The organism is Micromonospora sp. NPDC023956 (assembly GCF_040639195.1).
Taxonomy (GTDB): Bacteria; Actinomycetota; Actinomycetes; order Mycobacteriales; family Micromonosporaceae; genus Micromonospora.
The window spans coordinates 1-57671 of sequence record NZ_JBEZZN010000017.1 but is presented as its reverse complement, the minus strand read 5'-3'; the positions used below and the strand labels follow the sequence as shown (position 1 = coordinate 57671).

The following is a 57671-nucleotide window of genomic DNA, read 5'->3' as shown; positions in this document are numbered from 1 at the left end:
GGTCTTCCTGGACACCCTCTGGCCGGACTTCGACCGTCGCCACCTCTGGTACGCCTGCGAGCTGTACGCCCAGCGCGACCGGCGGTTCGGCGGCGCGCTGCCCAACCCGGTCGCCCCACCGGCCCCGCTCGCCTGACCCGTCCGCCGGCCGCCCCGCTCGCCTGAGCCGGCCACCCGCCGCGCCCGTGCTTACCGGCGGCGCCTCCTGGGTACTGCCTGGTCAGCAGCTATCCAGGGAGGTGTACCGACAATGATCCAGAAGCGGATCGGGCAGTGGGCGGTCATGGCGGTCGCGGTGCCGCTGGCGGCTGCCGGCGCACGACGCATCAGCCACAGCATCGAGGCCCGGCGCGGCCCGTCCGGCGTCAGCCGGATGCTCAGCAAGGGAGCCGACCTGCTCCGCCCGCAGAAGGCGAAGCGGCGCCGGTTCTGGTGACCGGCCGGCGGTGCCGTCCTCCACGGCACCGCCGCGCCGCGACGGTGGTGGAGCGGGCCGGGCGGACGCACCGGTGACGGCTGCCGTAGGGCAACCGCCGCACCGGGGGCGGGCTACCGTCCGTACCGTGGTCATCGAGCTGACGGCGGCCGACGGCACCTCGTCCGGGCCGGCGGTGGCGTGCTGGACGACGAGGAGTACGCCCGGATGCGGCGGCATCCCACGGTCACCGCGGTCGAGATCCCCGACGCCGGCCACGACGTGCACCTCGACAGCCCGCAGCGGTGGCGGAGCGTCGTGACGAGCTTCCTGCGCCCGCCGGGGTAGCCCGCAGCGGTGGCGGGGCGTCGTGACGAGCTTCCTGCGCCCGCCGGGGTAGCCCGTAGCGGTGGCGGGGCGTCGTGACGAGCTTCCTGCGCCCGCCGGGGTAGCCCGTAGCGGTGGCGGGCGGTCACCCGGTCCAGCGCCGGATGCGGCAGGGGGGCCGTTCGCCTCACCCTCCGGCGAGGCGGGCCTCGATGTGGGCGACCTTGCCGGTCAGCGCGTCCGTCACGCCCGGCCGCACGTCGGCCTTGAGCACGACGCTGACCCGGGGCGCCTGCGCGGAGACCACGTCGACCGCCCGCTTCACCACCGCCATCACCTCGTCCCACTCGCCCTCGACGGTGGTGAACATGGCATCGGTACGGTTCGGCAGGCCGGACTCCCGGACCACGCGTACCGCCTCGGCGACCAGGTCACCGACGGACTCCCCGACGCCGAGCGGGGTGATCGAGAACGCGATCAGCATGCTTCCGATCGTCCCCGGTAATTCGGGTGCGCGCCAGGCGGACCTCCGATAGCGTCCAGGACATGCGCTACTGACGCCCTTGTGCCGAGCCGGGTCCACCGCCGATCGCCGTGGACCGTGCCGCCGGGCGTGCGCGTCCCCTGTTCCGTCGCTGTCGCGACGTCACCCGTGGTCGGCCGTCCCGGTGCACTCCCGATTCCCGCTCGCCGACCGTACCGGTTGTCCCGGACGGTCCCTCGCCGAAGGAGGCACCGTATGCCCGCGAAGCGTAAGCCGAAGAAGAACCGTCCGTCCGCGCCGAAGCCGTCCCTGCTGGAGGTGACCCCGCCGGACCTGGACACGATCGAGGTGGCCCCGGTGAGTCCGCCGACCGGCTCCACCCCGCCGCCGGCTCCGACGGCCGGGCCGCCCCAGCGGGGCGCCGCCTTCGTCGCCGGACGCGGCCGGTCCGCCGCCCAGGGCCGGCAGTACGCCTTCCGGCGCAGCTGACCGGTCCCGGGATGGCCGGGGCGATCACCGTCCCGGCCATCCCCGTCCGGCCGGCTTCGCTCCGGCCCGCCCTTCGTTTCGCCGATGTGGGGGTGTTCCGGTGCGCGGGCACCCCCGAGTCGCCGAAGGCGCGAAGGGCGGGCCAGGGTGGGTGCCTGGATTGCCGGAAGAACGGCGTTGCATCCCACTTGGCCGCGCCGCTATCTTGCCGGCGTGGAGATCGTGACGCGCGCCGATCGGCCCGAGCTGCACGAGGCGGCGGCTGTCGTCTTCCGGGAACGCTGGCCGGAGTTCGTGTTCCACGACGACGTGCCGAAGCGGTACCTGGGCCGCGCCGGGGAGTACTTCGCCCAGTACGACATCGTCGTGCTCGACGGGGACGCTGTCGTCGCTGGCGGTTGGGGAGTGCCGATGGCCTGGGACGGCAGCGTCGACGACCTGCCGTCCGGCTACGACGACGCGTTGATCCGTGCGGTGGACGGCAGAGAGGCCGGCATCGAGCCCACGAGCCTGAGTTTCATGGCGGTCGCCGTGGGCGCGTCCCACGACAGACGCGGCATGGCCGGTGTCGTGCTCGAGGAACTGACGCGACGAGCGTGCAGCGCCGGCCTCACGCATGTGGTCGCTCCGCTCCGGCCGACGTGGAAGCACCGCTACCCGATGGTGTCGATGGCCGAGTACGGCGGATGGACCGGCCCGGACGGACTCTCGATCGATCCGTGGATCCGCACCCATCAACGCATGGGAGCCCGCGTGCTCTGTCCAGCTCGACGGTCGATGGTGGTCGAAGGAACGGTCGCCGAATGGGAGAGCTGGGCGGACATGCTGTTTCCCGTCACCGGAGAGTACGTGGTTCCCGGTGCGCTCAACCTCGTGCTGATCGACCGGGAACAGGACCGAGGCGTGTACGTCGAGGAGAACCTGTGGGTTCAGCACCGCTGAACTCGGCGACGGACCGGGTAACCGGTGGAGCCTTTCCCGCTCCTGGTGTAGACACGGGCGGATGCGACCACGACCGGGCTCCCGACTACTGGTTCCCCCGACACTGTCCCCGCGCGATGGCCTGGGTACGTGCGACGAGTCGCGCGGGGCGGGGCGGACGGGGCGGGTCAGCCGATCAGCGGGCGGAAGGTGCCGAGCGCGACGCTGACCGCCAGCGCCCCGCCGGCCAGCACGGCCGCCCCCACCACCAGCAGCCCGTCCGCGACGGTGAACCGTTGCCGGCGGGCGACCGTGCGCGGGGTGCCGGCGTCGAAGCCGCGCGCGTCCATCGCCACGGCCAGCCGGGTGCCCCGTCGGATCGCTCCGACCAGCAGCCCGAAGGCGGTGGAGACGAAGAGCCGGAGCTTCGCCAGCGGGTTACGGCCGGCGTCCACGCCCCGGGCCCGCCGGGCCAGGCTGATCATCTGCCACTCCTGGCCGAGTATCGGTACCAGCCGGAACGCGGCCAGCGCGCCGATGGCGAACCGGGGCGGGGCCTTGGCGTTCTGGATCAGCGCGTCGGCCAGGTCGGTCGGGTCGGTGGTGGCGAAGACGATCACGCCGGGCAACGCCACCGCGAGCATCCGCAGCACCAGCCCGAGCGCGGTGACCAGCACCCCCGAGGTGACCAACACCGGACCGGCCTCGACGAGCACCCGTCCCTCCCGCTCGGCGGCGAAGAGCACCAGGGTGACCACGATGCCGACCGCGCCGAGCAGCAGCGGCCAGGCCCGCCGGGCGAGTACCGCGTACCGGACCCCGAACAGCGGCAGCACCGCGAGTTCGATGGCGATGGCGATGGCCGGGGCGACCGGGTCGAGGGTGGCGACCAGGGTGAACGAGAAGAGCAGCGCCGCCGCGAGCTTCGCCACCGGGTTGCGCCGGGCCAGCGGCGCGGCCGGGTCGGCGACCGGTTCCAGGCTGATCACGACGTCGCCTCCCCGCTCGCACGGGCCCGGTCCAGGATCACCCGGCGGTCGGCGAGGGCGTCGACGAAGTCCGCGTCGTGGGTGACCGTCACCAGGCCGTGCCCGGCGTCGCGCAGCCCGGCGAACAGGTCGACCAGCTCCGACCAGGTGCGCCGGTCCTGCCCGAAGGTGGGCTCGTCGCAGACGAGCAGGCGGGGCGCGGTGGCCAGGGCGGTCGCCACGCTCAGCCGCCGCGCCTCCCCGCCGGAGAGGGTGTACGGGTTCGCCCCGGCCAGCCGCTCCAGCCGTAGCCGGGTCAACAGCTCGTCCACGACGGCGCGGACGGACGCCTCCGGTCGGCCGGTGCGGCGCGGTCCGAGGGCCAGCTCGTCGAAGACCGTACCGGTGACGAACTGGTGTTCCGGGTCCTGGAAGACCGAGCCGATCCGCCGGGCCAGGGCGGGTGCGCGCCAGCGGTGCGGAGGAGTGCGCCGGTCGGCGTCGGCCAGTTCTCCGCTGGCGGTCAACCGGCCGGTGCCCGGTCGGAGCAACCCACCGAGGAGCAGCGCCAGGGTGGACTTGCCGGCGCCGTTCGGGCCCAGGACGGCGAGCGCCTCGCCGGCGCGTACCGCCAGGTCGGTGGGGGCGAGCCGGGGTGGCAGGCCGAGCCGGTCGGCGGTGAGCAGCACCTCTCCGGCGGGCGCGACCGCCCGGCGGGGCGGCACGGGGTGGTCCGGCACCCAGACTCCGTCGTCGGCGAGCGCGGCACCGTGCTCGGCGAAGACCCGCTCGGGCGGCCCGTCCGCCCGGACACCCCCACCGGCGGCGAGCACGACCACCCGGTCGACCAGGGGCAGGGCCTCGGCGACCCGGTGCTCGACCAGGACCAGCGTGGTGTCCGCGTCCAGCGCGTCGGCGACCGCGCGCCGGACCAGGGCCGCCCCGGCCGGGTCGAGGTTGGCGGTCGGCTCGTCCAGCAGCAGCAGTCCGGGCCGCAGCGCGAGCGCGCCGGCCAGGGCGAGCCGCTGCTGTTCCCCACCGGAGAGCGCCGCGGTCGACCGGTCGCGCGGGTACGGGAAGCCGACCCTGGCCAGCGCCTCGTCCACCCGGGGCCAGATCTCCTCCGCCGGCACGCCCCGGTTCTCCAGCCCGAACGCCACGTCGTCGCCGCAGCGGGCCATCACCAGCTGGCTCTCCGGGTCCTGGAAGACCATGCCCACCCGGTCCCGTGCCTCGGCCGGCGGAAGCCCGTCGACCTCGACCACGCCGGCCCGCTCGCCGGAGTCCTCCGGCAGCAGCCCGGCCAGCGCGGCCAGCAGGGTGCTCTTGCCCGCGCCCGAGGCGCCGAGCAGCAGCACCCGCTCGCCGGCCTCGATGCGCAGGTCGACGTCCCGGACGGCCCACGCCTTGCGGCCCGCGTGCCGCCACCCGAAGCCGCGTACCCGAACGGCGACCCCACCCACCGGTCAGACGGGGGTGCGGTCGCGGGCGGCGGGCAGGTGGGCCAGGGCTCCGGTGTGGGCCAGGGCGGTGGTCAGGGCGTGTCCGCCGGCACCGGCGACGACCGCCGCGCTGACCACGGTGAGCAGCGCGTACGGGATGCGGTAGCTGGTCAGGTCGTACTTGGCGTTCCAGACGAAGAAGTCGAACAGCGCCGCGCCGACGCCGGTCAGCGCCCCGGCGAGCAGCGCGGTCGGCAGCCGGAACGAGCGGTACCGGAACGCGGCGAAGGCCAGCTCCGCGCCGAGACCCTGGACGATGCCCTGCGGGATGACCGTGCCGGCCCACTGGCTGCCCAGCAGCGCGGAGAGCACCGCCGCCACGGTCTCGCAGTACAGGGCCGCGCCGGGCTTGCGGATCACCAGGCCACCGACCACGGCCGGCATCAGCCAGACCCCGTAGAGGAGGGTCTGCGCCGGTGGGAAGAAGGCGAACGCGCCGGAGGTGGCGCTCCACACCAGGCCCCAGGCCCAGAAGATGACGCCGAAGGCCACCGCGATCACCGAGGCGACCACGATGTCGATGGTGCGCCAGCGGGGGTTGTCGAGCTTGCTCATGTGTACTGCTCCCAGTCCAGGTACGAACCAGGCAAGACGCACGCCGTGCGACCGGTGGCACCGGACGACGACGGGCTGGAGGATGACCGAGCTCCCTGCGCTGGCATTACCCAGATCAGGTTCGAGGGTCTGCGGGCACGGTGCCCGCACTCTCAGCGCTGTGCGCTCCCCTGTCGGAGGTGAAGTTGTCTGGGCAGACGCTAGCACCGAGACGCCCCGGAACCCAGGGGTACGTCCTGCGGAGAGAGTCGGCCATGTCACTGTCCGGGTTAGGGTGAGCTGCTCCCCGCACCCGTCGACCCGGAGGGACCACCGTGACCTCTGCCGACCAGGCCACCCCGCGTCCCGGTCGACCCGACGCCGCCGGTGCCGCCGACGAGGCCGTCCGGTCCGGCCCGACGCCGGCGCTGGACGTGGTCGTGCCCGGCGTACCCGAGGGGGCACCGACGCCCGACGGACCGGAACGCCACGCACCGGTCCTCGGCGGACCGGAGCAGGGTGGACCGGGCCGGTGGCTCGGCGGGCGGGTCGGCTCGGTGGAGGTCCTGGCCGGCGTCCTGGTCCTGCTGGTGGTCTTCCGGGGGCCGATCGGCACCGCGATCTCCGCGCCCCGCCTCCAGACCTGGACCACCGTCTTCGTCTCGGTGATGGTGCAGGCGATGCCGTTCCTGGTGTTCGGGGTGCTCCTCTCGGCGGTGATCGCGGTCTTCGTGCCGCGCTCCTTCTGGGCCCGGGCGCTGCCCCGGCACCCCGCGCTCGCCGTGCCGGTGGCCAGCGCCGCCGGGGTGGTCCTGCCCGGGTGCGAGTGCGGCTCGGTCCCGATCGCCGGGTCGCTGATCCGCCGGGGTGTCACCCCGGCCGCCGCGTTGGCCTTCCTGCTCGCCGCCCCGGCGATCAACCCGATCGTGCTCACCGCCACCGCGGTCGCCTTCCCCGACAACCCGGAGATGGTCCTCGGCCGGGGGCTGGCCAGTCTGGTCGTCGCCATGATCATGGGTTGGCTCTGGCTGCGGCTGGGCCGGGCCGACTGGATCCGGCTGCCGCACCGTCCGGACCTGGACGGACTGGGCCGGGGCGCGGCGTTCTGGTCGGCGGTACGCCACGACGTGATCCACGCCGGCGGGTTCCTGGTGCTCGGCGCGATGGCCGCCGCCAGCATCAACGTGCTGGTGCCGGAGCGCTGGTTGCAGACCCTGGCCGACGACCCGGTGCTCTCGGTGCTGGCCCTGGCGGTGCTGGCCGTCCTGCTCTCCATCTGTTCGGAGGCGGACGCCTTCGTCGCCGCGTCGCTGTCCCAGTTCTCGTTGACCTCCCGGCTGGTCTTCCTGGTGGTCGGTCCGATGGTGGACCTGAAACTCGTCTCGATGCAGGTCGGAGCCTTCGGCCGGCGGTTCGCGTCCCGGTTCGCCCCGACGACCTTCGTGGTCGCCGTACTGGTGGCCGTCGGCGTGGGAACGGTGGTGGTCTGAGTGAACCGGCAGGCCCAGGCGGTCGTCCTGCTGCTGCTCGGGGGAGCGGTGCTGCGGGCCAGCCTCACCGACCTGCACCTGCGCTACGTCAAGGAGGGGCTGCGTCCCTTCCTGGTCGCCGCCGGACTGCTGCTGGTGGCCACCGCCGCGATGACCCTCTGGTACGAGCTGCGCCCCGTCGCGCCGGACGCCCCGGAGCCGCCCGACGACCACGGGCACGACCACGGCCACCACGGTGCGCGGGTCGGCTGGCTGCTCATCCTGCCGGTACTCGGCCTGCTGCTGATCGTCCCGCCGGCCCTCGGTTCGTACGCGGCCGGACAGGCCGGGACGGTGCTGTCCGACCGGACGACCTCCGACTACCCGCCACTGCCCGAGGGGGACCCGGTCCGGATCACCGTGCTGGACTACGCCTCCCGGGCGCTGTTCGAGCAGGGACGATCCATCGGGGACCGGCGGGTCCAGCTGACCGGATTCGTCGTCACCGGCCCGGACGGGCAGCCGATCCTGGCCCGCATGATCCTGTCCTGCTGCGCCGCCGACGGCCGCCCGGTGAAGCTCGGCCTGACCGGTGACGTCCCCGCCGGCCTGGCCGACGACACCTGGGTCGAGGTGACCGGTCGCTACACCGACCGGATCGGCCGGGACCCGGTCAACGACGCGGAGGTGCCGTACCTGGAGGTCGAGTCGTGGCGTCAGGTGCCGACCCCGAAACAGCAGTACGAGTGAGCGGTCGCGGCGATGTCCGCGCCGGCCCGTCGCCGGTAGGCTCCGCCCATGAGGATCCATGCGCGTGGGCTGGCGTTCGAGGTGCACGTCGACGGTCCGGACGACGGTGAGCCGGTGCTGCTCCTGCACGGGTTCCCGCAGCACAGTGGCGAGTGGACCGACCTGCTCCCGGCCCTGCACGCCGCCGGACTGCGGACGTACGCGCTGGACCAGCGGGGCTACTCGCCCGGCGCCCGGCCCACGGCGGTGGAGGCGTACCGACTGGCCGAGTGCGTCGCCGACGCGGTCGCCGTCCTCGACGCGCTGGAGGTGCCCGCCGCGCACGTGGTCGGCCACGACTGGGGCGCGATCGTGGCCTGGGCGCTGGCCGCCGGGCACCCGGACCGGGTGTCCACCCTCACCGCCGTCTCGGTACCGCACCCGGCTGCGATGGCCCGGACCATCGCCGGGGACCGGCGGCAGAAGGCCCGGTCGGCGTACATGGGACTGTTCCGCAAGGAGGGCACGGCCGAGAAGGTGCTGCTCGCCCTGCACGCCGCCGCCCTGCGCAAGCTGCTCGGCGGGGTGGGGGACCGGGATCGGGTCGACACGTACGTGCAGCCGATGCGGGAGCCGGGCGCGCTCACCGCGGCCCTGAACTGGTACCGGGCCATGTCCGGCCGGGAACTGGTGGGCACCGGGCCGGTGTCGGTGCCGACGACGTACGTCTGGAGTGACCGGGACGCCGCCGTCGGCCGGACCGCCGCCGAGGCGTGCGCCGGCTACGTCACCGGCCCCTACCGCTTCGTCGAGCTGACCGGGGTGACCCACTGGATCCCGGACGAGGCGCCCGGTGCCCTGGCCGAGGCCGTGCTCGCCCAGGTGGAGGCGGTACGGTGAGCGGCCCGGTGGACATCCCCGAAAGGGACGCGACGACCCCGCCGGTCAGCGCCGAGGGCTACCTGGCCGCGTTGACCGGGACGATCGCCCGGGTCGCCGCCGACCAGCGTGAGGCGGTGGCCCGCGCGGCCGACCTGGTCACCGACGCGCTCCGGGCCGGCGGGGTGGTGCAGGCGTTCGGCACCGGACACTCCGAGGCGTTGGCGTTGGAGATCGCCGGCCGGGCCGGCGGGCTGGTGCCGACCAACCGGATCGCCCTGCGGGACCTGGTGCTGTACGGCGGCGCGCCGCTCGACCTGCTCGAACCCACCCTGGAACGGGATCCGGCGGTGGCGCACCGGCTCTGGGAGCTGGCCCCGGTGCGTCCACCGGACGTCTTCGTGATCGCCTCGAACTCCGGTATCAACGGCGCGGTGGTGGAGTTCGCCTCCCTGGTCAAACGGCACGGTCACGGGTTGGTGGCGATCGTCTCGGCGGCGCACTCGGCGCGGATGCCGTCCCGCCACCCGGACGGGCACCGGCTCGCCGACTTCGCCGACGTGCTGCTGGACAACGGGGCCCCGTACGGTGACGCGGCCCTGCCGCTGCCCGGCGGGGGAGCGGTCGGCGCGGTCTCCTCGATCACGGCCGCCCTGCTGGCCCAGCAGATCGTGGTGGAGGTGGTGGCCCGACTGCTCGCGGCGGGGGAGCCGCCGCCGGTCTACCTGTCGGCCAACGTGCCGGGCGGCGACCCGCACAACTCCGAACTGGAGGCCCGGTACGCCGGCCGGCTGCGCCGGGGCACCTGACCCCCCCGCCGACCGCCTGCGGAGCCGAAGGGCCCCCGACCGTTTCCGTAGTGCGGTTCGTCGGCCGCCTTGAGGGAGCTGACCCGGAGGCGGTTCGTCGTCCGGTCCGGACCCTGCTGTCCGGTCGGGCCGCCGATCTCCGCCGGTGTCGTGCTCCTCCGGTCGGACGCCGATCTCCGCCGGTGTCGTGCTCCTCCGGTCGGGCGCCGGCTCCGGAAGCGGACATGTGAATGCGTTTCGTGGTGTCCGGCATGGGGCAATCGCTGTGCTGCCGGCAGGGTGGAACGTGCCGCCGGCTCGGGTGCTCATGCGGAGGTGGCGGTTTGTCCAAGGAGACCGAACGGCAGCGTTGGCAGCGCAACTTCGCCGATCTGTTGCAGGAGCTTCGGGTCGCCCAGACGGGCGTGCAGATTCTCTTCGCCTTCCTGCTCACACTTCCCTTCAGCGCCGGTTTCGGCGACACCACCGGCTTCCAGAAGGACGTCTACGTCGTCGCGCTGCTCTCCGCCGCCGCCGCGACGGCAATGATCATCTCGCCGGTGGCGTTCCACCGGGCGCTGTTCCGGCAGGGCCGGAAGCCGGAGCTGGTCCGCTTCGCGCACCGGATGGCCAGTGGCGGCCTCGCCTTCATGCTGATCGCGATGGTCAGCGCGGTGCTGCTGATCACCGACTTCATCCTGGACCGGCCGATCGCCTTCCTGCTGAGCGCGGTCACCGGTCTGTGGTTCCTCACCTTCTGGGCGATCCTGCCGTTCTCCCGCCGCAACTGGGGCGAGGACGACCTCGACGACGAGGACGACGACCCCCGTCCGGGCGAGTGCGACTGAATCACCCCGGAACGCCCACGGGGCGGGCTTAGGCGACGCTACTCCTGGGTAACCCCAGGGGTGGCGTCGCTTCCTGTCGACCCGCCAGGGGCGTCGCGGCCGGATCGAGGGACCAGGGGGCAGCATGAGCACCACGCAGCACGACCGCCCGGCGTCCGACCCCGACGGGGTGGGGCCGCTGCCGAAGGAGGCGGGGCAGGTCTCGGAGAAGGAGGCCCGGCAGGTCGCCGAGGCGGCCCGCGAGTCGGCCTGGGACCGGCCGAGCTTCGGCAAGGAACTGTTCCTCGGCCGGCTCCGGCTCGACCTGATCGACCCCTGGCCGCGTACCGATCCGGCGGACGCCGCCCGTGGCGAGGAGTTCCTCACCACCCTGCGCGCCTACCTCGAGTCCGAGGTGGACGGCGCGGCGATCGAGCGGGACGCGTCCATACCGGACGAGGTGTTCCAGGGGCTGGCCCGGATCGGTGCCTTCGGCATGAAGATCGACCCGGCGTACGGCGGTCTCGGGCTGAGCAACCTGCACTACTGCCGGGCGCTGATACTGGCCGGCTCGGTCAGCCCGGCGATCGGCGCGCTGCTCAGCGCCCACCAGTCCATCGGCGTGCCGCAACCGCTCAAGATGTTCGGCACCCAGGAGCAGCAGCAACGCTTCCTGCCCCGGCTGGCCGCCGGTGAGGTCTCCGCGTTCCTGCTCACCGAGCCGGACGTCGGCTCGGACCCGGCCCGCCTGGGCAGCACCGCCGAGCCCACCGCCGACGGCACCGGATACCGGCTCAACGGGGTGAAGCTCTGGGCCACCAACGGCACGATCGCCTCGCTGCTGGTGGTGATGGCCCGGGTGCCGGCCGGCGAGGGGCGCCGGGGCGGCATCACCGCCTTCGTGGTCGAGGGTGACGCCGAGGGGATCACCGTCGAACGGCGCAACGCCTTCATCGGCCTGCGCGGGCTGGAGAACAGCCTGACCCGCTTCCACGACGTCTTCGTGCCGAAGGAGAACGTCATCGGCGGGGAGGGCCGGGGTCTCAAGATCGCCCTCAGCACCCTCAACACCGGGCGGCTCTCGCTGCCGGCGATGTGCGTCGGCGCCGGCAAGTGGTCGTTGCACGTGGCCCGTCAGTGGGCCGCCGACCGGGTGCAGTGGGGCCGTCCGGTCGCCGAGCACGAGGCGGTCGCCACCAAGCTCTCCTTCATCGCCGCCACCACGTACGCGATGGAGTCCATGCTGGACCTCTCCTGCCTGCTCGCCGACGACGACCGCAACGACATCCGGATCGAGGCCGCCCTGGCCAAGCTCTACGCCAGCGAGATGGCCTGGCGGATCGTCGACGAACTGGTGCAGATCCGGGGCGGACGGGGCTACGAGACCGCCGATTCGCTCGCCGCCCGGGGGGAGCGCCCGGCCGCCGTCGAACAGCTCCTCCGCGACCTCCGGATCAACCGGATCTTCGAGGGCTCCACCGAGATCATGCACCTGCTGATCGCCCGGGAGGCGGTCGACGCGCACCTCTCCGTCGCCGGGGACATCATCGACCCGGACGCCGGGCTCGGCCGCAAGGCCCGCGCCGGGGCCCGCGCCGGGGCGTTCTACGCCCGGTGGCTGCCCACCCTCGTCGTCGGCCGCAGCCAGGCACCCGGGGCGTACGCCGAGTTCGGCCCCCTCGCCGGTCACCTGCGCCACGTCGAGAAGACCTCGCGCAAGCTGGCCCGCTCGACGTTCTACGCGATGTCCCGCTGGCAGGGGAAGATGGAACGCAAGCAGGCCTTCCTCGGCCGGATCGTCGACATCGGGGCGGAACTGTTCGCCATGTCGGCGGTCTGTGTCCGCGCGCACGCCGAACGGGACACCCACCCCGAGGGGCGGGAGCTGGCCGACCTGTTCTGCCGGCAGGCCCGACTGCGCGTCGAGGCGCTGCTCACCAACCTGTGGTCGAACACCGACCCGGTGGACGTGGTCGCCGCCCGACGGATCGTCGCCGGCCGCTACGCCAGCCTGGAGGAGGGCGTCCTCACCCCGCCGGACGACCTGCCCTGGGTGGCCCGCTGGTCGCCCGGCCCGTCCACGGTGCCCGACGTCCGCCGCCGCATCCCGCCCCGCTGACCGCCGGAACCGGGGTGGCCGCCGACGCCGGTGGCCACCCCGGCCCGGTTCGCCGGGCGCCCGCCGACCCCGGTCAGGCCCGGTGGGGCCCGGTCAGCGATTGACCGCCCAGACCAGCACGGCCACCAGGATGATCCCGTTGAGCACCCCGAGCACCACGTACGCCGTGGAGGGCATCTTCTGCCCGCGCCGGGCCAGACTCATCAGGTAGCCGGCGTAGCCGAGCAGCAGCAGGGCCATGACGATCAGGAAGTAGAGCACCGGTCGACCTTAGCGGTCCGCCCGCAGGCCGAGTTCACGCAGCTCCAGCGCGGCCAGGGCATCGACGGTGTCCGGATCGCCGCGCCGCCACGCCTCGGCCACGTCCGGGGCGATCCGGGTGAGCCGGCCCAGCGGCTGTCCGGCCAGCGCCCGCAGGGCGAGCAGGTCCCGGCCGGCGGGCGCGGACCGCAGCGCCGCCGCCGCACCGGCCCGGCGCATCCACCTCAGGCGCAGCGGCAGCCAGCCGAACAGCACCAGGCCGAGCGGGAACACCAGCACCGCCACGGCCAGCGCCCAGGCCAGTTGGTCGACCAGTTCCTGCTGGTCACGCCCGGCGTCGGCGACCGCGCGGGCGGCCTCGGCGGCCCGCTCGAACGGGGTGGTCAGCTCGTCGCCGACCAGCGGCACCCGGCCGATCTTGCCGCCGGCGTCGGCCAGGTTGTCGGCCAGCCCCGCACCGGCCCCCTCCAGCTTCCGGCCGGGGACGGCGAGCCGCCCCACCAGGTCGTGCAGCCACATCGCGCCCCGGATCGCGACGTACACCCAGGCGACGACGAGCAGGTCGGTGACGAGTTGACGGGCGGCGGTGGGAAAACGGTCGGCGTAGATCCTCACGCCGCACAGCGTGCCATGCGGCACCGCCCGCCGCAGACCGCGTCGAGTCGGTGGGGAGCCGGCGGCCGGATCGGGGCGCAGGCCGTCCCGCCGCCGACCCGCGCCCGGCCGACGGCGTCAGCCGGCGGCGGCGCAGGCCGGGCAGGTGCCGAAGATCTCCAGGGTGTGACTGACGTCGGAGTAGCCGTGCTGGGCGGCCACCCGGTCGGCCCAGGTCTCCACGGCCGGACCCGCCACCTCCACCGTCCGCCCGCAGGACCGGCAGACCAGGTGGTGATGGTGTCCCTCGCTGCACCGCCGGTAGAGGTGTTCGCCACCCGGCGGGCGCATCACGTCGATCTCGCCCGCGTCGGCCAGCCCCTGAAGGGTCCGGTACACGGTGGTCAGGCCGACCCGTTCGCCCCGCTCGCGGAGCATCGCGTGCAGGTCCTGCGCGCTGTGGAAGCCCTCCAACTCGGCGAGCAGCGCACTGACCGCCGTACGCTGCCGGGTGTTGCGCACGGCCGTACCGCCCTCGCTCACGCCGCCTCCCCCGCACCGGTCCCGACGCGGGAGCCGGCCCCGCTGGTCCGCTCGCTCTGGTCGCTCATGTCCCCTCCCCGGCGTGGCTGACCGCGTCGGCCACGATGTGCGCGACGTGCTCGTCGACCAGGGTGTAGGCGATCTCCCGGCCCCGCCGGGAACCGCGCACCACACCGGCTCCGCGCAGCACCCGCAGGTGCTGGGAGACCAGGGGCTGCGTCGCGCCGAGTTTCTCCACCAGTTCGTGGACGCAGCGTTCACCCTGGGCAAGCTCGCTGACGATGGCCAGCCGGATCGGCGCGGAGAGGGCGCGCAGCAGGTCTCCCGCGCCCTCGTACGCGTCATAGCCGTTGGTGCTGGTCACCCTGCAACGGTAACCAATGCCGGGACGACCGGGGGGAGCAGGATCAGCTCAGCACCACCTCGTGCGGCTCCGCCGGTGCCGGTGCGGTCGGCGTACGTCGCCGACGCAGGGCCCGCCAGGCCGCCGCACCGACCGCGACGACGAGGAAGGAGGCTATCGCGAGCACCACCACGGACGCGCCCGGAGCGGTGTCGGCGACCGCCGCGACCCAGACCCCACTGCCGGCGGCCAGCAGGCCGACCGCCATCGCCATCGCCATCGTGCTGCGGAAACCCCGGGTGACCTGCTGTGCGGTGGCCACCGGGACGACCATCAGCGCGCTGATCAGCAGGACCCCCACCGCCCGCATGGCGATGGTGACGGTCACCGCCGTGGTCACCGCCAGCAGCAGGTTGAGCGTACGGACCGGCAGGCCGGAGACGCGGGCGTACTCCTCGTCGTGGCAGACCGCGAAGAGCGCGGGACGCAACGCCACCATCACGACCAGCACCGCGGCCCCCAGCACCGCGATGGTGACCAGGTCCGTCCGGGAGGTCGTGGTCAGCGCGCCGAACAGGTACGCGTTCAGGTTGGCGTTGCTGGCGTCGGAGAGCCCGACCAGCATCACGCCCCCGGCGATGCCGCCGTAGAAGAGCAGCGCCAGGGCCAGGTCGCCGGAGGTGCGGCCGCGTTCCCGGACCAGCTCGATGACGATCGCGCCGAGAGTGGCGGCGAGCACCGCCATGATCACGGGCGACTGGTGGAACAGCAGGCCGGCCCCGACCCCGGTCAGGGCCACGTGACCGATCCCGTCGCCGATCAGCGCCAGCCGCCGCTGCACCAGGTAGATGCCGAGCGCCGGCGCGGCGAGCCCGATGATCAGCGCGCCGACCAGGGCGCGGAGCATGAAGTCGTACTGGAAGAGGCTCACGGCGTGCTCCACAGCCCGGCGGGCTCCTCGGGACCGTGCGGGTGCACGTGGTCGTGGTCGGGGTCCGCGTGGTGGCCGGCCGGCTCCGGGACCGCGCCGTCGTGCGCGATGCCGCCCTGGTGGACGACGACCGCCCGGCTGATCAGCGGACGCAGCGGACCGAGCTCGTGGGCGACCAGCAGCACCGTCCCGCCGCCGGTGACGAACCCCCGCAGCGCCTCGGCGAAGGCCTCCTGGCTGACCGCGTCCACCCCGGCGGTCGGCTCGTCGAGCACCAGCAGTTCCGGCTGGCCGGCCAGCGCCCGCGCGATCAGGGTGCGCTGCTGCTGGCCGCCGGAGAGGGTCGCCACCGGGTCACCGGCCCGGTCGGCGAGCCCGACCGCACGCAGCGCCTCGGCGACCGCTGCCCGGTCGGCGCGACCGGCCGGGCGCAGCATGCCCCGCCGGGCCAGGCGCCCCGAGGCGACCACCTCCGCGACCGTCGCCGGTACGCCGCTGCCGGCGCCCAGGCGCTGCGGGACGTACCCGATGCGGTGCCACTGCCGGAAGCGGCGCAGCGGCGTGCCGAAGAGGGTGACCCGCCCGGCGCCGAGCGGCACCAACCCGAGCACCGCCCGGATCAGGGTGGACTTGCCGGAGCCGTTGGCCCCGAGCACGGCGACGACCTCACCGGCGGAGAGCGCCAGCGAGACGTCCCGGAGCACGGGGCGGCCGTCGTAGCCGACCACCCCGTGCTCCACGGTCACGACGGGTTCGCTCACGAGCAGCCCAACGCCGTCCGTAGGGTCTCCAGGTTGCTGCGCATCACCGAAAAATAGTCCCCGCCGGTGTTGTCGGCGGAGAGACCCTCGATCGGATCCAACACCGCGGTCTTCGCCCCGACCTCCTTGGCGATGGTCTCGGCGACCTTCGGGCTGACCAACGTCTCGAAGAAGATGGTGGTGGCCTTGTGCTCGCGGGCCTCCTCGGTGACCTCGGCGAGGCGCTGCGGGGACGGCTCGTTCTCCGGGCTCAGGCCGGAGATGCCGATCTGCTCCAGCTGGTAGCGCTGGGTGAGGTAGCCGAACGCGGTGTGGCTGACCACGATCTCCCGCCGCTGGCAGGTCTTCAGCCCCTGGGTGAACTCGGCGTCCAGCTTCTCCAGCTCGGTGCGGAGCGTCTTCGCCCGGGTGGTGTAGTCGGCCGCCCGGTCCGGGTCGGCCTTGCCGAGCCGCTCGGCGAGCGTGTCGGCGATGGTGGCCAGCCGGGTCGGGTCGAGCCAGACGTGCGGGTCCTTGGCGCCGTCGGTCTTCCCGGCGGGCTCCGCCTTCTCCTCCTCGTGGCCGTCCTCGCCCTCGTGGCTGTGACCGTCCTCGCCCTCGTGGTCGTGGTCGTGCCCGCCGGCCGCGGCGTCCAGCAGCGGCTGCACGGTGGCCACGTCGAACACCCGGTCCCCGCCGTTCTGCTCGACCGCCTCGTCCACAGCCGGCTGGAAGCCCTTGAGGTAGACCACCAGCTCGGCCTCGCTGACCTGGCCGACCTGCCCCGGGTTCAGCTCCAGGTCGTGCGGTTCCGCGCCGGGCTTCGCCAGGTTCACCACTGTCACCGCGTCGCCGCCGACCCGCTCGCTGACGAACTGGAGGGGGTAGAACGCGGCCACCACGTCGACCCGCTGGGGATCGGCACCGGCCACCTCGTCCGAGGAGCAGGCCGTGAGGGCACCGAGAGCGAGCAGGGCGGAGGAGGCGGCGGCCAGGACACGCGGAGTGGAACGGATGTTCATGTTCTCCACCTTCCGCTGCAACGACAATGATTGTCAAAAACGCATGCTTGCATGTGAACAACCACGTCACCAGCGGCGGAACCGTCGCCACCCCCGATCCGGTGGCGCGGTGGGGTCAGGTCAGAGCAGCTTGGCGAGCGCGATGGCGACCAGCAGGGTGAGCATCAGCAGCCGGATCAGCCGGGTCCTGGGGGTCTGCACCGGCCAGGTCAGCCGCATCAGCGCCACCAGCGCGGCGGCCAGCAGCAGGAGCAGCACCCCACCGACCGGGCCCGGGGCGAGCAGGCCCACCAGCACCAGGGCGAGCACGGCCAGGAACACCCCGGTCGGATTCGCCCGGGACAGGCGGGCCAGCAGGGGACTCTGCGTACGCTGCATCCCACAGACTCTACGAGGAGGACGCCCGGTGCTCGTCACCAACCGGTTCGTGGTCGACGAAGACGTCGCCGCCACCTTCACCGAGCGGGCGCACGCCGCCCTCGCCGCGCTCGCCGCCCGCCCGGGATACCTGCGCGGGGAACTGCTGCGGGCGCTCGACGACCCGCGCCACTGGTGCCTGGTCACCGAGTGGGAGTCGGTCGGGGCGTACCGGCGGGCGCTGGGCGGGTTCGACGTCAAGATCCAGGCCACTCCGTTGCTCGCCGAGTCCGTCGACGAGCCCTCGGCGTACGAGACGCTGGCCAGCGCGGGACCGGACGGCGCGGTGACGATCTCCACGAGTGATCGGGCCGCTGGTCCGTACCGCTGACCCTCGGGCACTACCCTCTCGGATATGACCGCACCCGGACCGGCAGCCCCGTCGCCGTACCCCGTGCTGCCCGGCCCCGAGGGGCCGGAGGGGCACGGCGTACCCGCACCACCGGCCGGTCCCGGAGTCGCCCCGCCGTTCGCCGCCCCGCCCACCGAGGGGCGCAGCGCCCGGATGTGGCTCGGCCTCGGCGCCGGGGGCCTCGCCCTGCTGCTCTGCTGCGGCGGCGGGACGGCGACCCTGGTCGGGCTCGCGGTGGCCGGCACCCAGGCGCTCGACGAGCAGGGTCGCGCGGTCACCGGCGACTACTACCGGGCGCTCGTCGACGACCGGTACGCCGAGGCGTACGACCTGCTCTGTCGCGACCTGAAGGAGCGGGAGTCCCGGCCGGAGTTCGACCGGCGGGTGACCGCCGAACCGGCGATCACCTCCTACCGGGTGGGCAGCGTCGACCTGAACGACTTCACCGTTCCGGTCGACGTGGTCCTCGACGGGGGCGGCCGGGAGACCCAGCGGGTGACCCTGTCGCAGAGCACCACCACCGGCCAGTTCGAGATTTGCGGCGTGAGCTGACCAGGTCGGTTCCCCGGAACACCGGCCCGCCCGGCCGGTGCCGGCCCGCCACGCGGGTGGGCAGCTCACCGGGAGTATCCTGCTGAGCTCGGGGCGGTGGTGGCCGTACCGTAGTCCCGAACCTGTCCGGAACCACTCTCTGTCCCCGCCGACCGCCAGTCGGCGTAGGAGGAAACATGCCCGCCGACCGTATCGACGCCGTCGTCAGTCTCGCCAAGCGCCGGGGCTTCGTCTTCCCCTCCAGTGAGATCTACGGAGGTACCCGGTCGGCGTGGGACTACGGTCCGCTCGGTGTGGAACTCAAGGAGAACGTCCGCCGGCAGTGGTGGAAGACCATGGTCCAGCAGCGCGACGACGTGGTCGGTCTCGACTCCGCGGTGATCCTGGCCCGGGACGTCTGGGCCGCCTCCGGTCACCTCGACGCCTTCGTCGACCCGCTGACCGAGTGCCAGTCCTGCCACAAACGGTTCCGGGCGGACCACCTGGAGGAGGCGTACGAGGCCAAGCACGGCGCGCCGCCGGCCTCCCTGGCCGAGCTGAACTGCCCCAACTGCGGCAACAAGGGCACCTTCACCGAGCCGAAGATGTTCAACGGCCTGATGAAGACCTTCCTCGGCCCGGTGGAGAGCGACGAGGGGATGCACTACCTGCGCCCGGAGACCGCGCAGGGCATCTTCGTCAACTACAACAACGTGGCGACCACGGCCCGCAAGAAGCCGCCGTTCGGCATCGCCCAAACCGGCAAGTCGTTCCGCAACGAGATCACCCCGGGCAACTTCATCTTCCGTACGCGCGAGTTCGAGCAGATGGAGATGGAGTTCTTCGTCGAGCCCGGCACCGACGAGCAGTGGCACGAGTACTGGCTCGCCGAGCGCTGGAACTGGTATGTCGACCTCGGGCTCTCCGAGGAGAACATGCGCTTCTACGAGCACCCGAGGGAGAAGCTCTCGCACTACTCGAAGCGGACCGTCGACATCGAGTACCGCTTCCGCTTCGGCGGCACCGAGTTCGCCGAGCTGGAGGGCGTGGCGAACCGGACCGACTTCGACCTCTCCACGCACAGCAAGCACTCCGGGGTCGACCTGTCGTACTTCGACCAGACCAAGGGCGAGCGCTGGGTCCCGTACGTGATCGAGCCGGCCGCCGGCCTCACCCGGGCGGTGCTCGCCTTCCTGCTCGAGGCGTACGACGAGGACGAGGCCCCGAACACCAAGGGCGGGGTGGACAAGCGCACGGTGATGCGCTTCGACCCGCGCCTGGCGCCGGTGAAGGTCGCCGTGCTGCCGCTGTCGCGCAACGAGGCGCTCTCCCCGAAGGCCCGGGGCCTCGCCGCCACCCTGCGCAAGCGCTGGGTGGTCGAGTTCGACGACTCCCAGGCGATCGGCCGCCGGTACCGTCGCCAGGACGAGATCGGCACCCCGTTCTGCGTCACCGTCGACTTCGACACCCTGGACGACGACGCGGTGACCATCCGGGACCGGGACACCATGACCCAGGAGCGGGTCTCCCTCGACCAGGTCGAGCGCTACCTGATCGAGCGCCTCCCCGGCTGCTGAGCACCCCCCGACCCCCCTCCTTACACTTGAGCGGTGAGTGGAGCAGGGGTGTCGGGCGGGTTGCGGCTGGGGCGGCACGAGGTGTGGCCGCCGGTGGTGCTCGCGCCGATGGCCGGCATCACCAACGTCGGGTTCCGCCGGCTCTGTCGGGAACAGGGCGGGGGCATCTACGTCTGCGAGATGATCACCACCACGGCCCTGGTGGAGCGGAACCCGAAGACGCTGCGCATGATCGCCTTCGGCGCCGAGGAACGACCGCGCAGCCTCCAGCTCTACGGCACCGATCCGGAGACCACCGCCGCGGCGGTGCGGATCGTGGTGGAGAAGGACCTCGCCGACCACATCGACCTGAACTTCGGCTGCCCGGTGCCGAAGGTCACCCGTCGGGGCGGAGGCGCGGCGCTGCCGTGGCGGCGTCGGCTCTTCGCCCGGCTGGTGCGGGCCGCGGTGGACGCCGCGTCGCCCGCCGGGGTGCCGGTCACGGTCAAGATGCGCAAGGGCATCGACGACGACCACCTGACGTACGTCGAGGCCGGGCTGGCCGCCCAGGACGCCGGGGTCGCCTGGGTGGCCCTGCACGGGCGGACGGCCGCCCAGCGCTACTCCGGCACCGCCGACTGGGACGCCATCGCCACGCTCAAGCAGGCGCTGGACGTCCCGGTGCTGGGCAACGGCGACATCTGGGAGGCCGACGACGCGTTGCGGATGGTCGCACACACCGGGGTCGACGGGGTGGTGATCGGGCGCGGCTGCCTGGGCCGACCGTGGCTCTTCGCCGACCTGCACGCCGCCTTCGACGGCCGTCCGGAGCGCCGGTTGCCGACCCTCGGCGAGGTGGCCACGACCATGCGTCGGCACGCCGCGCTGCTGGTGGAGCAGTTCACCGCCGGGTCGCGGACGCCGGCCCGGGGCGAGCGGGACGGCTGCACCGACTTCCGCAAGCACGTCGCCTGGTACCTCAAGGGCTTCCCGGTCGGTGGTGAGCTGCGCCGCTCGCTCGCCATGATCGAGAGCCTGGCGCAGCTCGACGACCTGCTCGGCAAGCTCGACCCGGCGGAGCCGTTCCCGCTCGGGGCGCTCGGTCAGCCCCGGGGGCGCACCAACTCGCCCGGCAAGGTGTTCCTGCCCGACGGCTGGCTGGCCAGCCGGGACGACGACCGCGTCCCCGAGGGCGCGGAGCTGGCCGACTCGGGCGGCTGACCGACGGCCGGGCCGGGGTGCGACCGGTGACGGCGGGCAGCAGGCGCGTTCCCGGGGCTCGGCGGCGCACGGGGGTGGCGCCGGAGGGCTGTGACACCCCCCGGCGACCTCCCGCGACTACGACGAGGAGCCGCCGGCCAGCCGGTGGACGAACGCGCGGACCGCCGCCCGGTCCATCGTCAGCCCGACCTCCCGGGCCCGCACGTACGCGGTGGGGGAGAGCGCGGAGGTGACCGCGGCGATCTCGCGGGGGCTGTCGTACGGGTCCATCAGCTCGGGGGAGTAGCCGGCCCGGCCCCCGATGCCGGCCACCGCGCCGAGCAGGACCGCGCCGTCGGCGGCGCGGCCGGTCAGGCCGAGGGTCCCGGCGAGCAGGTGCAGGGCGGCCAGCCAGCCGGTCACGTCCTCCAGGTCGTCCAGCCCCCGGGTCGCGGTCAGGGCCGCCCGGTACGCGTCGTCGGCCGCCCCGGCGTCGGCCGCGACCTTCGCCCGGAACCAGTACGAGGAGCTGACCGACCAGCGGTAGCCGACCCGGGTGCCGACCCGGATGGCCTCGTCCAGGGTCGCTGCGGCGGTCTCCAGGTCGCCCCGGGCGCGGGCCAGGTAGCCGTTGGTGGAGAGCGCCTCGGAGAGCAGCCAGTCCGCACCGGAGCGGCGGGCGTACCGCACCCCGTTCTCGCCGGCCGTCGCCGCCTCCGCGACCCGGCCCCGCATCGCCAGGTAGTACGCCTCGTAGACGTAGGCGCGCGCGACGGGGGCCGGGTCGCCGGCGGCCAGCGCGAGGTCGAGCGCCGCCCGGTTGGCCGATCCGCTCTCCTCCAGCCGCCCGGCGAGGTAGAGCAGGGAGGCCAGTGCGGTCAGCGCGCGGGCCCGGTCGACCAGCGGAGCCCCGGGGGTGGCGTCGATCGTCTCGCGCAGCCAGCGGATCCCCTCGCGCAGGTGACCCCGGTGGTACCAGTACCAGGACAGGTCGGTGGCCAGCCGCATGCCGGCCAGCGACTGGTCGGCGGCGAGGGCGAACGCCAGGGCGGCCCGGGTGTTGGCCTGCTCGGCTCCGAGGGTGCGGTACCAGCGCAGCGCGTCCGGACCACGCAGCCCCCGGTCGGCGGCGCGCGCCAGGTCCAGCGCCCAGTCCAGGTGCCGGTGCCGGAGTCGGTCCCGGTCGACCGGGTCGAGCAGCCGGTCGGCGTAGCCGCGCAGGAGTTGCAGCATCCGGTAGCGGCGTGGCGCGGCGCTGGCCGGGGTGGTGGCCACCAGCGAGCCGGTGATCAGACCGGTGAGCGGGGCCAGGACGTCCCGGCCCGCGCCGGCCACCGCCTCGGCGGCGTCCAGGTCGAAGGTGTCGGCGAAGACGCTGAGCCGGGCGAACAGGTCCTGCTGGGTGCCGTCCAGCAGGCGGTAGCTGTTGTCGATGGCCCGGTCCAGGCTGCGGTGCCGGTCCGGCAGGTCGGGGCTGGTGCCGGTGATGGCCAGGGACCGACCGAGCCGGTCCAGGATCTGCGCCGGGGAGAGGACGGCCAGTTGGGCGGCGGCCAGTTCGACGGCGAGCGGCAGGCCGTCGAGCCGGGCGCAGATCCGGGTCACGACCTCCTGGTCGGCCGGGCCGCACGTCCAGTCCGGGGCGACCGCGCCGGCCCGGTCCAGGAAGAGTTCCACCGCCATCGGGTCGACCGGGAGGGGCGGTACCGGGAAGCGGCGCTCGCCCCGCACGCCGAGCGGACGCTGGCTGGTGGCGAGGACACGAAGGCCGGGCAGGTCGGTGAGCAGCCGCAGCACGACCTCGGCGAGCGCCCCGGTCAGGTGTTCACAGTTGTCCAGCAGCAGCAGAACCTCGGCGTCGCCGACCGTCGTGGCCACCGCGTCCAGGTCGGAGAGGACGGCCAGGCCGAACGCCTGGGCGACGGTCGCCTCCAGCAGGTCGGCGTCGTGCAGGCCGGCGAGTTCGACCACGTGCACCGGCTGGGGGAGCCGACGACAGACCTCCCGGGCGAGGCGGGTCTTCCCGCTGCCGCCCGGTCCGGTGAGCGTGACCAGCCGGTACGTTTCCAACTGCTGCCGGATCCCGGCCAGCTCACGGTCCCGCCCGACGAACCGGTCCAGGGGCAGCACCAGCCGGGACCGGGGCGGGGCGCCGGGTGCGGAGCCGGTGCCCGACGGCGGCGCGCCGACCGGCGCGGCGGGCGGCGCGGCGGGCGCGGTGCCCACCACCGGGGACGGGGTCGTTCCCACCGGCGGTGCCGGGGCGCTCCCGGCCGGCGGTGCCGAGGCGCTCCCGGCCGGCGGTGCCGGGGTGGTTCGGGCGGGCGGCGGGGTGGCCAGCAGCTCCGGGTCCTGCCGCAGGATCGCCTGGGCGAGCGCGGCGAGGTCGTCGCCGGGGTCGAGGCCGAACCCGTCGACCAGCAGCCGCCGGGCCTCGTGGTACGTGGCCAGCGCCTCGCTCTGCCGGCCGTCCCGGTACAGCGCGAGCATCAGGTGGGCGACGCCCCGTTCCCGCAGGGGATGGTCGGCGACGAGCGCGCGGGCCGCGGCGACGCCACCGGTGACGTCCCCGAGCGCGATCATCGCCTCGACCCGGGTCTCGGCGGCGACCAGGCGCAGTTCGTCGAGGCGGACGATCTCGGCCTGGGCGAAGGGCGCGTCGGTGACGTCGAGCAGGGCCGGACCGCGCCACAGCGCGAGCGCCTCCTCGACCCTCCGGTGGCCGGTCGTGGGGTCGCCGGCCGCGAGGGCCGTGCGCGCCCCGGCGAGGAGCCGCTCGAACCGGCGCGCGTCGATCAGGTCCGGGTCGGCGACGAGCCGGTAGCCGGCGGGGTGTCGGCACAGCGTCTCGGCGCCGAGCACCCGGCGCAGCCGGGACACGTACGTCTGGAGCGCGTTCACCGCGCTCGGCGGCGGCTGCCCGGCCCAGACCGCCTCGACGAGACCCTCCACCGAGATGATCCGGTTCGCCTCCAGCAGCAGCGCGGCCAGCGCCGTCCGCGGCTTGGGGCCACCGATGGCGAGACTCCGCCCGCCGTCGGTGACCTCGGTCGGCCCCAGGACCCAGAACTCCACGACTCCCCCTCACGACCGCCGGCCGCCCCTGCGGCGGTCCACATCGCACCGTCGCCGGCTCTAGTCCCGGACGCGCCGACGAGTCGGGATGGTTGCCAACCCACTGCACGCGGATTGCGAGTGATTTCTGACAGTCTCGGCCCGCACGTCCGGCTTCCCCCGACCCCCGCCGGATCCGTACCGCCGATCGGGAGCACGAGGTGGAGAGATGGCCGCAGTGGTGTCGCAGGTGAGCGCGGAGGGGCCGGCACGGCCCGCGCGCGACCCGGGGCCGGAGGGACCGGCGGAGCCGGTGCGGGCGCGGCCTCCGCTACGTCGTGGTGCCCCGCGCGGAGGGCCGGCGATGGCCCGGCACCTGGCCGTGGTGCCGTCCGGGGCGGCGGTCGGTCCGGCGACCGACCGGGTCGAGCGGGCCGGTGGGCGATCCGCCGACGGCGGTCGACCGTCCCCGTGCCTTACGCCGCCGGGGGCCGGTGACCCGGCGGACGCGGCCATCCGGGTGGTCGTGGTCGACGACCACCCGGTGTTCCGGCTGGGACTGGCGGCGCTGCTCGACTCGCTGCCCGGCCTGGGGGTGGCCGGCGTCTCCGGTGACGTCCCCGGTGCGCCCGCCCTGGTCGACCGGTACCGGCCGGACGTGGTCGTCATCGACCCGCACCTGGCCCGCGGAGCCGGGGCGGGGACCGTCCGGGACGTCGCGGCCCGGCACCCCGGCACCGGTGTGCTGGTGGTGACCATGCTCGACGACGACGAGTCGGTGCTCGCCGCGCTCCGCGCCGGGGCCCGGGGCTACCTGCTGAAGGGGGCCGCCCCGGCCGAGCTGGAGCGGGCCGTCCGGGCGGTGGCCAACGGCGAGGTGCTGCTCGGCCCCGGCGTCGCCGGCCGGGCGGTGCGACGGCTCGCCGACGCGCGTGCGGGCGGTCCGCCGCCCCTGCCGGAGCTGACCGGACGCGAGCGGGAGGTGCTGGACCTGGTCGCCCAGGGGCTGACCAACGTCCTGGTCGCCCGGCGGCTGGGCCTGAGTCCGAAGACCGTCCGCAACCACCTCTCCACCGTGCTGTGCAAGCTCCAGGTCACCGACCGCGGCGAGGCCGTGAGGCGGGCCCGGCAGGCCGGGCTCGGTCAGCTTCCCGCGCTGCGGGGCGCGGGCACCACGGCCACCGGCCAGGGCACCTCCGGACAGCGGTGGTAGCCGGTGCCGGCGGTCTCCCAGCGCGGCCCCTGGGCGGCCAGCCGTCGGCGGAACCCGGTCCAGTCGTGACTGGCGCGCGGTGACCAGCCCAGTTCGGCGATGGCGGGCAGCCGGGGCAGGAGCATGTGTTCGAGTTCGGCGCGGGAGGTGACGTACTCCGTCCACAGTGGTGCGGCGACGCCGAGCACCGCCCCGGCCGGGACGTCGTCCAGGTAGCCGGTCGGATCCCAGTCGTACGCCCGGCGCACGTCGATGGCACCGGCCCAGTCGTGCCCGACCGGGCTGTCCGGGGTGTACCGCATGTCCAGGTAGGTCCGGTCGGCGGGGGACATCACCAGCCGCGCGCCCCGGCGGACCGCGTCGGCCACCACCGGGTCGTCGGCGGTACGCCCCCAGAACTGGAGCACCCGACCGGGCGCGTGCGGGGCCGGGGCGATCTGGTGCCAGCCCAGCACGGTCTTGCCGGTGCTGGCGACGATCCTCTGCACCCGGTCCACGAAGCGGGCGTACGCGTCGGCCGGCACCTTGAACGCCTCGTCCCCGCCGATGTGCAGGTACGGGCCGGGGGTGAGCGCGGCGACCTCGCCGAGCACGTCGGCGACGAAGGAGTAGGTCAGCTCGCGGTCCGGGTCGAGGTAGCTGAACCCGACCTCGGTGCCGGTGTACGGCGGCGGCGCGACCCCGTCCGGCGCGAGCCGTCCGTACGCGGTCAGCGCCGCGTGGGTGTGTCCGGGCAGGTCGATCTCCGGCACCACGGTGACGTGCCGCTCGGCGGCGTACCCGACGATCCGCCGGTAGTCGTCCCGGCTGTACCACCCGCCGGGGCCGCCGCCGACCGCCGTGGCGCCGCCGACCTCGGTCAGCCGGGGCCAGGACTCGACCGCGATCCGCCAGCCCTGGTCGTCGGTGAGGTGCAGGTGCAGGTGGTTGAGCTTGTACCGGGCCAGGTGGTCGACGACCCGCAGCACCTCGTCCACCGCGAAGAAGTGTCGGGCCACGTCGAGCATCGCGCCCCGGTAGCCGAACCGGGGCCGGTCGGCGATCGTGCCGCCGGGCAGCACCCAGGGGCCGGCCACCGGGGTCGGGCTCTCCACGGCGGCGGGGAGGAGTTGGCGCAGCGTCTGTACCCCGTGTCCCAGCCCGGCCGGGGTGGCGGCGGTGAGGCGTACCCCGGTGCGGTCGATGTCGAGCCGGTAGCCCTCGGGGCCGAGATCCGGGTCGACCAGGGCGAGGGTGATCGCGCCGGTGGCCGGGCCGGTCGGGCCGACGGTGACCGGTAGCGGGAACCCGGTGGCCGGCCGGAGCAGCGCGGCGAGCTGGTCGGCCGCCGCGCGGGCCGCCGGCTCGCCGTGGATCACCGTCTGCTCGGCCAGCCGGAAGTCGGCACCCGGCACCGGCCGGACGTGGGCCGGCGCGGGGAGCACGTCGCCGAGCGCCACGGTGGCGCTGTGGCCGGGAGCGGAGGTGGCGACCACGGCACCCGGAACGACAGCCGGGCCGGGGGCGCGTTCGGCGGTGGGGAGTTGGCCGGCGGCGAGGGCGGCGGCGTCGCCGGCCAGGTCGGCGGCGGTCGGCTCGCGCGTTCCGGCGAGCGGGTCCGGGCCGGTGGCCGGCGCGGAGGAAGGGGTGGTGGACACGGGGCCTCCGGGTGGCGGGCAACGGCGGCACAGCTGTCCACCAAGCGTACGAGAGAACCGTTGAACTGCGTGAACGTGCGCGTGGAAGCGTTCTCACCAACCCGTACGATCGCGGACAGTCGTGATGACTGTGCCGATTGTCACCGGATGCTCCCGGGCGGCCGTCCGGTCGCTTAACCTTCGCCCACCGGTGCCCGTCCACCCGGATTACCCGCCGGTGACCTCGGGGTATATGGGCAACTGAACCTTCGTTAAGTGTCCGACGGCGTGCGCGTGGAGGTCTGGTGGCAGTGCAGGGAACCGTGGAACGCAAGTACGTCTACGACTTCGCCGAGGGGAACAGGGACCTCAAGGACCTGCTCGGCGGCAAGGGGGCGAACCTGGCGGAGATGACCAACCTCGGTCTGCCCGTTCCGCCCGGCTTCACCATCACCACCGAGGCGTGCCAGGAGTACCTCGCCACCGGCCGGGAGCCGGACGGCCTGGCCGAGCAGGTCGCCGCCCACCTGACCGCGCTGGAGCGGTCGATGGGCCGCTGCCTCGGCGACCCGGACGACCCGCTGCTGGTGTCCGTCCGGTCCGGGGCGAAGTTCTCCATGCCCGGCATGATGGAGACCGTCCTGAACGTCGGCCTCAACGACCGCAGCGTGGTGGGACTCGCCCGCCAGGCCGCCGGTGCGGGAGGCCAGGCGGCCTCCGCTGGCTCGACTGACCGGGCCGGCTCGGCCGGCGCGGACCGGTTCGCCTGGGACTCGTACCGCCGGTTGATCCAGATGTTCGGCAAGACCGTCTGCGAGGTGCCGGGGGAGGAGTTCGAGCACGCGCTCGACGACGTCAAGCAGGCCCGGGGCATCCGCGACGACGTCGAGCTGGACGCCGACGACCTGCGCGGGCTGGTCGACACGTACAAGAAGATCTTCCGGAAGCACACCGGCCGGGACTTCCCGCAGGAGCCGCGCGAGCAGCTCGACCTGGCCGTCCGCGCGGTCTTCGACTCGTGGAACGCCGAGCGGGCGGTGCTCTACCGGCGGCAGGAGCGCATTCCCGCCGACCTCGGCACGGCGGTCAACGTGGTCGCCATGGTCTTCGGCAACCTCGGTCCGGACTCCGGCACCGGGGTCGCCTTCACCCGGGACCCGGCCAGCGGCGCGCAGGGCCTCTACGGCGACTACCTGGCCAACGCCCAGGGCGAGGACGTGGTGGCGGGGATCCGCAACACGATCCCGTTGCAGGATCTGGAACGACTCGACAAGCGCTCCTACGACGAGCTGCTCGACATCATGGCCCGGCTGGAGCGGCACTACCGGGACCTGTGCGACATCGAGTTCACCATCGAACGCGGCAAGCTCTGGATGCTCCAGACCCGGGTCGGCAAGCGCACCGCGGCGGCGGCCTTCGTCATCGCCGGCCAACTCGTCGACGAGGGGCTGATCGACCTGGACGAGGCGTTGCACCGGGTGAACGGTGCCCAGCTCGCCCAGCTCATGTTCCCCCGGTTCCAGCTCGACCACGAGGTGCAGGCGGTCGCGCGCGGGATCGGGGCCTCGCCGGGCGCGGCCGTCGGCACGGTGGTCTTCACCTCCGCCCGCGCCGTCGAGCTGGCCGCCGAGGGGCAGCGGGTGATCCTGGTCCGCCGGGAGACCAACCCGGACGACCTCCAGGGCATGATCGCCGCCCAGGGCATCCTCACCTCCCGGGGTGGCAAGACCAGCCACGCCGCGGTGGTCGCCCGGGGCATGGGCAAGACCTGTGTGTCCGGCGCGGACGCGTTGGACGTGGACGTCCCGGGGCGACGGTTCACCGTCGCCGGGCGGACCGTCAGCGAGGGCGACGTCGTGTCGATCGACGGCACCACCGGCAACATCTACCTCGGCGAGGTGCCGGTGATGCCGTCGGAGGTGGTGCAGTACTTCGAGGGGAGCCTCGACCCGGAGCACATCGACAACGCGCTGGTGCGTGCCGTACACCGGATCATGACGCACGCCGACCAGCGACGCCGGCTGGCGGTCCGGGCGAACGCCGACACCGGCGCGGACGCCGCCCGGGCGCGGCGGTTCGGGGCGCAGGGCATCGGGCTGTGCCGCACAGAGCACATGTTCCTCGGGGAGCGGCGGGAGCTGGTCGAGCGGCTGATCCTGGCCCGCACCGACGACGAGCGGGAGAGGGCGCTCGCCGCGCTGCTGCCGTTGCAGCGGGCCGACTTCGTGGAGATCTTCCGCGAGATGGACGGGCTGCCGGTCACCGTGCGGCTGATCGACCCGCCGCTGCACGAGTTCCTGCCGCCGCTGGAGCAGCTCGCGGTGAACGTCGCGGTCGCCCAGGAGCGCGGCGAGGACGTGGCACAGGAGGAGGCGCTGCTCGCCGCGGTACGACGGATGCACGAGGAGAACCCGATGCTCGGCCTCCGGGGCGTCCGCCTCGGTCTGGTCATCCCCGGCCTGTTCGCGATGCAGGTCCGGGCCATCACCGAGGCCGCTGTGCAGTGTGCCCGGGACGGCCTCACCGCCCGGCCGGAGATCATGGTCCCGCTGGTCGGCGCGGTTCAGGAGCTGGAGACGGTACGCGCCGAGGCGGAGCGGATCATCGCCGACGTGGTCGGGGACAGCGGCGTCGAGGTGCTGATCGGCACCATGATCGAGGTGCCCCGGGCGGCGCTGACCGCCGGCCAGATCGCCGAGGCGGCCCAGTTCTTCTCCTTCGGCACCAACGACCTCACCCAGATGGGCTGGGGCTTCTCCCGGGACGACGTCGAGGGCGCGTTCTTCTGGCGGTACCTGGAGCTGGGCATCTTCGGCATCTCCCCGTTCGAGTCGCTCGACCGGGACGGGGTCGGGCGGCTGGTGCGGATCGCCGCCGAGGAGGGACGGGCCGCCCGGCCGGACCTCAAGCTCGGCGTCTGCGGCGAGCATGGCGGCGACCCGGACTCGGTGCACTTCTTCCACGAGGTGGGACTGGACTACGTCTCCTGCTCGCCGTTCCGGGTGCCGGTGGCCCGGCTGGAGGCCGGCCGCGCGGTGGTGGAGACCACCGGCTCCGACAGCCGCTGACCCCCGCCCGACGTCGGCGGTCCGGCCGCTTCGGGCATCGGCGGGTCGGCTGCCCGACCGTGCGGGACGACGGGTCGGCAGCGGGCGGCCGGTTCAGCGCGACGCCGGGGGACCGGTGGGGGGCTCGTCCTTCCCCCACCGGTCCCCGGCACCCCCGGCGATCAGATCAGGGGCCGGTGCCAACCACCCGGAGCGGTGGAGCGACGCAGGTGGGCCGGGATGGTCGCCAGTGGCGTCCGGACGGTCAGCGGGCCGGGCGTGATCGGCGGCTGGGGCTCGTCGTACCCCCGGCGGTGGGCGTCGAAGTACCCGCCGGTGCGCCGGGCCACCGCGCGGGCCTCCTCGCGCAGCGTCTCCGGATCGGCGTCCGGGCCGGCGACCAGGGTGAGCAGCGCGTGTCGTCCGGCCGGGTAGATGACCACCTGCCCGTCGGTCATGCGGACCACGTGCTCCCGGAACTCGCCCCGGTTGGCCGCCTGCGCCACCCGCTGACCGAGGCCGAAACTGGCGGCGGCGAGCGCGGCCAGGTGGGCCGCCTCCGTCGCCGGCAGGTCACTGGCGATCAGCAGGCCGTCCGTGCCGGCCAGGACCGCGCCGCAGACCTCGGGCCGGTTCGACCGCAACCGGCGCAGCTCCGCGTCCATCAGGGTGCCAGCGTTCACGATCGCCCTCCCCAGGGTCGCTCCGACGTACCGGCCGGATGACGCCGGTGACGTTCCGCTCCTGGAAAGCTACCGGCGGCCACGGAAGGCTGCGATCCCGTAACGGGCCGCAATCGGTCCGCAACCGAGGGCCGATCGGCCGATGGGTCGTCCGCCGAACGTTGTGGACCGGTCCCGGCGTGGCCGGTCCGGCGGCACCACGTCGCCGAGCCCCGGCGACCCGGCGGGCGTAACCTGGGCTGGCCGGTGACACCGCTGTCCCGCAGTCGAAGGAGGGCCGCATGACCAGCGTCTGGGAGAGCCTGACGATCGACGCCGAGGACCCGGCCCGGCTGGCCCGCTGGTGGGCCGAGGCCCTCGGTTACCAGGTCGTCCACGAGCGGCCGGACGCGGTGGAGATCCGCGCCACGGTGCCCCGGGCGCCCGCGATCGTGTTCGTTCCGGTCGCCGACGGCAAGACCACCAGGAACCGGCTCCACCTCGACCTGCGTCCCGAGGACCAGGAGGCCGAGGTGGAGCGGTTGGTCGACATGGGCGCGCGCCACGTCGACATCGGACGCAACGGCTCCGGGTGGACGATGCTCGCCGACCCCGAGGGAAACGAGTTCCGCGTCCTGCGGCAGCGCGACCTGGCCGGCTGACCGGCTTGGGCACCGACCTCGGCGGGGCACCGGACCCGGCGGACCGCGAGCGGTGGGTGCCCGAGTCGCCCAAGGACACCGGTTCCGGGCGTGGCCCGTACGAGCGGGACCGGGCGCGGGTGCTGCACTCCGCGGCCTTCCGGCGGCTCGCCGCCAAGACCCAGGTGCACACCGCCGGCACCGACGACTTCCTGCGTACCCGGCTCACCCACTCGCTCGAGGTGGCCCAGATCGGCCGCGAGATGGGTGCCCGGCTCGGCTGCGACCCGGACGTGGTGGACACCGCCGGGCTCGCCCACGACCTCGGGCATCCGCCCTTCGGGCACAACGGCGAGTCGGCCCTCGACGGGCTGGCCGCCGACTGCGGCGGCTTCGAGGGCAACGCGCAGACCCTGCGGGTGCTGACCCGGCTGGAGGCCAAGGTGCTCGCCCCGGACGGCCGCTCGGCCGGGCTCAACCTGACCCGCGCCTCGCTCGACGCGGTCGCCAAGTACCCGTGGGCGCGGCGCGCCGGGGAGCGCAAGTTCGGGGTCTACCCGGATGACCGGGCGGTCTTCGACTGGCTTCGCGCCGGGGCTCCCGCCGGCCGGCGACGCTGCCTGGAGGCGCAGGTGATGGACTGGGCCGACGACGTGGCCTACTCGGTGCACGACGTGGAGGACGGCATCCACGGCGGCTACCTGACGCTCCGGCCGCTGCTGCGGGACGCCGACGAGCGGGCCGCGCTCTGCGCCGACGTCGTCGCCGCCTACTCCGCCGAGAGCGCCGCCGACCTCGGTGCGGTCCTGGCCGACCTGCTCGCCGACCCGGTGCTCGGGCCGGTCGTCGACTACGACGGCAGCCACCGTGCCCAGGTCGCGCTGAAGGCGACGACCAGCACGCTCACCGGACGGTTCGTGGCGGGGGCGGTCCGCGCGACCCGGGACCGTCACGGTCCCGGTCCGCACCGCCGCTACGCCGCCGACCTGGTGGTGCCCCGGCGGATCCGCGCCCAGTGCGCGCTGCTCAAGGGCATCGCCCTGCGGTACGTGATGCGTCGTGCGGGTGCGCAGGCCCGCTACGCCCGGCAGCGGGAGGTGCTCGCCGACCTGGTCCGGATGCTCGCCGACCGGGGGGCGGACGCCCTGGACCCGGTCTTCGCCCCGCTGTGGCGGGCCGCTCCGGACGACCCCGCCCGACTGCGGGTGGTGGTGGACCAGGTCGCCTCGCTCACCGACCCGGCGGCGGTGGCCTGGCACGCCCGACTGGTCGGCTGAGCCGGCGGTGCCCTGCGGGACTGACCGGAAGCCGACTGGGTCCAGCCGCCGGGTTAGGTTAGCCTAACCAGCATGACGGAGCGTCCGAAGAAGGTCACCACCACCACCACCGCGCACGTCGTGCGCACCGAGCGGCCCACCCCGCACGTGATCCGCCTGGTGCTGGGCGGGGACGGGCTGGTCGGCCTGCCGGTGGGCGAGTACACCGATCACTACGTCAAGCTGCTCTTCCCCCAGCCGGGCGTGGTGTACCCGGCACCGTTCGACCTGGACACGATCCGGCGGAGCCTGCCCCGCGAGCAGTGGCCCCGGCTGCGCGCCTACACCGTGCGCGCCTGGGACCCGGTGGTCACCGAGCTGACGATCGACATCGTGCATCACGGCGACGCGGGGGTGGCCGGGCCATGGGCCGCCGCTCTGCGTCCCGGTGATCCGGTCCACTTCGTCGGGCCCGGCGGGGCCTACGCGCCGAGCCCGGAGGCCGACTGGCACCTGCTGGTCGGCGACGAGAGCGCCCTGCCGGCCATCGCGGCGTCGCTGGAGCGCCTGCCGCTCGACGCGCCGGCCCGGGTGTTCCTCGAGATCGACGGCCCGGCCGAGGAACAGCCGTTGCCGAGTCCGGGTGCGGTCGAGCTGGTCTGGCTGCACCGTGGCGACCGTCCGGTCGGCGAGGCGCTGGTCGCGGCGGTGCGGGCCCTGGAGTTCCCACCCGGCGAGGTGCACGCCTTCGTGCACGGTGAGGCGGGCGTCGTCAAGGAGTTGCGCCGGCTGCTCCGCGTCGAGCGGGCGGTGCCCCGGGAGATGCTCTCCATCTCCGGCTACTGGCGGCGCGGCTACACCGACGAGGGTTGGCGGGCCAGCAAGCCGGACTGGAATCGTCAGGTCGAGGTGGAGGAGACCGCCGCCATCGGTTGAGCGACGCTGGCAGCTCTTGATCAACGTTCACGAGCGTCGATATATTGGCCCCTCCGTCCGGCACCGGGCGGTACGTGACGGTCACCGCGGCCGGAACCGGAGGAGGGGCGCCATGTGCGACATGGACAGTGGGATGGACCGGCGGACACTGCTGCGGGGGGCCGCCGCCGGTGCGGTGGTGCTGGGCGGCGCGGCGGTGGGTCTCGGCGGCGCGCTCGCGGTGGGCACTCCGGCGTACGCCTCCGGCTTCTACAACCCCTTCACCGGCTACCGGATCTCCGACGGGTGGCAGGCCCACCTCGACCGGGGTTCCCTCGGCGGCATCGACTACGTGATGTCGGTGGGCACCCGGCTGCCGGCCTGCGGCGGCGGCACCATCCAGAACACCCCGAACAACGGCACCGGCGGGCACACCGTCACGATCCGCCACCCCAACGGCTACCGCAGCCAGTACATGCACCTGTCCGCGTTCAGCCTCGGCAACGGCGCGGTGGTCAATGCCGGGGCGACGGTCGGGCTCTCCGGCGGCGCGGCCGGCGCACCCGGTTCCGGCTCCTCCACCGGCCCGCACGTGCACTGGCACATGATCAACCCGTCCGGGGTGCGGATCAACCCGCTGACCTACCTCGCCGGGATCGGCGGCACGCTGCCGAAGACCTCCACCGAGTCCGACGGGATCCCCGGCCCGATCATGTGGCAGCGGGCGCAGAACTGGCTGCGGATGGACCACGGCTACACCGGCCCGATCGACGGGGCGCCCGGGGCGAACACGTACGCCGCCCTCCAGCGGGCGATGCGCGGATACGGCTACACCGGCCCGATCGACGGCGTGCCCGGGACGCAGACCTGGGCGGCCGTGCAGCGGCTCGCCTCCCGTTGGGGCTACACCGGTCCGATCGACGGCGTGATGGGCGCGAACTCGTGGCGCGGCTTCGCCCGCTTCCTCAACCAGGACCGCTTCGACCGGACGGCCTGACGGAGACGCCGCTCCGGCGTGCCGGGCCGGTAACCCGGCCGGCCCGGAGCGGGACGGGCCGCGACAGCGGTGACCGGGCCTGGTGGACCGGCCCGGTCACCGACGCGGGTCAGCCTCCCACGAGGGCGCGGGCGTCCGCCGCGATCAGGCTGGCGGCGGCCTTCGGGACCTGCTTGCCGGCGTGCTGCTCGGCGTACCGGGCGAGCTGGTCGTACCGGCTGCCGGCGAGGAGGTTGAGCATCGCGTTCCGGGCACCGGGGGCGGCCTCCGAGGTGAGCACCAGGTGCGCCAGGCCGGTCGGGTCGGCGACCACGGTGAAGGTCGTGGTCACCGTGGTCCGGCCGGCCGGACCGGTGGCCTCGACCCGGATCGTGTGCGCACCGGCGGTGAGCCGGGTCGGGTCGAGCACCTGGCCCGGGGCGGCCGGCTCGCCGTCCAGGGTCACCGTGACGGCGTCCGCGTTGCCGGCGACGACGCCGAGCACCGGGCGCTGGGCGCGGTCCAGCCGGGCCCCGTCGGCCGGCGAGGAGACGGTGACCGTCGGCCGCCCCACCCCACCCTGGAGCTGCGCGGCGTTCCAACCGGCCAGCTCGGCGGGACGGTTGGTGATGATGCCGTCCACGCTGTACCCCTCCAGCCGCTGCCAGGCGGTGGCCGAGTCCACCGTCCAGACCATCACCGCCACCCCGGCGGCGTGCAGGTCCGCGACCACCGACGGGCGCGTGGTCAGCGCGGCGTCGCTCGGGTTGTACGCCGCCAGCCCCAGCTCCTTCGCCAGGGCCACCGGGTCGGCGTCGAGGGTGCCGCGCAGCAGGCCCAACGGCAGCTCGGGGGCGAGCGCCCGGGTGTGCCGCAGGGTCTCCACGTCGAAGCTCTGCACGAAGACCCGGGTGCTCATCCGCTCGGCGCGGATCACCTCGACGATCCGGGCCACCTCGGCGTGGGTGTGCGCGCCCTTGATCTCCAGCAGCAGGTTGCCGCCCCGGTTCCGCAGGTCGGCGAGCTGCTCGGCCAGGGTGGGCAGCCGCGCGCCGGTGAAGTGCGGGGCGAACCAGGACCCGGCGTCGAGCGCCTTGAGCTGCGCCGAGGTGAGGTTGCGGATCGCTCCGGTGCCGTCGGTGGTGCGGTCGACGGTGCCGTCGTGCAGCACGAACGGCACCCCGTCCCGGCTGGGCTGCACGTCGTTCTCGATCCAGTCCGACCCGGCCCGGCGGGCCACCTCCTGGGCGGCCAGGGTGTTCTCCGGGGCCGCCGCCGAGGCCCCCCGGTGGGCGATCACGGTCAGCGGAGCGCCGTCGGGGCGGAGCAGCCCGTTCGGGGCCAGTTCGGTGACCGTGACGTCGTCGAACGAGACGGTCGCGCCGTTGACCACCAGGGCCTGCCCACCGTCGGTGGAGCGCTGGAGGCTGCTGGTCCGCATGAGCTGGCGCCCGTCGAGGAACCAGCGGGCCTGGTTGCCGTGCACCTCGATGGCGACCTTGACGTCCCGACCCGTCCCGGCCGCGTAGGGCGCGGCGGTGGTGTTCGTGACGTTCCAGCTTCCCGCCGGGGTGAGCTGTGCGAACTCCAGCCCGTTCGCGGCGGTGCTGCCGCTGCGCATGGTGGCGATCCACCACGGGGTGACCCCGCTGGCCGGCACGTCCAGGCCGAGCGCCGTCCACCGGGTCGCCTCGTTGACCTTGTCGAAGCGGACGGTCGCGGAGAACCGGAAGTGTTCGAGGTGCCGGCCGAAGGTGATCTTCCGGGTGCCGCTGGTGGCGGTGCCGACCAGCCGGCCGTCCACCACCTTCCAGTCCCCGTCGACCGCCCGCCAGCCGGCGGGGAGCGTACCGCTGTCGAAGTTCTCGGCGACGACGACGTCGCCCGGCTCGGCACCGGCGGGCGTGGCCCCGCCCAGCGTGGTCAGCAGGCCGCCGGCGACCACGAGCGTGGCCAGGCCGGCGACCGCGCGCCGCCGGACCGACGTCGGCCGGGTACTAGAAATGATCATGGTGTCAGACTCTAGGGTTGGCCCGCGAACACCATCGTGACCTGCGGTTACTCCTGCGCGAACGACTCGTGTACCGGCTCGTCAGCCGGGCGCAGGGTGATGCGCCGCTGGAGCACCTCGCCGACCAGCCGGGCGGACTGGGCCACCCTGCGGCGTACCACGACCAGGTGCGCCGCGACGGCGGCGGCGAGGGCCGCGACCGCGCCGGCCACCGCGAGCCAGCCCGGCGCGACCGCCGCCAGGCCGACCCCGGCCGCCACCGCCACCACCACGCTGTTGATCAGCCCGATAGTGCCGGCCTGCCCGACCAGGTCACGCGCCCAGTGCCGGCGGAACGGCTCCGGCGCGAACGGCCCCGGGTCGTCCAGCGTCGGCATCATCAGGTACGGCGCCAGATCCGGCGCACGCCGGGCCAGGTACGTACGCAGCACCGTCGCGGCGACCGCGTACCGGCGGCCCCGGGCGTTCAGCTCCACCTGCCGGGCGAAGACCGCGCTGCCCAGCATCAGCACCAGCGCGCCCAGCCCGGCCAGCACGGTCGGCCGGACCGCGCCGGCCGGCGTGCCGGTGGTGACCATGCCGGCGGAGACCGCGGTGGCGGCGGTCGCCACGGTCAGGAAGAAGGTGAACCGGGCCGTCGTCTGGTCGTCGATGGCGCGACTGGCCTCCCGTAGGTGCTCGTACTCGGCCAGCGCGATGGTCAGTGGTGCGTCCGGTTCCTCGGCCATGGTCCTCCGTCCGTTCCGGCCACGAGAGTAGTCATGATCCACAATCGGGACCAAGCCGTCCGGGATGCCGCAGATGCTATGTATGGGGTCACAACCGGCGATCCCGACAGGATGGGCAGGGTCACCATGGCCGAGGAGAGAGCGCAGCCCGCGAGCCGGCCGGTCGACCCGCTGGTGCTGACGCTGGGCGTCGGCGGGGTGCTCGCCGTGGTGGCCTGGGGGGTGTTCGGCCGGGACTCGCTGGCCTCCTTCGGCACCTCCGGTCTGGCCTGGGTGATCGACACGTTCGGCTGGTTCTTCGTGGTCGCCGCCGACGCCTTCCTGGTGCTCGCGGTGGTGGTCGCCGCCTCCCGGTTCGGCCGGATCCGGCTCGGCGCGGACGATGACGAGCCGGAGTTCAGCTCGCTGGCCTGGCTGGCCATGATGTTCAGCGCCGGCATGGGTATCGGCCTGGTCTTCTTCGCCGTCGCCGAACCGATCCAGCACTACGCCACCCCGCCCCCGGCCACCGGCCTCGCCCCGCAGACCGGCCCGGCCGCGGCGGCGGCGATGCAGTACACCCTCTTCCACTGGACGCTGCACCCCTGGGGGATCTACGCGGTGGTGGCCCTGGCGCTCGCGTACTCCACCTTCCGGCGCGGGCGGAGCAACCGGATCTCCGCGGCCTTCACCCCGCTGCTCGGCCGGCACGCCGACGGCCCGGCCGGGCGGGCGATCGACCTGCTGGCCGTCTTCGCCACCGTGTTCGGCTCGGCGACCAGCCTCGGTCTCGGCGCGCTCCAGGTCGCCGCCGGGCTGGACACGGTCACCGGGGTTCCGGACAGCACCGTCGTGGAACTGGTGGTGATCGGCGCGCTCACCCTGGCCTTCGTCGTCTCGGCGCTCTCCGGGCTGCACCGGGGCATCAAGTGGCTCTCCACCACCAACGTGGTGCTCGCGGTGGCGTTGCTGGCCTTCGTCTTCGTGCTCGGCCCGACCGTCTACACCCTGGAGGTGCTGCCCGCCGCCGTCGGCGACTACCTGGCCAACCTGGTCACCATGTCCACCCGGACCGGGGCGTTCTCCGACCCGTCCTGGCTCGGCGACTGGACGATCTTCTACTGGGCGTGGTGGATCTCCTGGGCGCCCTTCGTCGGGATCTTCATCTCCCGCATCTCCCGGGGGCGGACGGTCCGGCAGTTCGTCGTCGGGGTGCTACTGGTGCCGAGCGGGGCCAGCGCGATCTGGTTCGCGGTGCTCGGCGGCAGTGCGCTGCGCGCCCAGGCCACGGGCGCCCGGGACCTGGTCGCCGACGTGGCGGCCGGCAGCGAGCAGGCGCTGTTCGGGCTGCTCGCCGGGCTGCCGCTGGCCACCGTCAGCAGCGTCCTGACGGTGGTGCTGATCGCGATCTACTTCGTCACCGGCGCGGACTCCGCCGCCCTGGTGCTCGGCTCGCTCAGCACCCGGGGATCGCTGCGCCCGCACCGGCCGCTGGTGGTGCTCTGGGGCGCGCTGATCGGCGCGGTCGCGGCGGCACTGCTGCTCGCCGGCGGGCTGGACGCGCTGCAACAGGCGACGATCATGGTGGCGCTGCCGTTCGTGCTGGTGATGCTCGGGCTCACCGCGGCGCTGCTGCGGGACCTCGCCCGGGACCCGCTGGTGCGACCCGCCCGCACCCGCCGCCCGCACGGCCTGGCCGCGGCGGTACGGGCCGCCCGGTCGTACGACGAGGAGCACCCGCCGCCGGTCACCCGGCACCTCTGGCGACGCCGTTCCTGACCGTCGACGACGGTGCGCCCCGATCCCGGGGGCGCCGGTCGCCCCGTCACCCGCCGTGCCCCCGCCGGGCCGATCTCCGGTCCCGCAGGGCAGGATGTACGCCGGAGGAGGTGGCGGATGGCTGGGCGGATCCGGGACGAGGACATCGCGCTGGTCCGCGAGCGCACCTCGATCGCGGACGTCATCTCGGAGACGGTGACGCTGAAGTCGGCCGGTGGCGGCAACCTGAAGGGCCTCTGCCCCTTCCACGACGAGAAGAGCCCGTCGTTCAACGTCTCGCCGGCCCGCAACGTCTTTTACTGCTTCGGCTGCGGCGCGGGCGGCGACGCGATCAAGTTCCTGATGGACGCCGACCACCTCAGCTTCGTCGAGTCGGTCGAACGGCTCGCCGGTCGGGCCGGCATCCAGCTGCGCTACCTCGAGGACGGCAAGCCCGCCCCCCGGGTCCGGCAGCAGCAGGGGCAGCGGCAGCGCCTCGTCGCCGCGCACGCCGCCGCCGTCGAGTTCTACCGCGCGCAGCTCGGCACCGCCGGGGCCCGGCCGGCCCGGGAGTTCCTCGCCGAGCGCGGCTTCGACCGGGCCGCCGCCGAGCGGTACGGCTGCGGCTTCGCCCCGGACGCCTGGGACCTGCTCACCAAGCACCTGCGTCAGCAGGGCTTCAGCCACGACGAGCTGGTCACCGCCGGGCTGTCCCGGCCGGCCCGGTCCGGTTCGCTGATCGACCGGTTCCGCCGCCGGCTGCTCTGGCCGATCCGGGACCTCGGCGGCGACGTGATCGGCTTCGGCGCGCGCAAGCTCTTCGCCGACGACGACGGCCCGAAGTACCTGAACACCCCCGAGACGCCGATCTACAAGAAGTCGCACGTGCTCTACGGCATCGACCAGGCCAAGCGCGAGATCGCCAAGCAGGGGCGGGTGGTCGTGGTCGAGGGGTACACCGACGTGATGGCCTGCCACCTGGCCGGGGAGCCGACCGCCGTGGCGACCTGCGGGACCGCCTTCGGCGCGGACCACATCGGGGTGCTGCGCCGCCTCCTGCTGGACAGCGACGACGTGGCCGGCGAGATCATCTTCACCTTCGACGGGGACGCCGCCGGGCAGAAGGCCGCCCTGCGCGCCTTCGAGGACGACCAGCGCTTCGTCGGGCGGACCTTCATCGCGGTCAGTCCGGACAACATGGACCCGTGCGAGCTGCGGCTGGCAAAGGGCGACCTGGCCGTCCGGGACCTGGTCGCCCGGCGGGAGCCGCTGGTCGACTTCGCGCTGCGGCACGTGATCAGCCGGTACGACCTGGACACCGTCGACGGCCGGGTGGAGGCGATGCGCCGGGCCGCCCCGCTGGTCGCGAAGCTCAAGGACGCCGAGAAGCGTCCGGAGTACGTCCGCAAGCTCGCCGGTGACCTCGGCATGGAGATCGAACCGGTGCAGCGGGCGGTGCGCGCCGCCGGGGGTGCCCCGGTCGGCCGGGAGGCGTCGCGCGCCGCCCCGGCCCGGCGGGAGACGGCGGTGGACAGCCCGCAGTCGATGGTCGAGCGGGAGGCGCTGAAGCTGGCCCTCCAGGAGCCGGTGCTCGCCGGCCCGATGTTCGACGCGGTCGGCGCGGACGAGTACCGCCACCCCATCCACCAGGTAGTGCGCGCGGCCATCACGGAGGCCGGCGGGGTGTCGGCGGCGACCGGCGGCGCGGTCTGGGTCGGCCAGGTCCAGGACGCCTGCGCGGACCTGGCCGCGCAGGCCCTCGTCGCGGAGCTGGCCGTGGAGCCGTTGCGGATCGACGGCGAACCCGACCCGAGGTACGTTTCGAGCACCCTCGCCCAGTTGCAGTGGGGGTCGGTCACCGGCCGGATCAGGGACCTCAAGTCGAAGATCCAGCGGGTGAACCCGGTGGCGAACAAGGACGAGTACTTCGCGCTCTTCGGCGAGCTGCTCTCACTGGAGCAGCACGGCCGGGCACTGCGCGAACAGGCTGCGGGAGGACTGTAGGTGGGGCTGTTCAACCGTCGACCGAAGCTGCCCTCCCGGCACCGGCCGGAGCTGGCCGCCGACGAGCGGGTGCTCGCCTGGGCCCGGGTGGGCGACGGCGACGACGCCGCCTCGGTCGCCACCAACCTCGGGCTCTGGCTGCCCGGCCGGGGCGGGCGGCTGGGCTGGCACGACATCCTCAAGGCGGGCTGGTCCGGACGCGAGCTGCGGGTCACCCCGGCGGAACGCCTCGCCGAGCGGGACGGCTACCTGGTAGTCGCCGACGCGCCCACCGACACCTACCTCCTCCTCGATCCGGGGGAGCTGCCGCACCAGGTGCGGGCCCGGGTGACCAAGTCGGTGGCGTACACCGAACACCACCCGGTGCCCGGTGGCGCCGGCCGGATCGCCGCCCGTCGGGTGCCCGGCGTGGACGGCCTGACCTGGACGGTCCGCTACGACCCCGGCACCCCCGCCGACGACCCGGAGGTGGTCGCCGAAACCGACCGCCTGGTGGCCGCCGCCCGCGCCGCCACCACCTCCGAGTCGCTGTAGGGGCCGCCCCGGCCCACCCGGAAAAGGGGTGGGGCCGCTCGGTGCCGCCGGCTAGGGTCGGGGCGTGACGGCAGAGGTGTTGATCCGAGCCCGGGGCCTGGTGAAACGGTTCGGCGACTTCACCGCGGTGGACGGGATCGACGTCGACGTGCACGCCGGGGAAGCCTTCGGGTTCCTCGGGCCGAACGGCGCGGGCAAGTCCTCGACCATGCGGATGGTCGGCTGCATCTCCCCACCCAGCGACGGGGAACTGCGCATCCTCGGCAGGGACCCGGTCCGCGACGGACCGGCGATCCGGGCCCGCCTCGGCGTCTGCCCGCAGCTGGACAACCTCGACCCGGAGCTGACCGTCCGGGAGAACCTCACCACCTACGCGCGCTACTTCGGCATCCCGCGCCGGGTGGCCCGGGAACGCGCGGCGGAACTGCTGGACTTCGTGCAGCTCGCCGAGCGGGCCGACAGCAGGGTCGAGCCGCTCTCCGGTGGGATGAAGCGCCGGCTCACCATCGCCCGCGCGCTGGTCAACGAGCCGGAGATCGTCCTGCTCGACGAGCCGACCACCGGGCTCGACCCGCAGGCCCGGCACCTGGTCTGGGAGCGGCTGTTCCGGCTCAAGCAGCAGGGCGTCACCCTGGTGCTGACCACGCACTACATGGACGAGGCGGAGCAGCTCTGCGACCGCCTGGTGGTGATGGACGGCGGCCGGATCGCCGCCGAGGGGTCGCCCCGGGCGTTGATCGAGCGGTACTCCACCCGTGAGGTGGTGGAGCTGCGCTTCGCCGCCGAGTCGCAGGAGGCGTTCGCCGGCAAGCTGGGCGACGTCGGCGAACGGGTCGAGGTGCTGCCCGACCGGATCCTGCTCTACGTCACCAACGGGGACGACGCGGTCGCCGAGGTCCACGCGCGCGGCCTCACCCCGGCGAGTGTGCTGGTCCGGCGCAGCAGCCTGGAGGACGTCTTCCTCCACCTGACCGGCCGCACGCTGGTCGACTGAGGGCGGGGAGCAGGGATGAGCGTGACGCGGCAGCAGTCCCGGGAGGCGGCCCGGCCGGCGCTTCCCCGGGTGCCGGCGCTGGCGGTCCTGTCGTACCACCTGGTCGGGTACCGGCGTACCTGGCGGTCGAGCATCTTCTCGTCGTTCCTGCTGCCGGTGCTCACCGTGCTCGGCTTCGGCGTGGGCGTCGGCGCGTACGTCGACCAGGGCGTCGACGGGGTGCCGTACCTCGAGTGGATCCTCCCCGGGCTGGTCGCCTCCACCGCCTTCCAGGTCGCGGTGAGCGAGTCGACCTGGCCGGTCTACGGCAACTTCCAGTGGACCAAGCTCTACTACGCGCAGAGCGCCGCCCCGCTGCGGGCCGGCGACGTCCTCGGCGGGCACCTGATCTTCGTCCTGCTCCGGGTGCTCACCTCCGCCGCCGCGTTCCTGCTGGTCGCGGTGGTGCTCGGGGCGGTGCGCTCCGGGTGGGTGCTGCTCGCCCTGCCGGTGGTGGTGCTGCTCGGCCTGGCGGTGGCCGCGCCGGTCTTCGCGTTCGCCGGCAGCGTGCCCGGCGACAGCTACCTCGCGCTGCTGTTCCGGTTCGCGGTGATCCCGGCGACGCTCTTCGCCGGGGTGTTCTTCCCGGTCGAGTCGCTGCCGGTGGGACTGCGCTGGGTGGCGTACCTGACCCCGCTCTGGCACGGCGTCGACCTGTGCCGGGCCGCCGCGCTCGGCACCGCGCCACAGTGGTCCGCCACCGGGCACCTGCTCTACCTCGCGGCCTGGGCCCTGGCCGGCTGGGTGCTGGCCCGGCGCGTGTTCCACCGCACCCTCGTCGTCTAGGAGGACCCGTGGTCGCTCTGGTGCTGCCCCGGCTGCTCGACGCCCGCGCCGCCGCCCGCCGGTCCGGCGCGGTGGCCTGGCGCAACGTCGACACGCTCGGTACGGCGTACTGGCTGGTGCTCGTCTCCGGCTTCCTGGAGCCGGTCTTCTACCTCTTCTCCATCGGCGTCGGGGTGGGGGCGCTGGTCGGCGACTTCACCCTGCCCGACGGGCGGGTGGTGTCCTACGCGACGTTCGTCGCCCCGGCGCTGCTCGCCTCGTCGGCGATGACCGGGGCGCTGGCCGAGACCACCTTCAACTTCTTCGGCAAGATGAAGTACCAGAAGCTGTACGACGGGGTGATCGCCACTCCGGTGCAGCCGTTCGAGATCGCCCTCGGCGAGTTGGCCTGGGCGATGCTGCGGGGGTCGCTCTACTCGGCGGCGTTCCTCGTGGTGATGGTGGTGATGGACCTGACCACCGTGGCCCGCGCGGCGGCGGCCCTGCCGGCGGCCATGCTGGTCGGCTTCGCGTTCGGTGCGCTGGGCATGACCATCGCCACCCTCATGCGGAGCTGGCAGGACTTCGACCTGCTCGGGTCGGCGCAGTTCACCCTCTTCCTCTTCTCCGGCACGTTCGTCCCCGCGCAGGCGTACCCGGACCTGCTGCGCTGGCTGGTGGAGGTGACTCCGCTCTACCGCGCGGTACACCTGCTCCGGGGCGTCGCCCTCGGCACCGGTGGCGGGGGCTGGCTGGTCGACGTGCTCTACCTCGTCGGGTTGACGGCGTTCTGCCTGTTCGTGGCGTCCCGTCGGACCTCCCGCCTGCTCTACCGGTAGGGCGCCACCGGTGGCCCGTCCGGCCGGGCGGGACGCCGTGGGTGGTTACCGGGGGCCGGGTCGGGGCATGAGCAGGGGGAGACAGCCGACCTGAGGGAGGGGCGATGGCCTCCGACGAGTCCCCCGGCCGGGGCGGTCACCACGACCGTTCCACCACCACCCGGCGGGCGCCGACCGATCCGTCCGGTGACCCCCGTGCCGAGGGGGAGCCGACGACGCGTAGCGCACCGACCCGGGACCGCCCGGTGGGGCCGGACGACGGACCGGACAGCCCCACCGAACTCTCCGGCACCGGCTGGCTGGCGACGCTGCGCCGGACCGGCCGGGAGTTCTCCGAGGACAGTCTGACCGACTGGGCGGCGGCGCTGACCTACTACGGCGTGCTGTCGATCTTCCCCGGCCTGCTGGTGCTGATCTCGCTGCTCGGACTGCTCGGCGAGAGCGCCACGAACGAGGTCCGGGACACGGTCACCGACGCGGTGCCGGAGGAGAGCATCCGCCGGATCATCGAGGGGGCCATCGACCAGGCCAGCGCCTCCGGTGGCCTGGCCAGCGTGGCGGCGGTGATCGGTCTGCTCGCCGCCTTCTGGTCGGCCTCCGGGTACGTCGCGGCGTTCATGCGGGCCTCCAACTCGATCTACGACGTGCCGGAGGGGCGGCCGATCTGGAAGACCCTGCCGATCCGGATCGGGGTGACCGCCGTGATCGGGGTGATGCTCCTGGCCAGCGCGGTGATCGTGGTCTTCACCGGCCGGCTGGCCGAGGCGGCGGGGGACGCGATCGGGCTCGGGTCGACGGCGGTCACGGTGTGGAACATCGCCAAGTGGCCGGTGCTGCTGATGCTGGTCAGCCTGATGTTCGCGCTCCTCTACTGGGCCTCGCCGAACGCGCGGCACGGCGGGTTCCGCTGGGTCAGCCCGGGTGGCGTGCTCGCGGTGCTCATCTGGGTGGTCATCTCGGCTCTCTTCGCGTTCTACGTGAGCAACTTCGGCTCGTACAACAAGACGTACGGGGCGCTGGCCGGCGTGATCATCTTCCTGATCTGGCTCTGGCTCTCCAACATCGCCATCCTGCTCGGCGCCGAGTTCGACGCCGAACTCGAACGCAGCCGGGCGATCGCGGCCGGGCACTCCCCGGAGAAGGAGCCCTACGTCGAGCTGCGCGACGACCGCAAGCTCCGCAAGAACGCCCGCAAGCAGGAGCAGGAGCGCCGCCCGGACACCCACTGACGCCCTGCCGTACCGCCGCACCGCCCCCGCCGCGCACCGTGGCGGGGGCGGTGTCGTGTCGGCACCCTTCCGGGCAGGTCGGGACGGGCCACTCGTTACCGACAAGTTTCGACGAGTCGACCATATCTTTTGCTGCGAAGAACAAAAGTTGAATGCAGATCGTCTGAAGCTCTGGACAGGTTCGCCGGAAGCCTCCTACTGTGACGGGCACGACACGACGACGTACGTCGGTGTGCACGGCTTGAAGCGAGGTGAGTCCGGTGCGGAAGGCCCACCCTTTGCACCTGCGGCTGCTGTGGTTGCTCCGTGACGAAGGCGCGCTCTCCCGGGCCGAGCTGGCCGACCGCCTCCAGATCCCACGTCCGCGTCTGATCGCCGAGCTGGAACGGCTGGTCGCCCTCGGGTACGTGGCCGAGGCCGGGCTGGCCAAGTCCCGGGGTGGTCGCCGGTCCACCCTGGTCGAGCTGGATCCGCGCCTGCGGTTCGCCGCGGTGGACATGGGCGCCAGCTCGATCGACGTCGAGGTGGTCAACGGTCGGCTCGAACCGGTCGCCACCTACGCCGAGCAGGCCGACATCCGTTCCGGGCCGAAGGCGACCCTGCACCGGGTCAACGAGCTGCTGCACAAGGCGAAGGCCGACGGGGCGTACGAGCGACTCGACGCGATCGGGGTCGGGCTGCCCGGCCCGGTGAGCTTCCGCGACGGGGTGCCGGTCAGCCCGCCGATCATGCCCGGCTGGGACCGGTTCCCGGTCCGGGAGCTGCTCACCCGCGAGCACGGCTGCCCGGCGGTGGTCGACAACGACGTCAACATCATGGCGATCGGCGAACGGCACGGCGGAGTGGCCCACTCGGTGGACGACTTCCTCTTCGTCAAGATCGGCACCGGGATAGGGTGCGGCATCTTCCTCGGCGGCGAGGTCTACCGGGGCAGCGACGGCTGTGCCGGCGACATCGGCCACATCCAGGTCGAGCCGCACGGTCCGGTCTGCTCGTGCGGCAACGCCGGCTGCCTGGAGGCCCTGTTCAGCGGCGCGGCGTTGGCCAAGGACGCGACCGCCGCCGCCCGCAGCGGCACCTCCCCGGCGCTGGCGGAACGGCTCGCCACCCGGGGCCGGGTCACCGCGCTCGACGTCGCCGCCGGTGCCGTCGAGGGGGACGTCACCTGCATCCAGCTCATCCGGGAGGGCGGGCGGCGGGTCGGTGGCGTGCTGGCCGGTCTGGTCAGTTTCGCCAACCCGTCGATGATCGTGATCGGCGGAGGGCTGGCCCAGCTCGGCCACATCCTGCTCGCCGAGATCCGGAGCGTCGTCTACCGCCGGTCGCTGCCGCTGGCCACCGGCAACCTGCCGGTGGTCCTCTCCGAACTGGGGGCCCGCGCCGGGGTGGCCGGCGCGGCCGTGCTCGCCAGCGACGTCGCCTTCCTGGAGGCGTCGTGAACACCGGTGCCGGCCCGGAATCCGGGCCCCTGGTCGACGCGCCCGCCGACACCGTGTCCGGTGACGTGGTGCTGCGGCTGACCGACGTGGTCAAGACCTTCCCCGGCGTCCGCGCCCTGGACGGGGTGCGGCTGGAGGTGCGGGCGGGCGAGGTGCACTGCCTGCTCGGGCAGAACGGCGCCGGCAAGTCCACCCTGATCAAGGTGCTCGCCGGGGTGCACCGGCCGGACTCGGGACAGCTGTCGTGGCGCGGCGAGCCGACCACCTTCGCCAACCCGCAGGCCGCCATGCGCGCCGGCATCGCCACCATCTACCAGGAGCTCGACCTGGTCGAGGATCTCTCCGTCGCGGAGAACGCGTTCCTGGGTCACGAGCCGCGCCGGCTGGGCTTCGTCCGCCGGGGTCACACCGCCCGACGGACGAGGGAGATCCTGGCCCGGCTCGGTCACCCGGAGATCCCGCCGGGCCGGATGGTCCGTGCGCTGCCGGCGGCGGGCAAGCAGATCGTCAGCATGGCCCGCGCCCTCTCCCATCAGGCCCGGCTGATCGTCATGGACGAACCGAGCGCGGTGCTCGCCCACGACGAGGTCGGCAACCTCTTCCGGATCATCCGGGAACTGACCGCGCAGGGCATCGCGGTCATCTACATCTCCCACCGGCTGGAGGAGATCCGCGAGATCGGCGACCGGGTCACCGTCCTCAAGGACGGCCGGACGACCGCGGCGAACCTGCCCGCCCGGGACACCCCCACCCGCGACCTGGTCAACCGGATGACCGGCCGGACCATCGAGTACGTCTTCCCCGAGCGCCCGGACACCGCCCCCGGCGCGGAGCTGCTCCGGGTGGACGGGCTGGCCCGCACCGGCGAGTTCGCCGACGTGTCGCTGACCGTCCGGGCCGGGGAGATCGTCGGCATCGCCGGGCTGGTCGGCTCGGGCCGGTCGGAGCTGATGGAGACCATCTTCGGCGCCCGCCGCCCGGACGCGGGCACGGTCCGGATGGCCGGCCGACCGGTCCGTCCGGGCAGCGTCGGCGCGGCGGTCCGCGCCGGCATGGGGATGGCCCCGGAGGAGCGCAAGAGCCAGGCGCTCCTGCTCGGCGAACCGATCTTCCGGAACGTCACCCTGGCCACCTTCGGCCGGTACGCCCGGCTCGGCTTCACCGACGCCGACCGGGAACGGGCCGAGGCGGACCGGATCGCCGACGCGCTCGACCTGCGGCCCCGGGACGTGCGCCGCCCGGTACGTACCCTCTCCGGCGGCAACCAGCAGAAGGTGGTGGTCGGGCGCTGGCTGCTCGGCGACACCCGGCTGCTGCTGCTCGACGAGCCGACCCGGGGCGTGGACGTGGGCGCGCGGGCCGAGCTGTACCAGGTGATCCGGCAGTTGGCGGCCCGGGGGGTCGGGGTGCTGCTGGTCTCCAGCGAGGTCCCCGAGGTGCTCGGTCTGGCCGACCGGGTGCTGGTGATGCGGGAAGGGCGGGTCGTGCGCGAGGCGCCGGCCGGCGAACTGGACGAGAACACCGTGCTCGACCTCGTCATGGCGGGGTCCCTCCTGGAAGGCGCGCCGGCATGAACTCCGCGCATCGGCCGACAAGCACAATCGAGGCGACGGCATGAGCGACACGACAGGAACGACCACCCCGGAACGCCCCACCGACCTGCCGGCGCAGTCGCCCCCGGTGCACAAGGTGGGGGCCGACACCGCCGCCGGCCGGGGGGTCCTCTCCCTCTGGCGGGGCGAGGACGGCGAGGGCGCCCGGCGCAACCTCGGTCTGATCGCGGTGCTGGTGGTGCTGGTGGTCATCGGGATCGCCACCCGCCCCGACCTCTACGGCGACTCCACCTGGGTCTGGAACAACATCCTGACCATCCTCAAGCTGGCTTCCGTGGTCGGCGTGGTGACCGTGGGCATGACCTTCGTGATCATCGGCGGGGGCATCGACCTCTCGGTCGGGGCGATCGTCGCCCTGGCCGGGGTCTGGTGCACCACGGTCGCCACCCAGAGCTACGGCGCGGCCGGCATGGTCTTCAGCGCGCTCACCGTCGGCCTGGCGGTCGGACTGGTCAACGGCCTGCTCATCGCGTACGGGAAGCTGGTGCCCTTCATCGCCACCCTGGCCATGATGGTCGCCGCCCGGGGCCTGGCGGCGGAGATCTCCGACAAGCAGACCCAGGTCTCCGACAACGCCACCATCAACGGCATCGCCAGCACCAACCTGCTCGGCATCCCGCTGCTGGTCTACATCCTCGCCGCGGTGGTGGTCGCCGGGTGGGTGCTGCTCAACCGCACCACCTTCGGCCGGCGCACGGTCGCCGTCGGCGGCAACCCGGAGGCGGCCCGGCTGGCCGGCATCGACGTCAAGCGGCACACCCTGCTGCTCTACGGGCTCTCCGGGCTCTGCTGCGGCATCGCCGCCATCATGCTCACCTCCCAGGCCACCTCGGCCCAGGCGGCCATGGCCAACCTCTACGAACTCGACGCGATCGCCGCCGCGATCATCGGCGGGACGCTGCTCAGCGGCGGACGGGGCACCATCGTCGGCTCCCTGCTCGGCGTGATCATCTTCTCCACCATCACCAACCTGTTCGCCATCAACGGGCTCTCCACCGAGGCCCAGAACATGGTCAAGGGCGGCATCATCGTCGCCGCGGTCCTGGTCCAGCAGGTCCAGTTCCGCAGTCTCTCCCAGTTCATCAGCCGCAACCGGGCGACTACCGGCTGACCCGGCGGCGACTCCCGGACACCAGCCCGACCGGCGGCCACCTCGTACCCGACGGTGGCCGGGACGAACGCACCCTCTCCCCGGACTCCTCCACCACCCCCGCACCCAGGAGGTCACGATGACCCAGCACCGCCCCGACCTGCCGCGCCGCCGGCTGCTGTTCGGTACGGCCGCGCTCGGCGCCGGCGCGCTGCTCGCCGGTTGCACCAGCAACGAGACCGCGCCGACCGCCGCGCAGACCAAGGCCGCCGAGGCGGGCGGCAACGCCGAGCCCGGCAAGCGCGTCACCATCGGCTTCTCCGCGCCGGCCGCCGACCACGGCTGGATCGCCGCCATCACCAGCAACGCCAAGGCCCAGGCGGCGGCGTACTCCGACGTGGAGTTCACGTCGGTCGAGGCCGGCGCGGACGCGGCGGCGCAGCGGGCGGCGCTGTCCACCCTGCTGTCCCAGAAGCCCGACGTGATCGTGCTGCTGCCGCACGACGGCAAGGAACTCAACGCCTTCGGCCTGGAGGCGATGAAAGCCGGTATCCCGGTGGTCAACCTGGACCGGGCCTTCCCGGACGCCCGCGCGTACCGGACCCAGATCAAGGGCGACAACTACGGCATGGGCGTGGCCGCCGCGACGTACATCGTGGACCAGTTGCGGGGCAAGGGGGTCACCAACCCGATCATCGGGGAGATCCCCGGCATCGACTCGCTGGAGCTGACCCAGGAACGGTCGAAGGGCTTCGCCGACACCCTCGCGTCGTTCGGTTTCAAGGTGGCCAACCGGCGTCCGGCCGAGTTCACCGCCGACTCCGGCCAGCAGGCGGCCACCGGCCTGCTCCAGGCGCTGCCGAAGATGGACGCGCTCTGGAACCACGACGACGACCAGGGCATCGGGGTGCTCGCCGCGATCAACCAGTCCGGCCGCAAGGAGTTCTTCATGGTCGGCGGTGCGGGTTCCAAGAAGGCCATGGAGGACATCCAGGCCGACAACACCGCGCTGAAGGCCACCGTCACCTACAGCCCGTCGATGGCCTCCTCGGCCATCTCCCTGGCCCGGCTGATCGGTCAGGGCAGGGGCATGTCCGACCTGGTGGAACTCCAGGTACCGAAGGAGATCGTGCTCGCCTCGGAGACGATCACCAAGGAGAACGCGAGCAGCTACCTCAAGCTCGGGTTCTGACACACGGGGGGAGACCCACCTTGTCCACATCACCACGGGAACTGCGGGTCGGCCTGGTCGGCTACGCGTTCATGGGTGCCGCCCACTCGCAGGCGTGGCGCACCGTGAACCGGGTGTACGACCTGCCGGCACGGGTCCGGATGTCGCTGATCTGCGGCCGGGACGCCGGGAAGGTGGCCGACGCCGCCGACCGGCTCGGCTGGGAGGGGCACACCACCGACTGGCGGGACCTGGTAGCCCGGGACGACATCGACGTGGTCGACGTCTGCACCCCGGGGGACAGCCACGCCGAGATCGCGCTGGCCGCGCTGGCCGCCGGCAAGCACGTGCTGTGCGAGAAGCCACTGGCCAACACGGTCGAGGAGGCTCGGACGATGGCCGCCGCGGCGGCCACCGCCCGGACCTCCGGCGTCCGGTCGATGTGCGGTTTCAACTACCGCCGGGTGCCCGCGGTCACCATGATGCGGGACCTGGTCGCCGCCGGCCGGCTGGGCGTCATCCGGCACGTCCGCGCGACGTACCTCCAGGACTGGATCGTGGACCCGCAGTTCCCGCTGGTCTGGCGGCTGCGCAAGGACCGGGCCGGGTCCGGCGCGCTCGGCGACATCGGGGCGCACATCATCGACCTGACCCAGTTCGTCACCGGACAGCGGATCACCGGGGTCAGCGCGATCACCGAGACCTTCGTCCGGGAACGGCCGCTGCCGGTCGACGCGCGGGGCCTGACCGGCACGGTGGAGAACCCCGCCGGGGCGGACGGTGCCGCCCCGGCCACCGGGACGGTCACCGTGGACGACGCGGCGGTCTTCGTCGCCCGGCTCGACGGCGGGGCGTTGGCGACGTACGAGGCGAGCCGCTTCGCCACCGGCCGGAAGAACGCCCTGCGGGTCGAGATCAACGGTTCGCTCGGCACCGTGGTGTTCGACCTGGAGCGTCTCAACGAGCTGGAGTTCTACGACGCCGCCCTGCCCCCGACCCAGCAGGGCTTCAGCCGGATCCTGGTGACCGAGGGCGACCACCCGTACATGTCGGCCTGGTGGCCGCCGGGGCACATCATCGGCTACGAGCACTCCTTCACCCACCAGATGCGCGACTTCGTCGAGGCGGTCGCCACCGGCACCGATCCGCTTCCCTCGTTCGCCGACGCGTTGCAGGTCCAGCTCGTGCTGGACGCGGTGACCCGCTCGGCGGACCTCGGCTCGTCCTGGACGGAGGTGGAACCAGCCCTGGTGACGGTGGCCGCCTGACCGGCCGGGGCGCCGGTCGCGGATCGCGCCCCACCCATCGGGGGACCCACCCGTGGCGTCCCACCCGAACGACGTTCCGGACCGACCGGCGAGGGCCGGCCGCGGTTGCGCCCCGCGGCCGGAGACGAGGTCCGATCCGGAAACGGCGTGCCCCGGCGGACCGTGTCCGGTCCGGTGGGGCACGACAGCACGACGGTCGTCCGGCGCGGCCGGACCGGGATTCCCCGGTCGCGCCGGACGACCGGACCCGCCGTCCGACGCGTCCGGACGACCGGACCCGCCGTCCCCGAACGTCCGCGCGGGACGATTCCCCGTCCCGGGCGGTCGACATCGGGTGGGCAGGGTCGAGACGCCGACCGACCCCGCCCACCTGCCCCGCCCGTCACACCGAACCGGGCCCGCGTGCCGGCGTCCTCGCCGCCGACGTCGCCGCCGGCCGGCGGGTGCTCTCCCGGCCCGGTGGGACGGGCGGGGCGCCCTCCCGCGCCAGCATCGTCGCCCGCCCCGCCCCCCGCCGGTCCGGTGCACCGCGCGCGAGATCGTGCCGCGCTCCCGGCCGCGCGGGAACCTTCCCGTCTCGCCGCCCGTACCCGGGCCGGCGAGGTCCGTGATCCGGCGGGGGGCAGGCCGAGGTACGACCGGGGAGACGCTGTGGAGCTGCCCCGGTGGTGCGTCCGAGCCCTCGACGGCGGTCGGGTGACGCGACGATCCACGGCCCCGCAAGACCACTTTTCGTTGATTGAGCAGAAGTTCGGCGAGAACCGTCAGAAGCTATGGACACTGACATCGAAACCCCTTAATGTCGTGCCTCACGAACGTGTTTCGTCGAGGTGAACCGGCGGCGCGGTGATCCATCGACCGTCCCCGAGCGTGCGCGCATCCGCGCCAGCGCCCCCGGACGACACGGCCCGGCCGGGACGGCACCCGGTCCGGGCCGCGCACACCCCCCGCTACGGCACCCGGCGCGACGGCGCGCGCCCGCCCTGGCAGTCGAACGTCAGGAAGGGACGGACCCAGCCATGTCCACACACGACGGCAGACCCACCCGGCGCGCCTCGTCCATCGGATCCGCGCTGCTGCTGGTGGCCGCAGCCGGACTGGTCGCCCTCGGCGGCCCGGCCCCCGCATCGGCGCACCCGGTCAACGCCACCGACTTCCAGCAGGTCACCCTGGCCAAGGGCGTCGCCGAGGTCGGCGAGCCGATGTCCATCGCGGTGCTGTCCGACCGCTCCGTACTGCACACCGCCCGCAACGGCACGCTGCGCCGCACCGACGCGGCCGGCACCACCACGGTGCTCGGCACCATTCCGGTCTACCTCCACGACGAGGAGGGCCTCCAGGGCGTCGGAGCGGACCCGAACTTCACCAGCAACCGGCACATCTACCTCTACTACGCGCCACCGCTGACCACCCCCGGCGGGGACGCCCCGGCCACCGGCACCGACTTCTCCGCCTGGCAGGGCGTCAACCGGCTCTCCCGGTTCACCCTCAACGCCGACTGGACGCTCAACATGTCGAGCCAGGTCACCGTGCTCGACGTACCGGCCGACCGGGGAATGTGCTGCCACGTCGGCGGGGACATCGACTTCGACGCGGCCGGCAACCTCTACCTGTCCACCGGGGACGACACCAACCCGTTCGACTCCGCCGGCTACGCCCCGATCGACGAGCGCACCAACCGCAACCCCGCGTACGACGCCCAGCGCAGCGCGGCCAACACCAACGACCTGCGCGGCAAGATCCTGCGGATCAAGGTGATCGCCAACGGCACGTACTCGATCCCGGCGGGGAACATGTTCGTCGACTCCGACCCGAAGACCCGTCCGGAGATCTACGCGATGGGCTTCCGCAACCCGTTCCGGATGAGCGTCGACCGGGCCACCGGCATCGTCTACGTCGGCGACTACGGCCCGGACGCCGGCACCACCAGCACCCGGGGACCGAGCGGGCAGGTGGAGTTCAACCGGGTCACCGCTCCGGGCAACTACGGCTGGCCGTACTGCACCGGCACGAACACCGCCACCGAGACGTACGCGGAGTGGGACTTCGCCGCCGGCACCGCCGGGGCCAGGTACAACTGCACCGGCGGGCCGACCAACAACTCGTTCCGTAACACCGGCGTCTCGACGCTCCCCGCGGCGAAGCCCGCCTGGATCCGGTACGCCGGCGACGCCGGCAGCCCGCCCGAGTTCGGCGGCGGCTCGGAGTCGCCGATGGCCGGCCCGGTCTACCGGTACGACCCGACCAACCCCTCCACCACGAAGTTCCCGCAGTCCTTCCACGGGCAGTTCTTCGCCGGGGAGCTGGGCCGCGGCTGGGTCAAGCCGATCCACCTGAACACCGACGGGTCCCCGGGCACCATCGACACCTTCCCGTGGAACGGCAAGCAGGTCATGGACATGGCCTTCGGCCCGGACGGCGCGCTCTACGTGCTCGACTACGGCACCGGCTACTTCAACGGGGACGCCAACTCGGCGCTCTACCGCTACGACCACATCGGTGGCGGCAACCGCGCGCCGACCGCCGTGGCCACCGCCGACCGGACCTCCGGGGCCGCCCCGCTGACCGTGAACTTCTCCTCGGCCGGGTCGTCGGACCCGGACGGCGGCGCGCTGACCCACTCGTGGTCCTTCGGTGACGGCACCACGTCGACGTCGGCGAACCCGAGCAAGACGTACACCGCCAACGGCGCGTACACCGCCACGCTGACCGTCCGGGACCCGCAGGGCGCGACCGGTACCGCCAGCGTGTCGATCAGGGTCGGCAACACCGCCCCCACGGTGACCATCAACGCCCCCCTCATGGGGCGGCTCTTCTCCTACGGCGACACGGTGCCGTTCAGCATCACCGTCACCGACCCGGAGGACGGGACGATCGACTGCACCAAGGTCAAGATGACCTACGTGCTCGGCCACGACCAGCACGGCCACGCGATCACCTCGCAGAACGGCTGCTCCGGCGCGATCACCATCCCGGTCGACGGTGAGCACGACGAGGCGGCCAACATCTTCGCCGTCTTCGACGCCGAGTACACCGACTCCGGCGGACTGACCACCCACGAGCAGCACATCCTCCAGCCGCGCAAGCGTCAGGCGGAGCACCACAAGGACTCCTCCGGCGTGACCCTCCACGACAAGACCTCGGCCGAGGGCGGTCGGACCGTGGGCAGCATCGACAACGGGGACTGGATCGCGTTCGAGCCGTACCGGCTGGACACCGTCACCTCGTTCAGCGCGCGGGTCTCCTCCGCGGGGGTCGGCGGCACCATCCAGGTACGGGCCGGCTCGCCCACCGGCACCGTGCTCGGCTCGGCCACCGTGCCGGTCACCGGTGGCTGGGACACCTTCACCACCGTCTTCGGTACCGTCTCCGGCGCGCCGCCCACCACCGGCCGGCTCTACCTGACCTTCGCCGGTGGCGCCGGCGCGCTGTTCGACATCGACGCGTTCGGCTTCACCACCGGCGCCGGTGGTGCCGGCCAGGTCGTCGGGATGGGCGGCAAGTGTCTGGACGTGGGGAACGCGGCCACCGCCGACGGCACGCAGATCCAGATCTACTCGTGCAACGGCACCGCCGCGCAGGTGTGGTCGGTGACGCCGGGTGGTCCGGTGCGGGCGTTGGGGAAGTGTCTGGATGTGTCCGGTGGTGGTTCGGCGGATGGGACGAAGGTGCAGTTGTGGACGTGTAACGGCAGCGCTGCGCAGGTGTGGTCGGGGCAGGCGGATGGGACGGTGCGTAATCCGCAGTCGGGTAAGTGTCTGGATGTGTCGGGGAACAGTGCCGTGGATGGTCAGGCGGTGCATCTGTGGACGTGTCATGCGGGTGCGAACCAGAAGTGGACGCTGCCGTAGGTCGGGCGCGCTCCGCTGACGTGTGAACAGGGGTCCCCGGTCCTCGTCCGGTGACGGGCAGGGGACCCCTGCGACCAGGCAACCGAACCGACCCCTCCACCGGGAGACCGACATGCGCAGACTCCTCCGATCCACGATCGGCGCGGCCACCGCCGTCGTCACCGTTCTCGCCTGCACCACCCCCGCCACCCCGGCCAGCGCCGCCGACGCCCCGTACGACGTGCTGGTCTTCTCGAAGACCGCCGGCTTCCGCCACGACTCGATCGCCGTCGGCACCCAGGCCGTCCGGGACCTCGGCGCGGCCAACAGCTTCACCGTCACCGCCACCGAGGACGCGACCACCTTCACCCCCGCCAACCTCGCCCGGTACGAGGCGGTGATCTTCCTCAACACCACCGGGGACGTGCTCGACGGCACCCAGCAGAGCGCCTTCGAGGCGTACGTCAACGGTGGCGGCGGGTTCGTCGGCATCCACTCGGCGGCCGACACCGAGTACGGCTGGCCCTTCTACGGCAACCTGGTGGGCGGCTACTTCGCCTCGCACCCGGCGGTGCAGCAGGCCACCGTGCACGTGCAGCACCGGGCGCACGCGGCCACCGCACACCTGCCCCGCACCTGGACCCGCACCGACGAGTGGTACGACTACCGGACCAACCCCCGTCCGTCCGTACGGGTGCTGGCCGCGCTCGACGAGTCGTCGTACTCCGGTGGGTCGATGGGGGCCGACCACCCGATCGCGTGGTGCGCGACGGTCAGCGGCGGGCGGTCGTTCTACACCGGCGGCGGGCACACCCAGGCCTCGTACGCCGATCCGGCCTTCCGGGCGCACCTGCTCGGCGGCATCCGCTACGCGGCCGGGCGGAGCAGGGCCGACTGCCGTCCCGAGACCGGCTACACCACCCTCTACGACGGCTCCACCACCGGCTGGTCGCAGGCCGGACCGGGAAGCTTCACCAACACCGACGCCACCCTCACCTCGGTCGGCGGGATGGGCCTGTACTGGTACAGCGCGAAGCAGTTCACCAACTACTCGTTGAAGCTCGACTGGCGGATGGCCGGCGACGACAACTCCGGCGTCTTCATCGGCTTCCCGCCGTCCGGTGACCCCTGGTCGGCGGTGAACAACGGCTACGAGATCCAGATCGACGCGACCGACGCGGCCGACCGCACCACCGGCGCGGTCTACACGTTCAAGTCCGCCGACACGGCCGCCCGGGACGCCGCGTTGAACCCGCCGGGGGAGTGGAACACCTACGAGCTGCTGGTCGAGGGGGAACGACTCCAGGTCTTCCTCAACGGCCGGAAGATCAACGACTTCACCAACACCGACCCGGCGCGCTCGCTCGCCGGCCACGTCGGCCTCCAGAACCACGGTACGGGTGACGACGTCTCGTTCCGCAACATCCGGATCAAGGAACTGGGCGGCACCAACCCACCCGGCGGCAACACCACCGTGCAGGCCGAGGCGTACAGCACCGCCAGCGGCGTCAGTCCGTACCCGAAGGCCGGGGCCAACGGTGGGCACACCCTCGGGCACGTCGACCCGGGCGACTGGGCCGCGTACCAGGGCCTCGACCTGACCGGGGTGACCGCGTTCCGGGCCCGGGTGGTCTCCGGCGGAGCCGGCGGCACCATCGGGGTGCGGACCGGCTCACCGACCGGCACCCTGCTCGGCCAGGTGGCGGTCCCCAACACCGGGAGCTGGACCACCTTCGCCGACGTCGGCACCGCCCTCGCCGGGGTGCCGTCCGGTACGCAGAACCTGTACCTGACCTTCACCGGGTCCGGCACCGGCCTCTTCGACGTCGACGACCTCACCCTGGTCCGGTCCGGCGGCGGCTCCGGTACCGGCCCGGTCGTCGGACTGGGCGGCAAGTGCCTGGACGTCCGGAACTCCGGGACCGCCGACGGCACCCAGATCCAGATCCACGCCTGCAACGCCTCCGCCGCGCAGGTGTGGTCGGTGACGCCGGGTGGTCCGGTGCGGGCGTTGGGGAAGTGTCTGGATGTGTCCGGTGGTGGTTCGGCGGATGGGACG

General features: G+C 73.4%; 52 protein-coding genes, 1 pseudogene and 1 riboswitch (1 of these 54 running past the window's edge). Of the genes and pseudogenes, 36 read left to right on the top strand and 17 right to left on the bottom strand.

Annotated features, from left to right (window positions below; genetic code table 11):
* From AB0F58_RS25720 to AB0F58_RS25710, 3 genes are all read left to right on the top strand, one after another.
* Positions 1-136, top strand: the 3' portion of a protein-coding gene (locus tag AB0F58_RS25720; RefSeq protein WP_357148078.1) for an isoprenyl transferase. It extends 674 nt beyond the left edge of the window; 136 of the gene's 810 nt are visible here — the last part of the coding sequence; its start codon lies off the left edge, out of view; the stop codon is at positions 134-136.
* Between the two features lie 114 nt (positions 137-250).
* Positions 251-436, top strand: coding sequence for a hypothetical protein (locus tag AB0F58_RS25715; RefSeq protein ID WP_357147887.1), 186 nt, complete (start codon positions 251-253; stop codon positions 434-436).
* A 180-nt stretch (positions 437-616) separates the two neighbouring features.
* A complete protein-coding gene (locus AB0F58_RS25710) occupies positions 617-763 on the top strand; it encodes a hypothetical protein (RefSeq protein WP_357147884.1) in 147 nt (48 codons plus the stop codon).
* Between the two features lie 166 nt (positions 764-929).
* Here AB0F58_RS25710 and AB0F58_RS25705 read toward each other — a convergent pair whose 3' ends face one another.
* Entirely contained in the window at positions 930-1226 is a 297-nt protein-coding gene (locus tag AB0F58_RS25705; protein WP_357147881.1) for an MTH1187 family thiamine-binding protein, read from the bottom strand.
* Between the two features lie 255 nt (positions 1227-1481).
* Here AB0F58_RS25705 and AB0F58_RS25700 point away from each other — a divergent pair, with 255 nt between their 5' ends.
* The 3 genes and pseudogenes from AB0F58_RS25700 to AB0F58_RS25690 form a co-directional block, all read left to right on the top strand.
* Positions 1482-1715: a hypothetical protein gene (locus AB0F58_RS25700; RefSeq protein WP_357147878.1), complete on the top strand. Its 234-nt coding sequence runs from the start codon at positions 1482-1484 to the stop codon at positions 1713-1715.
* A gap of 213 nt (positions 1716-1928) precedes the next feature.
* Complete coding sequence (locus AB0F58_RS25695; RefSeq protein ID WP_357147875.1) at positions 1929-2657, top strand: hypothetical protein; 729 nt, start codon at positions 1929-1931, stop codon at positions 2655-2657.
* Positions 2639-2788, top strand: a pseudogene (locus AB0F58_RS25690) (DUF6886 family protein); the annotation flags it as partial. The gene AB0F58_RS25695 and the pseudogene AB0F58_RS25690, both read left to right, overlap by 19 nt.
* Before the next feature lie 36 nt (positions 2789-2824).
* On the opposite strand, the gene AB0F58_RS25685 reads toward AB0F58_RS25690, so the two are convergent.
* The 3 genes from AB0F58_RS25685 to AB0F58_RS25675 are packed head-to-tail and all read right to left on the bottom strand — an operon-like array spanning position 2825 to position 5661.
* The gene (locus AB0F58_RS25685; protein ID WP_357147873.1) at positions 2825-3625 is read right to left on the bottom strand and encodes an energy-coupling factor transporter transmembrane component T; all 801 of its coding nucleotides are present in this window, start codon (positions 3623-3625) and stop codon (positions 2825-2827) included.
* Positions 3622-5067: an ABC transporter ATP-binding protein gene (locus AB0F58_RS25680; protein ID WP_357147870.1), complete on the bottom strand. Its 1446-nt coding sequence runs from the start codon at positions 5065-5067 to the stop codon at positions 3622-3624. Before AB0F58_RS25680 ends, AB0F58_RS25685 begins: the two co-directional genes overlap by 4 nt.
* A 3-nt stretch (positions 5068-5070) precedes the next feature.
* The gene (locus AB0F58_RS25675) at positions 5071-5661 is read right to left on the bottom strand and encodes an ECF transporter S component (protein ID WP_357147867.1); all 591 of its coding nucleotides are present in this window, start codon (positions 5659-5661) and stop codon (positions 5071-5073) included.
* 74 nt (positions 5662-5735) lie between these two features.
* Positions 5736-5843, bottom strand: a riboswitch (TPP riboswitch).
* 354 nt (positions 5844-6197) lie between these two features.
* On the opposite strand from AB0F58_RS25675, the gene AB0F58_RS25670 reads away from it, so the two are divergent.
* The 6 genes from AB0F58_RS25670 (at position 6198) to AB0F58_RS25645 (ending at position 12451) form a co-directional block, all read left to right on the top strand.
* Entirely contained in the window at positions 6198-7130 is a 933-nt protein-coding gene (locus tag AB0F58_RS25670; RefSeq protein ID WP_357148075.1) for a permease, read from the top strand.
* A complete protein-coding gene (locus AB0F58_RS25665; RefSeq protein WP_357147864.1) occupies positions 7131-7859 on the top strand; it encodes a TIGR03943 family protein in 729 nt (242 codons plus the stop codon).
* 48 nt (positions 7860-7907) lie between these two features.
* Complete coding sequence (locus tag AB0F58_RS25660; RefSeq protein ID WP_357147861.1) at positions 7908-8738, top strand: alpha/beta hydrolase; 831 nt, start codon at positions 7908-7910, stop codon at positions 8736-8738.
* Between the two features lie 8 nt (positions 8739-8746).
* Positions 8747-9526 (top strand): SIS domain-containing protein, encoded by a 780-nt coding sequence (locus AB0F58_RS25655; RefSeq protein ID WP_357147858.1) that lies wholly within the window; start codon positions 8747-8749, stop codon positions 9524-9526.
* Between the two features lie 323 nt (positions 9527-9849).
* On the top strand, positions 9850-10353 hold the full coding sequence (locus tag AB0F58_RS25650; protein ID WP_357147855.1) for a DUF6328 family protein: 504 nt from the start codon (positions 9850-9852) through the stop codon (positions 10351-10353).
* A 124-nt stretch (positions 10354-10477) separates the two neighbouring features.
* Positions 10478-12451, top strand: coding sequence for an acyl-CoA dehydrogenase family protein (locus tag AB0F58_RS25645; protein WP_357147852.1), 1974 nt, complete (start codon positions 10478-10480; stop codon positions 12449-12451).
* A 93-nt stretch (positions 12452-12544) separates the two neighbouring features.
* On the opposite strand, the gene AB0F58_RS25640 is transcribed toward AB0F58_RS25645, so the two are convergent.
* The 8 genes from AB0F58_RS25640 to AB0F58_RS25605 form a co-directional block, all read right to left on the bottom strand.
* Positions 12545-12712: a hypothetical protein gene (locus tag AB0F58_RS25640; protein ID WP_357147848.1), complete on the bottom strand. Its 168-nt coding sequence runs from the start codon at positions 12710-12712 to the stop codon at positions 12545-12547.
* 9 nt (positions 12713-12721) lie between these two features.
* Complete coding sequence (locus AB0F58_RS25635; RefSeq protein WP_357147845.1) at positions 12722-13327, bottom strand: hypothetical protein; 606 nt, start codon at positions 13325-13327, stop codon at positions 12722-12724.
* 117 nt (positions 13328-13444) lie between these two features.
* Positions 13445-13849 carry a Fur family transcriptional regulator gene (locus AB0F58_RS25630; protein WP_357147842.1) on the bottom strand — a complete coding sequence of 135 codons (405 nt, stop codon included), beginning with the start codon at positions 13847-13849 and terminating at the stop codon, positions 13445-13447.
* Between the two features lie 64 nt (positions 13850-13913).
* Positions 13914-14213 carry a metalloregulator ArsR/SmtB family transcription factor gene (locus AB0F58_RS25625; RefSeq protein ID WP_091459511.1) on the bottom strand — a complete coding sequence of 100 codons (300 nt, stop codon included), beginning with the start codon at positions 14211-14213 and terminating at the stop codon, positions 13914-13916.
* 43 nt (positions 14214-14256) lie between these two features.
* Entirely contained in the window at positions 14257-15123 is an 867-nt protein-coding gene (locus AB0F58_RS25620) for a metal ABC transporter permease (protein ID WP_357147838.1), read from the bottom strand.
* Positions 15120-15884, bottom strand: coding sequence for a metal ABC transporter ATP-binding protein (locus tag AB0F58_RS25615; RefSeq protein WP_357147835.1), 765 nt, complete (start codon positions 15882-15884; stop codon positions 15120-15122). Before AB0F58_RS25615 ends, AB0F58_RS25620 begins: the two co-directional genes overlap by 4 nt.
* Entirely contained in the window at positions 15881-16885 is a 1005-nt protein-coding gene (locus AB0F58_RS25610) for a metal ABC transporter substrate-binding protein (protein ID WP_357147832.1), read from the bottom strand. The genes AB0F58_RS25615 and AB0F58_RS25610 overlap by 4 nt, the downstream gene beginning before the upstream one ends.
* 120 nt (positions 16886-17005) lie before the next feature.
* Entirely contained in the window at positions 17006-17263 is a 258-nt protein-coding gene (locus AB0F58_RS25605) for a DUF6703 family protein (RefSeq protein WP_357147829.1), read from the bottom strand.
* A 28-nt stretch (positions 17264-17291) separates the two neighbouring features.
* Between AB0F58_RS25605 and AB0F58_RS25600 the strand changes: the two genes are divergently transcribed.
* The 4 genes from AB0F58_RS25600 (at position 17292) to dusB (ending at position 20962) form a co-directional block, all read left to right on the top strand.
* Positions 17292-17633 carry an antibiotic biosynthesis monooxygenase family protein gene (locus AB0F58_RS25600; RefSeq protein ID WP_357147826.1) on the top strand — a complete coding sequence of 114 codons (342 nt, stop codon included), beginning with the start codon at positions 17292-17294 and terminating at the stop codon, positions 17631-17633.
* Between the two features lie 24 nt (positions 17634-17657).
* On the top strand, positions 17658-18206 hold the full coding sequence (locus AB0F58_RS25595; protein WP_357147824.1) for a hypothetical protein: 549 nt from the start codon (positions 17658-17660) through the stop codon (positions 18204-18206).
* Positions 18207-18382: 176 nt separating this feature from the next.
* Positions 18383-19762 (top strand): glycine--tRNA ligase, encoded by a 1380-nt coding sequence (locus tag AB0F58_RS25590; RefSeq protein ID WP_357147821.1) that lies wholly within the window; start codon positions 18383-18385, stop codon positions 19760-19762.
* 33 nt (positions 19763-19795) lie between these two features.
* Positions 19796-20962: a tRNA dihydrouridine synthase DusB gene (dusB, locus tag AB0F58_RS25585; protein WP_357147819.1), complete on the top strand. Its 1167-nt coding sequence runs from the start codon at positions 19796-19798 to the stop codon at positions 20960-20962.
* A 117-nt stretch (positions 20963-21079) separates the two neighbouring features.
* Here dusB and AB0F58_RS25580 read toward each other — a convergent pair whose 3' ends face one another.
* Positions 21080-24016, bottom strand: a complete 2937-nt coding sequence (locus AB0F58_RS25580; RefSeq protein WP_357147815.1) for a BTAD domain-containing putative transcriptional regulator — start codon at positions 24014-24016, stop codon at positions 21080-21082.
* A gap of 343 nt (positions 24017-24359) precedes the next feature.
* Here AB0F58_RS25580 and AB0F58_RS25575 point away from each other — a divergent pair, with 343 nt between their 5' ends.
* Positions 24360-25208: a response regulator transcription factor gene (locus AB0F58_RS25575; protein ID WP_357147812.1), complete on the top strand. Its 849-nt coding sequence runs from the start codon at positions 24360-24362 to the stop codon at positions 25206-25208.
* Here the strand turns inward: AB0F58_RS25575 and AB0F58_RS25570 are convergent.
* Positions 25139-26845, bottom strand: coding sequence for a beta-N-acetylhexosaminidase (locus tag AB0F58_RS25570; RefSeq protein ID WP_357147809.1), 1707 nt, complete (start codon positions 26843-26845; stop codon positions 25139-25141). The two genes, AB0F58_RS25575 and AB0F58_RS25570, sit on opposite strands and share 70 nt — an antisense overlap.
* A 284-nt stretch (positions 26846-27129) precedes the next feature.
* On the opposite strand from AB0F58_RS25570, the gene ppdK reads away from it, so the two are divergent.
* Positions 27130-29892, top strand: a complete 2763-nt coding sequence (ppdK, locus tag AB0F58_RS25565; protein ID WP_357147805.1) for a pyruvate, phosphate dikinase — start codon at positions 27130-27132, stop codon at positions 29890-29892.
* 161 nt (positions 29893-30053) lie between these two features.
* Here the strand turns inward: ppdK and AB0F58_RS25560 are convergent, their stop codons facing one another.
* Complete coding sequence (locus tag AB0F58_RS25560; RefSeq protein ID WP_357147803.1) at positions 30054-30554, bottom strand: roadblock/LC7 domain-containing protein; 501 nt, start codon at positions 30552-30554, stop codon at positions 30054-30056.
* 281 nt (positions 30555-30835) lie between these two features.
* Here AB0F58_RS25560 and AB0F58_RS25555 point away from each other — a divergent pair, with 281 nt between their 5' ends.
* From AB0F58_RS25555 to AB0F58_RS25540, 4 genes are all read left to right on the top strand, one after another.
* Positions 30836-31195 carry a VOC family protein gene (locus tag AB0F58_RS25555; protein WP_357147800.1) on the top strand — a complete coding sequence of 120 codons (360 nt, stop codon included), beginning with the start codon at positions 30836-30838 and terminating at the stop codon, positions 31193-31195.
* Between the two features lie 5 nt (positions 31196-31200).
* The gene (locus AB0F58_RS25550) at positions 31201-32451 is read left to right on the top strand and encodes a deoxyguanosinetriphosphate triphosphohydrolase (protein WP_357147797.1); all 1251 of its coding nucleotides are present in this window, start codon (positions 31201-31203) and stop codon (positions 32449-32451) included.
* 72 nt (positions 32452-32523) lie between these two features.
* Positions 32524-33366, top strand: coding sequence for a siderophore-interacting protein (locus AB0F58_RS25545; protein ID WP_357147794.1), 843 nt, complete (start codon positions 32524-32526; stop codon positions 33364-33366).
* Between the two features lie 112 nt (positions 33367-33478).
* The gene (locus AB0F58_RS25540; protein ID WP_357147792.1) at positions 33479-34342 is read left to right on the top strand and encodes a peptidoglycan DD-metalloendopeptidase family protein; all 864 of its coding nucleotides are present in this window, start codon (positions 33479-33481) and stop codon (positions 34340-34342) included.
* A 109-nt stretch (positions 34343-34451) separates the two neighbouring features.
* Here AB0F58_RS25540 and AB0F58_RS25535 read toward each other — a convergent pair whose 3' ends face one another.
* Together AB0F58_RS25535 and AB0F58_RS25530 are read right to left on the bottom strand one after the other, a co-directional pair.
* Positions 34452-36332 carry a glycerophosphodiester phosphodiesterase family protein gene (locus AB0F58_RS25535; RefSeq protein WP_357147789.1) on the bottom strand — a complete coding sequence of 627 codons (1881 nt, stop codon included), beginning with the start codon at positions 36330-36332 and terminating at the stop codon, positions 34452-34454.
* Positions 36333-36379: 47 nt separating this feature from the next.
* A complete protein-coding gene (locus tag AB0F58_RS25530) occupies positions 36380-37060 on the bottom strand; it encodes a hypothetical protein (RefSeq protein ID WP_357147786.1) in 681 nt (226 codons plus the stop codon).
* Between the two features lie 126 nt (positions 37061-37186).
* On the opposite strand from AB0F58_RS25530, the gene AB0F58_RS25525 reads away from it, so the two are divergent.
* From AB0F58_RS25525 to AB0F58_RS25460, 14 genes are all read left to right on the top strand, one after another.
* On the top strand, positions 37187-38818 hold the full coding sequence (locus tag AB0F58_RS25525) for a BCCT family transporter (RefSeq protein ID WP_357147783.1): 1632 nt from the start codon (positions 37187-37189) through the stop codon (positions 38816-38818).
* A 117-nt stretch (positions 38819-38935) separates the two neighbouring features.
* Complete coding sequence (gene dnaG / locus AB0F58_RS25520; protein WP_357147781.1) at positions 38936-40801, top strand: DNA primase; 1866 nt, start codon at positions 38936-38938, stop codon at positions 40799-40801.
* Positions 40802-41335 (top strand): hypothetical protein, encoded by a 534-nt coding sequence (locus AB0F58_RS25515; protein WP_357147779.1) that lies wholly within the window; start codon positions 40802-40804, stop codon positions 41333-41335.
* Positions 41336-41399: 64 nt separating this feature from the next.
* Positions 41400-42329, top strand: a complete 930-nt coding sequence (locus AB0F58_RS25510) for an ABC transporter ATP-binding protein (protein ID WP_357147776.1) — start codon at positions 41400-41402, stop codon at positions 42327-42329.
* Between the two features lie 15 nt (positions 42330-42344).
* The gene (locus AB0F58_RS25505; protein ID WP_357147774.1) at positions 42345-43154 is read left to right on the top strand and encodes an ABC transporter permease; all 810 of its coding nucleotides are present in this window, start codon (positions 42345-42347) and stop codon (positions 43152-43154) included.
* 8 nt (positions 43155-43162) lie between these two features.
* Complete coding sequence (locus AB0F58_RS25500; RefSeq protein ID WP_357147771.1) at positions 43163-43972, top strand: ABC transporter permease; 810 nt, start codon at positions 43163-43165, stop codon at positions 43970-43972.
* Positions 43973-44076: 104 nt separating this feature from the next.
* Complete coding sequence (locus AB0F58_RS25495; protein WP_357147768.1) at positions 44077-45201, top strand: YihY/virulence factor BrkB family protein; 1125 nt, start codon at positions 44077-44079, stop codon at positions 45199-45201.
* A 260-nt stretch (positions 45202-45461) separates the two neighbouring features.
* On the top strand, positions 45462-46640 hold the full coding sequence (locus AB0F58_RS25490; RefSeq protein ID WP_357147766.1) for an ROK family transcriptional regulator: 1179 nt from the start codon (positions 45462-45464) through the stop codon (positions 46638-46640).
* A 65-nt stretch (positions 46641-46705) separates the two neighbouring features.
* A complete protein-coding gene (locus AB0F58_RS25485; protein WP_357148072.1) occupies positions 46706-48214 on the top strand; it encodes a sugar ABC transporter ATP-binding protein in 1509 nt (502 codons plus the stop codon).
* Positions 48215-48254: 40 nt separating this feature from the next.
* The gene (locus AB0F58_RS25480) at positions 48255-49364 is read left to right on the top strand and encodes an ABC transporter permease (protein WP_357147763.1); all 1110 of its coding nucleotides are present in this window, start codon (positions 48255-48257) and stop codon (positions 49362-49364) included.
* A 118-nt stretch (positions 49365-49482) separates the two neighbouring features.
* Positions 49483-50535, top strand: coding sequence for a substrate-binding domain-containing protein (locus AB0F58_RS25475; RefSeq protein ID WP_357147760.1), 1053 nt, complete (start codon positions 49483-49485; stop codon positions 50533-50535).
* A gap of 20 nt (positions 50536-50555) precedes the next feature.
* On the top strand, positions 50556-51782 hold the full coding sequence (locus AB0F58_RS25470) for a Gfo/Idh/MocA family oxidoreductase (protein ID WP_357147758.1): 1227 nt from the start codon (positions 50556-50558) through the stop codon (positions 51780-51782).
* 1019 nt (positions 51783-52801) lie between these two features.
* Positions 52802-55633: a PQQ-dependent sugar dehydrogenase gene (locus tag AB0F58_RS25465; RefSeq protein ID WP_357147755.1), complete on the top strand. Its 2832-nt coding sequence runs from the start codon at positions 52802-52804 to the stop codon at positions 55631-55633.
* A 112-nt stretch (positions 55634-55745) separates the two neighbouring features.
* Positions 55746-57671, top strand: a 1926-nt coding sequence (locus AB0F58_RS25460; RefSeq protein WP_357147753.1) for a ThuA domain-containing protein, incomplete at its 3' end; no start/stop codon positions are given.

Bases quoted from the DNA above. Each gene is read 5' to 3' on its own strand.
- AB0F58_RS25715 (WP_357147887.1), top strand. From the start codon at position 251: ATGATCCAGAAGCGGATCGGGCAGTGGGCGGTCATGGCGGTCGCGGTG.
- AB0F58_RS25705 (WP_357147881.1), bottom strand. From the start codon at position 1,226: ATGCTGATCGCGTTCTCGATCACCCCGCTCGGCGTCGGGGAGTCCGTC.
- AB0F58_RS25700 (WP_357147878.1), top strand. From the start codon at position 1,482: ATGCCCGCGAAGCGTAAGCCGAAGAAGAACCGTCCGTCCGCGCCGAAG.
- AB0F58_RS25675 (WP_357147867.1), bottom strand. From the start codon at position 5,661: ATGAGCAAGCTCGACAACCCCCGCTGGCGCACCATCGACATCGTGGTC.
- AB0F58_RS25660 (WP_357147861.1), top strand. From the start codon at position 7,908: ATGAGGATCCATGCGCGTGGGCTGGCGTTCGAGGTGCACGTCGACGGT.
- AB0F58_RS25645 (WP_357147852.1), top strand. From the start codon at position 10,478: ATGAGCACCACGCAGCACGACCGCCCGGCGTCCGACCCCGACGGGGTG.
- AB0F58_RS25610 (WP_357147832.1), bottom strand. From the start codon at position 16,885: ATGAACATCCGTTCCACTCCGCGTGTCCTGGCCGCCGCCTCCTCCGCC.
- AB0F58_RS25605 (WP_357147829.1), bottom strand. From the start codon at position 17,263: ATGCAGCGTACGCAGAGTCCCCTGCTGGCCCGCCTGTCCCGGGCGAAT.
- AB0F58_RS25595 (WP_357147824.1), top strand. From the start codon at position 17,658: ATGACCGCACCCGGACCGGCAGCCCCGTCGCCGTACCCCGTGCTGCCC.
- AB0F58_RS25590 (WP_357147821.1), top strand. From the start codon at position 18,383: ATGCCCGCCGACCGTATCGACGCCGTCGTCAGTCTCGCCAAGCGCCGG.
- AB0F58_RS25575 (WP_357147812.1), top strand. From the start codon at position 24,360: ATGGCCCGGCACCTGGCCGTGGTGCCGTCCGGGGCGGCGGTCGGTCCG.
- AB0F58_RS25555 (WP_357147800.1), top strand. From the start codon at position 30,836: ATGACCAGCGTCTGGGAGAGCCTGACGATCGACGCCGAGGACCCGGCC.
- AB0F58_RS25545 (WP_357147794.1), top strand. From the start codon at position 32,524: ATGACGGAGCGTCCGAAGAAGGTCACCACCACCACCACCGCGCACGTC.
- AB0F58_RS25540 (WP_357147792.1), top strand. From the start codon at position 33,479: ATGTGCGACATGGACAGTGGGATGGACCGGCGGACACTGCTGCGGGGG.
- AB0F58_RS25535 (WP_357147789.1), bottom strand. From the start codon at position 36,332: ATGATCATTTCTAGTACCCGGCCGACGTCGGTCCGGCGGCGCGCGGTC.
- AB0F58_RS25530 (WP_357147786.1), bottom strand. From the start codon at position 37,060: ATGGCCGAGGAACCGGACGCACCACTGACCATCGCGCTGGCCGAGTAC.
- AB0F58_RS25525 (WP_357147783.1), top strand. From the start codon at position 37,187: ATGGCCGAGGAGAGAGCGCAGCCCGCGAGCCGGCCGGTCGACCCGCTG.
- dnaG (WP_357147781.1), top strand. From the start codon at position 38,936: ATGGCTGGGCGGATCCGGGACGAGGACATCGCGCTGGTCCGCGAGCGC.
- AB0F58_RS25505 (WP_357147774.1), top strand. From the start codon at position 42,345: ATGAGCGTGACGCGGCAGCAGTCCCGGGAGGCGGCCCGGCCGGCGCTT.
- AB0F58_RS25495 (WP_357147768.1), top strand. From the start codon at position 44,077: ATGGCCTCCGACGAGTCCCCCGGCCGGGGCGGTCACCACGACCGTTCC.
- AB0F58_RS25480 (WP_357147763.1), top strand. From the start codon at position 48,255: ATGAGCGACACGACAGGAACGACCACCCCGGAACGCCCCACCGACCTG.
- AB0F58_RS25475 (WP_357147760.1), top strand. From the start codon at position 49,483: ATGACCCAGCACCGCCCCGACCTGCCGCGCCGCCGGCTGCTGTTCGGT.
- AB0F58_RS25465 (WP_357147755.1), top strand. From the start codon at position 52,802: ATGTCCACACACGACGGCAGACCCACCCGGCGCGCCTCGTCCATCGGA.